We start from the raw sequence: 57,671 nt of genomic DNA, 5'->3' as shown, positions 1-57,671 counted from the left end.
GACGGACTCGCCCGGGTCCGGCCCGGACAGGCCCGCGTACCGGGCGCCGAGCCCCACGCCCAGCTCCTCGGCGACCAGCACCAGCTCTCCGAAGCCGCCCAGCGGCGCCGGTCCGGAGCAGGCGACCGCGGTGGCCCGGGCGCCCGAGACGTCGTCGCCGACGTGCGCGATGCCGGTGTAGAGCCAGCCGACCGGGAGCGGCCAGGGCAGCCAGACGGGGACCTGGGAACGGGCGACGGCCACGCCGAGCGCCTCCACGCTCGGGGGCAGCACGGGCTGCATCGGGTGCACCGCTCCGTGCCGGTCGCACTGCCAGGTGTCTGAGAACAGACCGGGGGCGCGGACCCGACCGGCGCACCTCGGGCAGCTAGGCTCGCCCCTCATAGCCGACAACGCTCCTCCCTCCGGACCGCCGCGTCAAGGACGATCACCCGTACGGAGGGCGCGGCGGTACCTGTCGGTGCGGACACCCGTTCGGCGCCGGGCGGGCGCGCTGCGGGCGGTTCCCGCTAGGGAATGTCCAGCGGCGGCCGGTGGCAAACGTCGGTGCCGCTCCGGGTGGGCCGGGCCGGACGCACTGACGCCCCGTCAACGGCGATCGCGGTGACGGGGCGTCAGTCGGGTATCGGAACGTCGGGATCGGACGCTCCCGGCTCTTCGGCGGCGGGTGAGGGCTCCCGGTCGGAGGCGCCGCGCTGGGTCAGACGGTCGGGCACGGACGGATGAGCAGGCGCTCGCCGGTGCGGGCGGCGGCCTGGACGAGTTCGCGGACGGTCTCGGCGTCGGCGATCACGCGGTCGGTGGCGGTGCCGTGGGCGTCGTCCAGCCGGACGATCTCGAAGCGCATGGGCCTCTCCTTCTCTTGCCCCGGCGGGCGGGGCGGTCGTGGCTGAGTGGGTATCAGCCCTTTCGCGGTCTGTCGGATCGAACGGTCGACGGTCTGCTGAGGCAAAGGGGCTCCCCCTGCTTGCCAAGTGCGTCTGGTACCTCGTGAACCACTGTCTCGTGGTGCTGCTACCGGGCCGTTGCCCGTCCGTAAAGCCCAGGTTTCGGCGGATTGTCGCCAGCGTCGACCCCGACGATGATTCCCGGACAGAATCAAATATTACCGCAACTAACGACTTTTGTCGTGGGACTTCCCGGGGCGGGGCGCCGGCGCCCCGCCCCGGGGGTGGTCCGGGCTCAGCCCCAGAAGGCCAGCAGGGCCTCGGCCGTGGCCTCCGGCCGTTCGGCGTTGGGGGAGTGGCCGGCGTCCTCGATCACCACGCGGCGGGCCCCCAGCCGCTCGGCCATCCGGGTCTGCTCCGGCACCGGCCAGGCGTAGTCCCGGACCCCGGAGAGCACCAGGGCGGGCAGCGCGGCCGCGGTCGCGGCCAGCTCGTCCACCCGGTCGGGCGCGGCGATCAGATGGGCGCCGGTGGTGGCGAGCGCCTGCGGCACGTTGGCCACCCAGCGGCGGTGCAGGAACTCCGCGACCTCGGGGGCGGGGCGGCGGGCCCGGTCGCCGCCGGTCTGCTCCGCCTGCTGCTCCATCTGCTGGAGCACCTGCCAGATCTCCTCCAGGCTCATCGACGGCAGCACGCCGATCAGCAGCTTGGTCCGCTCCGCCTCGGCGGGCTCGATCGAGGCGGGCCCGGTGGACATCAGGGTCAGCGAGCTCCACGGCAGCGGACCGTCGGCGGCCGCCGCCAGGACGGCCTCCCGAGCCACCTGGCCGCCGAAGGAGTGGCCGAGCAGGTGGAGCGGCGCGTCGCCCTCGGCGAGCACCTCGGAGAGCGCCCGGACGTCCGCCCCCAGGGCGTCGACCGCGTAGGCGGCCGGATCGTCGGGGCCGCCGCTCTCGTACTGGCCGCGCTGGTCGACCGCGGTCACCCGGTAGCCGGCCGCGGCGAGCGGCTCCAGGAGCGCGATGAAGTCCTCCTTGCTGCCGGTGAACCCGGGCACGAGCAGGGCCGTCCCGCGGACCGCGCCGGCCGGCTCCGCCCGCAGCGCGGCGAACTCCCCGCGCGCCGTCGGCACCCGCAGGGCGCGCGCGCAGCGGGGGAGGGTGAGGAACGGCGGCGTGCTCATGGGCGATCTCCTGCGTGCGCGGGTGCGGTGCGGCGGGGCGACTGGCGCCGGTGACGCCGAGCGTAGCCGGGTGGAAACGCCGCAGGGGGCGACGCCGCCCGGTGGCCGGACGGGGTCGCCCCCTGCGCGTGGTGCGTGACCGGATCAGCTCTCCGGGGCCGCCTCGGGGGCGGCAGCCGCCGGGCGGCGGGTACGGGCCCGACGACGCGGGGCCGCGGCCTCGGCCGGGGCGTCCGCGCCGGCCTCGGGGGCCGCGGCGGCCTCGGCGACCGGCTCGGCCGTCGTCGCCTTGGCCCGCGAACGGGTCCGCTTCACGGCCGGCTTCCCCTCGGACTTCTCCGCGGTCTGCACGGCGGCGGCCGGAGCGGCGGCCTCGGCGACCGCGGCGGGCGCCTCGGTCACCGCGTCGACGGCGGTCTCGCCGGCGGCGGCGCGGGGACGGCGACGGCGGCGGCGCGGGGCCGCGCCCTCGCCCTCGGCGCCCTCGACGGCCGGAGCCGCCGGGGCGTCGACCGCGGCGACGGCCTCGGTGGTCGCGTCGAGCACGGCGTCACCCTCGACCGTGGAACCGCCGCGGGTGCGACGGCGCTCGCGGGCCCGGCGGGCGGGCTTCTCCTCGGCCGCCTCGGCGACGGGGGCGGCGCCCCGGCCGCCACCGGCCCGGCCGCCCTTGGGGGCGCGACCGGGCGCCGAGCGGGCCCCGCGACCGCCGGTCTCGCCGAGGTCCTCGACCTCCTCAGCGCCCAGCCCGGCCCGGGTCCGCTCGGAACGCGGAAGCACACCGGTGGTGCCCTTGGCGATCTTCAGCAGCTCGAACAGGTGCGGCGAGGTGGAGTAGGTCTCCTCCGGCGCGTTGAACGATAGGTCCAGCGCCTTGTTGATCAGCTGCCAGCGCGGGATGTCGTCCCAGTCGACCAGGGTGACGGCGGTGCCGGAGGCGCCGGCGCGGCCGGTCCGGCCGATCCGGTGCAGGTAGGTCTTCTCGTCCTCGGGGCACTGGTAGTTGACGACGTGCGTCACGCCCTCGACGTCGATGCCGCGGGCCGCGACGTCGGTGCAGACCAGGACGTCGACCTTGCCGTTGCGGAAGGCCCGCAGGGCCTGCTCGCGGGCGCCCTGGCCGAGGTCGCCGTGGACGGCGCCGGCCGCGAAGCCGCGCTGGGTCAGCTGGTCCGCGACGTCGGCCGCGGTGCGCTTGGTGCGGCAGAAGATCATCGCCAGCCCGCGGCCGTCGGCCTGCAGGATGCGCGAGACGAGCTCGACCTTGTCCAGCGAGTGCGCACGGAAGATGTGCTGCTCGGTGTTGGCCACGGTGGTGCCCGTGTCGTCCGGCGCGGCGGCGCGGATGTGGGTCGGCTGGTTCATGTACCGGCGGGCGAGGCTGATGACCTGGCCCGGCATGGTGGCCGAGAACAGCAGCGTCTGCCGCTTGGCCGGCAGCATGGTCAGGATCTTCTCGACGTCGGGCAGGAAGCCCAGGTCGAGCATCTCGTCGGCCTCGTCCAGGACGAGCGAGCGGACCCGCGAGAGGTCCAGCTTCTTCTGCCCGGCCAGGTCCAGCAGGCGGCCCGGGGTGCCGACCACGATGTCGACGCCCTTCTTGAGCGCCTCGACCTGCGGCTCGTAGGCCCGGCCGCCGTAGACGGCGAGCACGCGCACGTTGCGGACCTTGCCGGCGGTCTGCAGGTCGTTGGTGACCTGGGTGCAGAGCTCGCGGGTCGGGACGACGATCAGCGCCTGCGGGGCCTCGTGGAGCTGCTCCTCGGTGCCCCGGCCGGCGTCGACGTCGGCCCGGACGACGACCCGCTCGATCAGCGGGAGGCCGAAACCGAGGGTCTTGCCGGTGCCGGTCTTGGCCTGGCCGATGACGTCGTGGCCGGTCAGCGCGACCGGGAGGGTCATCTCCTGGATGGGGAAGGGGTGGATGATGCCGACGGCCTCCAGGGCCTCGGCCGTCTCCGGGAGGATCCCCAGGTCCCGGAAAGTGGTCTTGATGGGTTCAGCGTTGGTGGACAGGGTGCTGCCTCTTCCGTGTGGAGGGCCGAGAACGAGCGGCGGGCGGGCAGCCGCGCTGCTGCGTACGGGCCTGGACGGCCCTGCTACAGCTGCGTGGACGCACAACCGCGCCGGTCCCTGCGGCCGGCCGGTCCGCGGGGCCCGGTGAGGGGCGCGGTCACGGCGGCGTCGGGGAGGATTCCCTTGAGGGACCTGCGCGGGACCTTGCGCCGTGCGGCGCGGTCTCGGCGGCCCTCGCTCGGCCACTGATGCGGTGCCAAGGCTTGAAGTCCAAGCCATGGTCGGAGCCGATCGGCTCTCCGACCGGGCATCCGCGTACGTGAGTGCCCGGCTTCCGGTGCGGGCACGTCCTGCCGGACGGTGTCGCTACGAAGCGGGCTTGCCCGGCGCACCGAGACGGCGGTGACACCGTGCGAGCACTACGGACCTCGCTACCACCATACAGTCACGCGACGACTCGAACACGTGACGCGTCTGACATCGCCCGCACCGGACCGTCGCGCCGGCCCCGCGCCGGGCTCCCCGCGCACCGGTCGCGGAGCGGGTGCCGGGGGCCGCCGCGCGTGTGCGGGGGGCCGCGCCGGACTAAGGTGGCAGGTCATGGAGACCCATGGTGAGACGCAGGACGACACGGCCGGCTCGATCGGGGACTGGGCGAGCTGCTCGGCCGATCCGGGCTACCGGGCGGCCGTGCTGGACCTGCTCGGCGCCCTCGCGTACGGCGAGCTGAGCGCCTTCGAGCGGCTCGCCGAGGACGCCAAGCTCGCGCCGGGCCTCGCCGACAAGGCCGAGCTGGCCCGGATGGCCTCCGCCGAGTTCCAGCACTACCAGCGGCTGCACGACCGGCTCGCGGAGGTCGGCGCGGACCCGCAGGAGGCGATGCGGCCGTTCGTCGAGCCGCTGGAGCTGTTCCACCGGATGACGGCGCCCTCGGACTGGCTGGAGGGCCTGGTCAAGGCCTACGTCGGCGACGCGATCGCGACGGACTTCTACCGCGAGGTGGCCGTGCGGCTCGACGACGACACCCGGGACCTGGTCCTCGGCGTGATGTCGGACACCGGGCACGCCCAGTTCGCGGTCGACAAGGTGCGGCAGGCCATCGAGGCCGACCCGCGCTCGGGCGGCCGGCTGGCGCTCTGGGGCCGGCGGCTGATGGGGGAGGCGCTGAGCCAGGCCCAGCGGGTGGTCGCCGAGCGCGACGCGCTCTCCAACCTGCTGGTCGGCGGCGTCCAGGTGCAGGGCTTCGACCTGGTCGAGGTCGGCAAGATGTTCAACCGGATCACCGAGGCGCACACCAAGCGGATGGCCGCGCTGGGGCTCGCCTCCTGAGCTGCCCGGCCGGGCCGGCGGGCTCAGGCGTGCCGCTGCCGGCGGTGCGCGCCCGCCCGGTGCGGGCGGTGCCGGTGGGCGGGCTGGCGCCCGGCCGCGAGGTCGGGCCGGGCCAGCACCGAGGTGAGCAGTGCCGAGGCGACCGCCGCGATGCCGATGCTGGCCGCCGGGACCCGGCCGTCCAGCGTGAAGTGCGTGATCACCCCGCTGAGCAGGGCCGACACCAGCGCCGTCCCGAGCGTCAGCCCCCGGCCGGCCGGGAAGTACGCCGGCAGGGCCAGCAGCGCGGTGGCCCCGACGATCAGGCCGACGAGGGCGAAGGCGATCGACTCGACCAGCAAGGGTGCCTCCCCGGTGCGGTGGGCGGCTCCGGACGGCCGCACTTGTCGCCGTACCCCGGTCCACCCGGCCGTACACGCAGTGGTGCCCCGTTCCCCGGGCGGGGAACGGGGCACCACGAAGCAGCTCAGAGCGTGCCGAACCCGACCTTGCGGGCGGCCTGCTCGCCGATCTCCACGTACGCCAGGCGCTCGGCCGGGACGATGACGCGGCGGCCGTGCTCGTCGGTCAGCGCGAAGAGCTTCGAGGGGCCCTCCAGCGCCTTGGCGATCGCGCTCTCGACCTCATCGGCGGTCTGCGAGCTCTCGATCACGATCTCGCGCGGCGCGTTCTGCACGCCGATCTTGACCTCCACGACTTCCGTCCCTCCGGGTTGCAGCCAGCCACGCGCGGTCACCGGACCGCCTGGGACAAGCGTTCGTGGTGATCGCGCCGTACGGCTTCACCATAGAGCACCGGATCAGTGCCCTGGCGAAGGTCGGCGGATCACTGGTCGGCGGCCTGCGCCTCGGCGGCCTCGGCGGCGGGGTGCATCGGGAAGCCCTTCAGACCGCGCCAGGCCAGGCTGGCGACCAGCCGGACGGCTTCGTCGCGGGGGATCTCCAGGCCCTGGGAGAGCCAGTAGCGGGCGGTGATCTGGGCCAGGCCGCAGACGCCGGCGGCGAGCAGCTTGGACTCGGCCTCGGGGAGGTCGGTGTCCTCCTGGATGACCTTGCTGACCAGGGTCGCGCTGGCGTCCGAGGCCCGCTCCACCCGCTCGCGGACGGCCGGTTCGTTGGTCAGGTCCGACTCGAAGACCAGCCGGAAGGCACCGGACTCGCTGGAGACGTAGTTGAAGTACGCCTCCATCGTCGCGGCCACCCGGTGCTTGTTGTCGGTGGTCGCCGCGAGCGCCTCGCGGGTCGAGTCGACCAGGGCGTCGCAGTGCTTGTCCAGCAGCGCCAGGTAGAGCTCCAGCTTCCCGGGGAAGTGCTGGTACAGCACCGGCTTGCTGACCCCGGCGCGGTCGGCGATGTCGTCCATGGCGGCCGCGTGGTAGCCCTGCGCGACAAACACCTCCTGGGCGGCACCGAGCAGTTGTTCACGGCGGGCGCTTCGCGGCAGGCGGGCACCGCGCGGGCGCTCCTGCGCCTCCTGGATGGCCGTCACGGCGCTCCTCACTTCACGGGTTTTCGGGGCTGGCAAGATGACCGATTCTACTTTTCGGTAACCGCGTTCGCGCTTGGCGAGCGTGAGAAAAGCACCGAGCCCCCTTGTCAGGAGCCCACAATACGGCGCTGACCACCGGCGACGGCAGTGGTGCGACAAGAGCTGGGACGGCCCCGGTGCACCCGCGGCTCACTACCATCGTCCACCATGAGCGGCGCCGAGCAGCGGGTACGTACGGAGGCTGGGGATCCCGCGGGGGTCCGGACGGTCGGCGCCGCCGGTGCGGAACTGGCGGTGCACCGGCCCGGCGGCGGGGCCGCCGACGGCCGGGAGCAGGCACTCTTCGTGCACGGACTCGGCGGCTCGGCGGCCAACTGGACGGCGCTGATGGACCGGCTGGCCGGCCTCGTCGACGGCGAGGCGGTGGACCTGCCCGGCTTCGGGTACTCGGCGCCGCCCGCCGACGGCGACCTCTCCGTGTCCGGGCACGTGCGCGCGGTGACCGGCTACCTGGAGAAGACCGGCCGCGGCCCGGTGCACCTCTTCGGGAACTCGCTCGGCGGCGCCGTCGCCGTCCGGCTCGCCGCGCTCCGGCCCGATCTGGTGCGCAGCCTGACGCTGATCTCGCCCGCGCTGCCCGAGCTGCCACCGCAGCGAACCGCCTGGCCGACCGGGCTGCTCGCGGTGCCCGGCCTGCCCGCCCTGCTGGGCCGGCTGCCGTCGAACGGCCGCAGCCCGGAGGACGCCACCGAGGGGCTGCTGCGGCTGGTCTACGGGGATCCGCGGAGCCTCTCGCCGGCGGCCCGGGCCGAGGCGGTGGCCGAGTACCGGCGGCGGACCGCGGTGCCGCACGCGATGCGGGCGCTGACCGGCTCGGCCCGCGGGATCGTCTCGGCGTACACCGAGCGGGGCGAGCAGGCGCTCTGGCGGCAGGCGGAGCGGGTCACGGCGCCCACGCTGCTGGTGTACGGGCTGCGCGACAAGCTGGTCTCGTACCGCTCGGCGCGGCGGGCCTGCGCGGCGTTCGGGGACGCCCGGCTGCTGGTGCTGCCGGACTCCGGGCACGTGGCGATGATGGAGCACCCGGAGCGGGTGGCCCGGGCGGTGCGGGAGCTGCTGGCGCGGGGCTGAGCGGCGGTGCGGAGCGGCCCCGGCGGGGGCGTGGGGACGGACGGGCGGTAACGCCCCGCTCCGGGGCGAGGTCACGCCGGTTCACTCGTTCAGGTGGCAACCAGGCATGTGACCGATGGAGGGCCGGGGCCCGGTCCTACCTTTCTGCTGGCGGACCGAACAGGTGTGGGGGAGTGGCGGCCGCCGGAGGAGCCGGAGGGCGGCCGCACGCAGGGAGCCGGTGGTGCGACCGCCGGCCCGGGCCGCGGTGCTTCCGGCCGACCGGACTCCTCCGCCCGGGCCGCACCCGTGCCCGCACGGGGCGCCCGGGTGCCGATCGAGCCGCTCCAGCCATCCGTCGTCCCGTTCTGTTCTGGAGGTCTCCCGTGCGCGTTGCACTGCTCACCGAGGGTGCCCGTCCGCACCCCGGACACGGCGTCGGCGGCTGGTGCGCCCGGCTGGTGGAGGGTCTCGCCGAGCACGACTTCGAGCTGTTCGTCCTGGCCGGCGCGGCCGGTTCGGGCATCGCCGAGTGCCCGCGGGGGCGCTGGCCGGCGGTGCACGAGCTGGCGCTGTGGGGGCGCCGCCCGGCCGGCCGGCTGCCCGGCGCGCTGCGCGGACGCCAGTACGCCCGGGCGTACGAGGAACTGGTCCGGGCCCTGGTGATGCCGGGCGAGCGGGCCTCGTTCGGGGCGGGGCTGTACCGGCTGGCGGCGCTCGCCCGGGAGGACGGCGGCCTGTCCGCGTTCCTGGCCTCCGCCGCCGCCCGGCGCACCCTGGAGCGGGTCTGGCGCTCGCCCGGCGCCGACACCACGGCCGGGCAGCCGCTGGTCCGTGACGTGCTGGTCGCGGCGGACCTGCTGGAGCAGTGCCTGCGCCCGCTCTCGGCCCCCTGGTACGGCGCCGGGCCGGGCGGCCTCGGCTCGGCCGACCTCTGCCACGTGGTCGGCGGCGGTCCGGCGGCGCTGCCGGCGCTGGTGGCCAAGCGGCTGCACGGGGTGCCGTTCGTGGTCACCGAGCACGGGCTGCACCTGCGCGAGCAGTACCTCGGCTACCGCGAGGCGCCCTACCGCTGGCCGGTCCGGGCCCTGCTGCTCTCCTTCTTCCGCTCGCTCACCGAGGAGACGTACCGGCAGGCCGCGATACTGACCCCCGGCAGCGCCCACGACCAGCGGTGGCAGCGCCGCTGCGGCGCCGACCCGGCGCGGACCAGGGTGGTCCACGAGGGCACTCCGGCGGTGGCCCGGGCCGCGGCCGGCCCGGAGCCGGCCGCGCCGACGCTGGCCTGGGCGGGCGCGCTCGAGCCGGGCCGGGACACCGAGCTGATGCTGCACGCCTTCGCGCGGGTCCGCGCCGAGCTGCCCGCGGCCCGGCTGGTGATCCACGGCGAGGAGGCCGTCCCGGGCTACCGGGCGCACTGCGAGGCGGTGGCCGACCGGCTGGGGGTGGCCGGGGCGGTGGAGTTCGCCGGGCGGCCCGACTCGGTGGCGGCGGCCTGGGAGAGCGGCACGGTGGTGGTCTTCTCGGCGCTCTCGCAGCGCGGCCCCCGGCTGCTGGCCGACGCGATGCTGAGCGGCCGGGCGGTGGTCTCGACGGACGTCGGGGTGGCCCGGGAGGTGGTGGGCCCGACCGGACTGCTCGTCCCGCCGCGCGACCCGCGGGCACTGGCGGGCGCCTGTCTGGCCCTGCTGCGCGACCCGGAGCGGCGGGCCCGGCTGGGGCTGGCGGGCCGGTTGCGGGCGCAGGAACGCTTCGCCGTGGAACCGGTGATCGGCGCGTTCCGGGAGATCTACCTGGAGCTGGTCTCGCAGTGGCCGGCCTTCCCGGCGGCCCGGTCCGGTGGTGCGGCCGCCGAGCGGCCCCGTCCGTTCGCCCGGCCCGCCGAGTACTGGCTGGCCGACCGCCGGGACGGCGCCGGCACCGGGCAGCCGGTCGGCGCGGGGCAGGGCGAGGGCGTGGACGAGGACGCGGGCGAGGCGTCCGAGCGGCCCGGCGCACTCGCGGAGGCCCTCTGATGGCCGGCGGCGCGCCGGTCGCCGGCAGCGGCCCGGCCACGGGGCCCGGAGTCTTCGGCGATCCGGTCCGGGAGGTGATGGCGGAGCACCGGGAGCTCTGCGAGCGGGCCGTCGATCCGCTGGAGATCGCCGCCGGGCTGGAGGAGGCGGGCTGCGGGCCGGAGACGGCCGCGCGCTGCCGGCACGCCGATCTGTTCTCGCTCGCCGACGAGCTGTACGCCCGGGTGCCGCGCCGTCCGCCGCCGGACCCGGCGGCGGTGCCGGACGGGCACCGGCCGCGCCGGTGGGGTGCGGCGCTCCGGGCGGCGGCGCTGGCCGTGCCACCGGTCGGGGCGGCCGTCGGGGCGGCCGGTCGGTGGCCGGTGCTGCTGCCGGCCGCCGCCGTGCTCGCGCTGGGGCCGGCGGTGTCCGCCTCCGGGCGGGCCGACCGGGCCGCGGCCGGCGCCCCGGCCGTCGACCTGCCGGACGCCGGGCTCGGACCGTCCGCCGGGGGCCCCGGCCCGCGGGCCCGGCGGTTGCGGCCGGCCGGGCTGGGCCACGGGTGCGGGGTGGCCGCCCTGCTGCTGCTCCCGCTGGCCGGGGTCGGCGCCGGGTTCGGGGCGTCCGGCACCGGGGACACCCGGGTGACGGCCGCGCTGGTGCTGGCCGCGGCGCTGTCGGCCGGGTCGGCCGAGTGGGCGGCGCGCTGGTTCCGGCACATCGCCCGCGGCCACCTGTGCGTGGCGGGCACCCTCGCCGAGTTCCGGGCCCGGATGCGGCCGGTGCTGCCGGTGGCCGTCGCCCTGCACCTGGCCGTCCTCGCGGTCCTGACCTTCGCCGCCCTCGCGGTGCTGACGGCCGTGGCGCCCCGGCCCGGGCCGGGCCACGGCGGCGGACTGCCCCACCTGGTGGCCGAGCGGGCCGACCCCGCCCAGTGGGCGGCGCAGGGTGTGCTCGGGCTGCTGCTGGTGCTGCCCGCGCTGCTGGCCCGGTCCGGCCGGACCGGCGCCGCCGCGCTGGGCGCGCTCGCCGGGCCGACCGCCGTCGCGGCGCCGCTCCTCCTGGGCCGCTCCGCGCCGACGGCCTGGCTGCTCGGCGGAGGCGCGGTCGCGCTCGCCCTGCTGGCGTACGCCTGGCCGCTGCTCGGCCGGGCCGACACGCACCGCTGAGCCCGGCCCCACCGAACCGTTCGACCTCCCCGTTGTTCACTCTGTCCGCCAGGTCGTACCCGACCTCGCTTCGTGGAAGGACACCCCCGATGAGGGTGCTGCTGCTGGGCGCCGACGGCTTTATCGGCCGCCGGGTCACCGATCGTCTGCTCGTGGACCAGGAGTTGCAGGTGACGGTGCTCGGCCGGCGCGACTCGGCCGACATCCGCTTCGACCTGACCACCGGGAGTCCGGGCGCGCTCGCCCGGTTCCTGGACGCGGTCGCGCCCCAGGTGGTGATCAACTGCGCGGGCGCCACCTACGGCAGCTCGCGGACGCTGATCCGGGCGAACACGCTGGCCGTCGCCACGGTCTGCGAGGCGATCCGGCGCAGCCGGGAGCCGGCCCGGCTGGTGCACGTCGGCTCGGCGGCCGAGTACGGGCCGGTGCCGGGCGGGGTCCCGGTCTCGGAGGGCGCCGAGCCGCGTCCGGTCGGCCCGTACGGGGTCTCCAAGCTCGCCGGGACGGAGCTGGTGCTGGCCTCCGGGCTGGACGCGGCGGTGCTCCGGGTGTTCGACGTGGTGGGGCCGGGGGCGCCGACGGCCTCGCTGTTCGGGCGGCTCGCCGAGGGGCTGCGCCGGGCGCTGGAGCGCGAGGAGTCGCAGGTGCGGATGCCGGACCTGTCCGGATACCGGGATTTCGTCGACGTCCGGGACGTCGCCCGGGCGATCCAGGCGGCGGCGGTGTCGGCGGCCACCGGGGTCATCAACATCGGCAGCGGGCACGCCGTCCGGGCCCGCGAGGCGGCCCAGCTGCTGGTCCGGGCCTCGGGCTTCGAGGGGGCGATCGTGGAGGAGAACCGGCCGGTGCTGCTCCCCGCGCAGGCCGGCGGGCCGGTCGAGCACGTCGACCGGCACGCGGACCGGCACGCGGGCCAGCACGGCGGCCCGTACCACCGGCCCGCGGAGGCACGGCCGGCCGAGGGGCGGGGCCCGGCGGGCGAGCCGGTGCCGTGGCGCCAGGCGGACGTGCGGACCGCCCGGGATCGTCTCGGCTGGCGGACACAGGTGCCGCTGGAGGAGTCGCTGGGCGACGTCTGGCTGGAGACGGCCTGCCGGGTCTGACCCGCCGGCCCGTGGTGCCCGGGCGCGCGACGGCCCCGCTGAGGCGGGCCGCGGCGCTCCCGGGCGCCCGTCGTCCGCCGCCCCCGGGGGCTCCGGTGGGCGGTCCCAGTATCCGAGGCCGGCTGTCTCGCCAGTCGGACGGGCTGTCTCGGAATACCGGGGCGGCATGACACTGTTGGCCTAGCTGAGCCACCGCGGTGGCGGAGCGTGAAGCCACTAGAGGTCGGCCCCTGGCCACCTGAACCGACGACCATCGGAGTCCCCGTGTCGCTGCCACCCCTGGTCGAGCCGGCCGCCGAGCTCACCGTCGACGAGGTCCGCAGGTACTCCCGCCACCTGATCATCCCCGACGTGGGCATGGCCGGGCAGAAGCGGCTGAAGAACGCCAAGGTGCTGTGCGTCGGCGCCGGCGGCCTGGGCTCGCCCGCGCTGATGTACCTCGCCGCCGCCGGCGTGGGCACGCTCGGCATCGTCGAGTTCGACGTGGTGGACGAGTCCAACCTGCAGCGGCAGATCATCCACGGCCAGTCGGACATCGGCCGCTCCAAGGGCGAGTCGGCGCGGGACTCCGTCAAGGAGATCAACCCCTACGTGGACGTGATCCTCCACGAGGAGCGCCTCGACAACGACAACGTGATGGAGATCTTCTCCGGCTACGACCTGATCGTCGACGGCACCGACAACTTCGCCACCCGGTACCTGGTGAACGACGCCGCGGTGCTGCTCGGCAAGCCCTACGTGTGGGGCTCGATCTACCGCTTCGACGGCCAGGCCAGCGTGTTCTGGGCCGAGCACGGCCCGTGCTACCGCTGCCTCTACCCCGAGGCCCCGCCGGCGGGCATGGTCCCGTCCTGCGCCGAGGGCGGCGTGCTGGGCGTGCTCTGCGCGTCCATCGGCTCGATCCAGGTCACCGAGGCGATCAAGCTGCTGGCCGGTGTCGGCGAGCCGCTGGTCGGCCGGCTGATGATCTACGACGCCCTGGAGATGAACTACCGCCAGGTGAAGGTCCGCAAGGACCCGAACTGCGCGCTGTGCGGCGAGAACCCGACGGTCACCGAGCTGATCGACTACGAGGCCTTCTGCGGCGTCGTGTCGGAGGAGGCCCAGGCCGCCGCCGCCGGTTCGACGATCACCTCGAAGCAGCTCAAGCAGTGGCAGGACGACAAGGAGGACATCTTCCTGATCGACGTCCGCGAGCCCGGCGAGTACGAGATCGTCAACATCCCCGGCGCGGTGCTGATCCCGAAGAACGAGTTCCTGATGGGCAACGCGCTGGAGTCGCTGCCGCAGGACCGGAAGATCGTCCTGCACTGCAAGTCGGGCGTCCGCTCGGCCGAGGTGCTGGCCGTGGTGAAGGCGGCCGGGTTCTCCAACGCCGTCCACCTCGGCGGCGGCGTGCTCGGCTGGGTGAACCAGGTCGAGCCGCACAAGCCGGTCTACTAGCAGACGCCGGAAGGGCCCGCCGGAGCGATCCGGCGGGCCCTTCCCGCGTCCCGGGGGCCCTACAGGGCGCCCTTGCGCTGGAGCATGTTGTAGGAGATCCAGCCGGGTAGCACGGGCAGCCAGAAGGTGAGCGCCCGGTAGAGGAAGACCGCCGGGGTGGCGATCGTCGGGGGCACGTCGGCGACGGTGAGCGCACCGATCAGGGCGACCTCGACCGGGCCGATGCCGCCGGGGGTGGGGATGGCCGAGCCGGCCGCGTTGGCGGTCAGGAAGACCACCGCGACCGCCGAGAAGCTGATGCTGCCGCCGAAGGCCTGCACCGAGGCGTCCAGGCAGGCGGTGAAGGAGAGCGTCAGCAGCAGGATCCCGCCGAAGCCGGTGACCAGCTTGCTGGGCGTCTGCATCAGGTCGAGCATCCGCGGCACCACGCCGAAGAACAGCGAGCGCAGCCGGTTCAGCACGAACCGCCGCAGCGGCGAGACGGCCGCGACCACCAGGGCGAGCACGGCGGCGGTCAGCACGCCGATGATCACCGCGCGGGAGGCCGAGAGGTCCCCGTTGGTCTGGCTGCCGGTGATCAGGCCGAAGCTGAACAGCAGCAGCAGGTGCCCGGCCAGGCCGGCCAGTTGGGACGCGCCGACCGAGGCGACCGCCTGCCCGGAGCGGATCCCGGCCTTCTGCAGGTAGCGGGTGTTCAGCGCGATGCCGCCGATCGCGGCCGGCGCCACCAGCTTGACGAAGGAGCCGGCCAGCTGGGCCGCCACGGTGCGGCGGAACGGCAGCTTCTCCGGGACGAAGCCGGTCAGGCTCATCGAGGCGGCGACGTAGCTGAACGCGGCGGCGGCGAGCGCCACGGCCGCCCAGGCCCAGTCCATCTGGGAGAGCTTGAGCTGGGCCGGCTTGATGGTGGTCAGCGCGAGGTAGGCGGCGAAGGTGAGCGCGATCACCATGATCAGGCTCTTCGGCTTCAGCCGCTCCAGCTTGGCCGTCTCGGTCGGCGCCTCGGGGGCGATCTGGAGGATCTGGCCGCGGATCCGGCTGAGCAGGTCCTCCCCGGCGACCGCGATGTCCTCCTCGGCCTGCTGCTGGGTGCGCTCGCCGGCGGCGACCTGCTCCAGCGCCTGGGCCCGGGCGGCGGTCTTGCGCTCCTTGGTGAGCTTCTTCAGGTCGACCCTGGTCGAGCGGCTCAACCCGACCGGCTGCAGCAGCGGCAGCGCCTGCGCGACCCGCTCGGCGCCGAGGACGGCGTTGGCGGTCGCGACCGCCCGCTCCGGGCCGATCCGCAGGGCGAAGGTGGTGAGCAGCTGGGCGACGTCGATGCGCAGCGTCAGATCGGTGGCGGCGATGTCGCCGCCGGAGAGGTTGACCAGGCAGGCTGCCTTCTCGTCGACCACCAGCAGCGACTCGCCGGTCAGCCGGCGGTGCGCGATCCGGCGCTCGTGCAGGGCGGCGACGGACTCCCAGAGCGAGGCCATCACCCGGTCGGTGACCTCCTCGTCCGAGAGGTCGTCCAGGGTGCGGCCCTCGACGTTCTCGTAGACCAGGATCGCGGCGTCCGGGCCCAGTTCGGAGGTGGCCACCAGCTGCGGCGAGCGGGCGCCCGAGGCGGCGGCCGCGTAGGCGATCAACGCCTCCTGCTCCAGCGCCTGGCGCAGCGACTGCGGGCTGCGGCGGACGGCCACCGAGCGCAGCCGCAGCCGCCGCCAGGCGCGGTAGAAGAAGCCGGAGGCCTGCTGCTCGCGGTCGATGATGTGGACGTCCAGCGGCGGGCCGCCCTGCTGGCCGACGTAGTAGCGGCGGGTGCCGCCGGGGGCGTCGGGGGCGCGGTGGGCGCTGGCCGGGGTGAAGCCGACCTTGCGCAGGCCGATCATCAGGTGCTGGCCGGTGGGTCGGATGTTGGGCGAGCCGATCGCGTACAGCGTGCCGTACGCGACGGACCAGCCGATCAGCACGGTGAGCAGCAGGGACAGCGGGGTGGTGTAGCCGCCGAGCAGCTCGGTGAGCCCGCTGAAGACCACCACCACCCAGAGGGCGACCCGCCAGCGCGGCCGGCTCGACATGCCGACCGCGGTCATGTAGGCGATCACCGGCGCCAGATAGCCGTGCACCGGGTCGGTGAGGGTGCCGTTGCTGTCCATCGGCAGCCGGGTGAGGGCGTCCCGGATGTGCTCGGAGGCGCCTTCGGCCACCCACCAGTCGATGCCCAGCGAGACGCCGTAGGAGAGCACCGAGGCGAGGACGCCGTCGGCGACCCGAAGGCCGTCGCGTTTGATCAGGCGCTCGACCGCGAAGGCGAGCGGGACGGCGAGCACCGCGACGCTGGAGACCAGGCCGGTGATGGTGGCGAGCACCGGGGAGAAGCGCGGCGCGTTGGAGGCGATGTCCAGCTCGATGCCGGTGGTGGTCGAGGTCGCCACCCCGGCCAGGACGAACACGGCGACTATGCCGAGGACGCCGGCCAGGAAGCGGATCAGGTCCGACGGGCGGTGCGCGCGGGCGGCGAGCAGCGGTTCGTCGACGTCCAGGTAGGGGGTGTCGTCCAGCGGGTCGTACCCCTCGTACCCGGCGTGCTCCTGCGGCCGCTCCTGTCCCTCGGGTACCAGGAAGGGCTCCTCGGGTACCGGGGGCGGCTCCTCGGCCGCCGGGGACGGCTCGGGGACGGCGGGCGGCTCGGGCTGCTGGGCCGGGACGCCGGCCGGGGCCGGTCCGGGCGCCTCGGTCCCGGGGACGGCCCCGGGTTCGGTCGGCTGCGGGGTCTTGATCGTCCGGTCCTTGATCAGGGAGACTTCGGGTGTCGGCGTGGCGGCGGGCTCTTCACCGGGGCCTGCGGGCATGGTGTCGGAAGACTCGTCGGAGTCCTCGCCCTCGCCCACGTCAGCCGTCCCGGTCATCTGGTCTTGTCCTCGTATCACCACTCACCGCCCCGAAGATGGTGGCATGCCGCGGCGCCCCGTGCTGGACAGGGGCCGGATCGGGCGCGGCGGATCATGCTTACCGTGCCGCGCGCCCGGGCCGGTGAGGAAGAATGCCGCAGGTGACGGACGCTACCGACGACGCCGGACCGGGCGGCCTGCCGCCCTTCGCCGAACTGGTTCTCGACCTGACCGAGCGGATTCCACCCGGCCGGGTGATGACCTACGGAGACGTTGCCGAGTACCTCGGCCAGGGCGGCCCCCGCCAGGTCGGCCGGGTGATGGCCCTGTACGGCGGCTCGGTGCCCTGGTGGCGGGTGGTCCGCGCGGACGGCCGGTTCCTGCCCGGACACGAGCACCGCGCCCTCGCCCGGTACGGCGAGGAGGGCACCCCGCTGCGCGAACTCGCCGACCCGCCCCGGGTCGACCTGAAGCGGGCCCGCTGGGACGGCCGGTAGCGCCGAACCGGGTGCGAGGACGGGAATGACGGGGCAGGATCGTAGGCTCGATACGGACGGGCCCCGCCGCGGGCCCGTCCGCCGTTGCCCGAAGCACGACCCCCAGGACGTCCGTGAGCTCCCCCTACCGTCTGGTGCGAAGCCCCCTCGCGCTCCCCGCCCCGCCCGTGCTGGACGACTACCAGCGCGCCGTGGTGGAGCACGCGGGCGGCCCGCTGCTGGTGCTCGCCGGGCCCGGGACCGGCAAGACCACCACGCTGGTGGAGGCCGTCGCCCGGCGGATCGAGCGCGGCACCGACCCCGAGCGGATCCTGGTGCTGACCTTCAGCCGCAAGGCCGCGATGGAACTGCGCGACCGGATGTCCGGCCGGCTCGGGGCCTCCGCCCCCGCCCCGCAGGCCACCACCTTCCACTCCTTCTGCTACGCGCTGCTCCGGGCCCACCAGGACCCTCAGGACTACGCCGAGCCGCTGCGGCTGCTCTCCGGCCCCGAGCAGGACGTCATGGTCCGCGAGCTGCTGGCCGGCGGCGCCGAGGACGCCCGCGGGGGCCGGGGCCGGATCGACTGGCCGCTCGACCTCCGGGCCTGCCTGACCACCCGCGGCTTCGCCGACGAGGTCCGCGCCGTGCTCGCCCGCAGCCGGGAGCTCGGCCTCGGCGAGGCCGAGCTGCGGCGGTTCGCCGAGGGCGTGCAGCGCCCCGACTGGGCGGCCGCCGCCCACTTCCTGGCCGACTACCTGGACGTCCTGGACCTGCGCGGGGTGCTCGACTACGCCGAGCTGGTCCACCGCGCGGTGCTGCTGGCCGAGCGCCCCGAGGTGGGCGAGCGGCTGCGGCAGCGCTACGAGGTGGTCTTCGTCGACGAGTACCAGGACACCGACCCCTCGCAGGTCCGGCTGCTGCGCCAGCTCGCCGGCGGCGGGCGGGAGCTGGTCGCCGTCGGGGATCCGGACCAGTCGATCTACGCGTTCCGCGGCGCCGACATCAACGGCATCCTGGAGTTCCCGCAGACCTTCCGGCAGGCCGGCGGCGGCCCAGCCGAGGTCAAGGTGCTGCGGGTCTCCCGCCGCTCCGGCGCCGTACTGCTCGCCGCCTCCCGCGAGCTGGCCCGGCGGATGCCGATGGGCCGGCTGCCGGCCGACAAGCTCGCCCAGCACCGGGCCCTGCTGCCGTCCCGCGAGGGCGGCCGGGTCGAGGTGTACACCTACCCGACCCCGGGCACCGAACTGGACTCGATCGCCGACCTGCTGCGCCGCGCCCACCTGGAGGACGGCGTGCCGTGGGGCGAGATGGCCGTCCTGGTCCGGGCCGGCGGCCGGTCCATCCCCGGGGTGCGGCGGGCGCTCAGCGCGGCCGGCGTCCCGCTGGAGATCGACGGTGACGACCTGCCGCTGCGCGAGGAGCCCGCCGTCGCCCAGCTGCTGGTCGCCCTGCGGGTCTGCGCCGAGCAGGCCGCCCGGGACAAGCACGACCGCGCCGCCGGCCCCGACCCGCTCACCACCGAGCTCGCGCACACCCTGCTCACCGGCCCGCTCGGCGGCCTGGACGGCTCCGACCTGCGCCGCCTCGGACGCGCCCTGCGCGAGGAGGAGCGTGCCGCGCTGCGCGCCGACGGCCGGGCGGCGGCCGTGCCCCGCGCGGCCGAGGAGCTGATCCGCGAGGCCCTCGCCGAGCCCGAGCGGCTGATCGCCCTCGACCCCTCGCACGCCCGGCGCGCCCGCGACCTCGGCACCCTGCTGCGCAAGGTCCGCGAGCGGCTGGCCGGCGGCTGCACCGCGGAGGACGCGCTCTGGGAGCTCTGGGACGGCAGCCGGCGCTGGCGCGAGCGCCTGGAGCGGGCGGCGCTGCGCGGCGGCGCGGCCGGCCGCAACGCCGACCGGGACCTCGACGCGCTCTGCGCCCTGTTCGAGACCGCCGCCCGCGCCGAGGAGCAGGTCACCGGCCACCGCAGCGCCCTCGACCTGCTCGCCGAGCTGGAGGCCCAGGACATCGCGGCCGACACCCTCACCGTGCGGGCCGTCCGCCCGGACGCCGTCCGGCTGATGACCGCGCACCGCTCCAAGGGCCTGGAGTGGCGGGTGGTCGTGGTGGCCGGCGTCCAGGACGGCCTCTGGCCCGACCTGCGCCGCCGCGGCTCGCTGCTGGAGGCCGACCGGATCGGCCGCGACGGCCTGGCCGAGCCGCTCTCCCCGGCCGCCCTGCTCGGCGAGGAGCGCCGGCTCTTCTACGTCGCCGCCACCCGCGCCAAGGAGCGGCTGATCGTCACTGCCGTCAAGGCCCCTGCCGACGACGGCGACGAGCCGTCCCGCTTCCTGCGCGAGCTCTACCGCGAGGACGTCGACCCGCGGACCGGCAAGGTGCTGCGCCGGACCCCGCCGGTCACCGTCGAGGACGTCACCCACCGCCCGCGCCGCCCGCTGTCCGTCCCCGCGCTGGTCGCCGAGCTGCGCGCGGTCACCGTCGACCCGGCCCGGTCGCCCGAGCTGCGCCGCGCCGCCGCCGAGCGGCTCGCCACCCTGGCGCTGGCCGCCGACGAGGACGGCCTGCCGCTGGTGCCGGCCGCCCACCCGGACCGCTGGTGGGGCCTGGACGACGCCACCGCCGCCCCCGAGCCGCTGCGCAGCGCCGATCTGCCGGTCCGGCTCTCCGGCAGCGGCCTGGAGCAGCTGGAGAACTGCTCGCTGCAGTGGTTCCTGGACAAGGAGGTCAAGGCGCGCGGCGCCGGTTCGGCCGCCCAGGGCTTCGGCAACGTGGTGCACGCCCTCGCCGACGAGGTCGGCTCCGGCCGTACCCCCGCCGACCTCGCCGTGCTGATGGAGCGGCTGGACACGGTCTGGGACGCGCTGGCCTTCGACGCGCCCTGGAAGTCCCAGCAGGAGAAGACCGAGGCCCGGGCCGCCCTGGAGCGCTTCCTGAACTGGCACGTCCTGCAACGCGGCCGCGACGTGGTCGCCACCGAGCACGGCTTCGACGTCACGTTGGACGTCGGCGGCGTCTCGGTGCGGATCCGCGGCTCGATGGACCGGGTGGAGAAGGACGACGCCGGGCGGGCCTACGTGGTGGACTTCAAGACCGGCAAGGAGGCGCCGACCGACAAGTCGCTGCCCGAGCACAAGCAGCTCGCGGTCTACCAGCTCGCCGTCCGGGCAGGGGCGCTCAACGAGCTGCCCGGGTTCGAGGGCCGGGTCCCCGACTCCGGCGGGGCCGAGCTGGTGCAGCTGCGCAAGCCCGACAAGGGCGCCCCGGAGGCGCCCAAGGTGCAGCGCCAGGACCCGCCGGACGGCGAGCCGTGGATCGAGAACCTGCTGGCCGACGCCGCCGGGCGGGTCCTCGCCGAGCGCTTCGTGCCGCGGACCGGCGGCGGCTGCGACCGCTGCACCTTCCGTCGCAGCTGCTCGGCCCAGCGTGACGGCGCCCAGGTGGTGGAGTGAGCGCCGCGGTGTGGGGGTGGCCACAGCGGGCCGGGCGAGGGGCCCGGACTGTCGGCGGTGCCCGTTAACGTTGCGGGGTGACCGCCGCGCTCAGCCACCCCGACCAGCTCAAGGAGCTGCTGGGCATCCCGTTCAACCGGGAGCAGATGGCGGCCATCGGCGCTCCGCTGGAGCCGGCCGTGATCGTCGCCGGGGCGGGCTCCGGGAAGACCACGGTGATGGCCGCCCGGGTGGTCTGGCTGGTCGGGTCCGGGGCCGTCCGCCCGGAGGAGGTGCTCGGCCTCACCTTCACCAACAAGGCCGCCGGGGAGCTCGCCGAACGCGTCCGCGCGGCCCTGCGGCTCGGCGGCGTGGCCGAACCGGACGAGGAGGCGCTCGGCGAGCCGGAGATCTCCACCTACCACGCCTTCGCCGGCCGCCTGCTCAAGGAGCACGGCCTGCGGATCGGTATCGAGCCGGACGTCCGGCTGCTCGCCGACGCCACCCGCTTCCAGCTCGCCGCCAAGGTGCTGCGCACCGCGCGCGGTCCCTTCCCGGCGCTCACCGGGACCTTCAGCAACCTGGTCGCCGACCTGACCGCGCTGGACGGCGAGCTCGCCGAGCACCTGGTCGAGCCGGACGCGCTGCGCGCCTTCGACGAGGAGCTGCTCGACACCCTCGCCACCGTCCGGCTCGGCAACGACGACCTGCGGGCCGTGCCGGTCACCGCCCGGGCCCGGCTGGAGCTGCTGCGCCTGGTCGAGGAGTACCGGCGGCGCAAGGCCGCGGCCGGGCTGATGGACTTCGGCGACCAGATAGCCGCCGCCGCCCGGCTCGCGCAGCAGCGCCCCGAGGTCGGCGAGCTGCTCCGGGCCCAGTACCGGGTGGTGCTGCTCGACGAGTACCAGGACACCTCGGTCGCGCAGCGGCTGATGCTGGCCGGCCTGTACGGCGCCGGCCCCGAGGGGCGGGGCACCGGCCACCCCGTCACCGCCGTCGGCGACCCCTGCCAGGCGATCTACGGCTGGCGCGGCGCCTCGGTCGCCAACCTGGACGACTTCCCCCGGCACTTCCCGAAGGCCGACGGCTCCGGGGCGGCCCGGTACTCGCTCAGCGAGAACCGCCGCAGCGGCGGGCGGCTGCTCGCCTTCGCCAACGAGCTGGCCGAACCGCTGCGCGCGATGCACGAGGGCGTCGAGGCGCTGCGCCCGGCTCCCGGCGCCGAGCAGGAGGGCTACGTCCGGGCCGCACTGCTGCCCACCCACGCGCAGGAGATCGACTGGCTGGCCGACTCGATCGCCCACCTGGTCCGCACCGGTACCGCCCCGGGCCGGATCGCCGTGCTCTGCCGGGGCGGCGCGGCCTTCCCCGACATCCACGCGGCGCTGGTCGCCCGGGAGGTGCCGGTCGAGGTGGTCGGACTCGGCGGCCTGCTGCAACTGCCCGAGGTGGCCGACCTGGTGGCGACCTGCGAGGTGCTGCAGGACCCGACCGCCAACGCGGCGCTGGTCCGGCTGCTGATCGGCCCGCGCTGGCGGATCGGCCCGCGCGACCTCGCCCTGCTCGGCCGGCGCGCCGCCGAACTGGTGCGCACCGCCCGGCCGGAGGGCGTCGAGGCGCTGGCCGCGGCCGTCGCCGAGGCCGATCCGACCGAGGTGGTCTCGCTGGCCGACGCGCTGGAGACCTTCCTGGACCCGGCGTCCGGCGGGGACGGCGACCGGTCCGACGAGCTGCCGTTCTCCGCGGAGGCCAGGCCGCGCTTCGCCCGGCTCGCCCGGGAGCTGCGCGAGCTGCGCCGCTCGCTCGCCGAGCCGCTGATGGACGTGCTGCACCGGGTGCTCGCGGTCACCGGCCTGGAGGTCGAACTCGCCGCCTCCCCCCAGGCACTGGCCGCCCGCCGCCGGGAGACCCTGCACGCCTTCCTGGACGTCGCGGCCGGCTTCGCGGACCTGGACGGCGACCCGGGCCTGTCGGCCTTCCTCGGCTTCCTGCGCGCCGCCCAGGAGTACGAGCGCGGGCTGGACAGCAGCCTGCCCGGCGGGGAGGACACCGTGAAGGTCCTCACCGCGCACAAGTCCAAGGGCCTGGAGTGGGACGTCGTGGCCGTTCCTGGGCTGGTCAGGGGCGCCTTCCCGTCCTCGACCACGCGTGAGCGCTGGACCAGCGTCAAGCGGGTGCTGCCGCACGCCCTGCGCGGCGACGCGGCCACCCTGCCCGATGTGCGCGGCGGGTGGAACAGCAAGTCCATGGCCGCCTTCAAGGCGGCGCTCGCCGAGCACTCGGGCACCGAGGAGCTGCGCCTCGGCTACGTCGCCTTCACCCGGCCGCGGTCGCTGCTGCTGGCCTCCGGGCACTGGTGGGGCCCCAGCCAGAAGACCGTGCGCGGCCCGTCCGTCTTCCTGGAGCGGCTGCGGACGCACTGCGAGCGGCCCGGCGCCGGCGAGCTCGAACACTGGGCCGAGCAGCCGCCCAAGGGCGCCGAGAACCCGGCGCTGGCCGCGCCCGTCGAGCGGCCCTGGCCGCTGCCGCTGGATCCGGCGGCCCAGCACGCCCGCCGCCGGGTCGCCGCGGTGGTGCACCGCCGCCTCGCCGGCCTGCCCGCCCCCGAACCGGAGCCGATGGCCGCCGAGGACCGCCGCCAGGTCGAGTCCTGGGACCGCGACCTCACCGCGCTGGTCGGCGAGTTGGAGCGGTCCCGGCGCAGCGTCCGGGAGGTGCCGCTGCCCGCCGCGCTGTCCGCCACCCAGCTCCAGCGGCTGGCCGCCGATCCGGACGGCTTCGCGCACGACCTGGCCCGCCCGATGCCCCGGCCGCCGCAGCCGGCCGCCCGCCGGGGCACCCGGTTCCACGCCTGGGTGCAGTCCCGGATCGAGCCGCTGCTGCTGATCGAGCCGGGCGCGCTGCCGGGTGCTGACGACGACGGCATCGAGGACGAGCAGGACCTGGAGCGGCTCAAGGAGGCGTTCCTGCGCACGCCCTACGCGAACCGGACGCCCTACCGGGTCGAGGCGCCGTTCCAGTTGGTGCTGGCGGGCCGGGTGGTGCGCGGCCGGATCGATGCGGTCTACCGGGAAGATGACGGCCGGTCGGAATTCGGCGGCGCGTCACGCTACGAAGTGGTGGACTGGAAGACGCACCGCGAGGAGACCGCCGATCCGCTCCAGCTCGCGGTCTACCGGGTCGCCTGGGCCGAACAGTTGGGAGTTCCGCCGGAGCAGGTCACGGCGTCCTTCCTGTACGTCCGCAGCGGTCGGGTCGAACAACCCGCAGGACTTCCCGACCGAAAAGAGTTGGAACGGCTCCTGATCGGGAACAGTGAAGAATGAGTCACGCAGAGCATTCAAGTCATCACGGCAGCGGGCGAAACCTGTGCGTAGTGCACGTTTCGTGCCTATTGTGGGGTCGGTAACCGGTCAACCCCTGTGCTCCGGCCGCCAGCGAGGCCCGCATTCCCCAACCCTCAGTCATCACCGCGGGTGCCCACGGGGCACCGGCGTCTTCTGCTGGAGAGACCGAAGTTGAGCGCGACCGGATGGATGAGAGAGCGGTTCGCCGGGCCGGCCCCGGGGACCGCTCCGGGCTCGACCGGCACCTGGCCGAGGACGGCGCTCGCGCTGCCGTTCATCGGCATGGCGCTGGTCGTGGCCCTCGACTACGTCAGCAACACCGAGGTGACGGTCGAGCCGGCCCTCACCGCCGTTCCCGCGCTGGCCGCCGTGGTCAGCCGGCGTACCTGGTACCCGCTCGCCATCGGCCTCTGCACCGAGGCCGTGGCCTTCCTGATGGCCGCCAGCAGCGACTCGCTCGGCGAGTCCGTGCACAGCGCCACCGTCTTCGCCGTCGTGCTGGTCGCCGCGATCGGCTGGGTCAGCGCCACCCTGCGGCTGCGCCAGGAGAAGGCGCTGGCCGACGCCCAGCTGGTCGCGTCGATCGCCCGCCGGGTGCTGCTGCGGCCGGTTCCCGAGCGGGTCGGCACCGTCCGGGCCGCCGTCCACTACGAGGCCGCCGCCGCGCACGCCAGGATCGGCGGCGACCTCTACGAGGTGGTCAACACCCGGCACGGGGTCCGGGCCGTGGTCGGCGACGTCCGGGGCAAGGGGCTCGGCGCGGTGGAGACCGCCGCCGCCGTGCTCGGCGCCTTCCGGGAGGCCGCCCACCAGGAGCCCGCGCTGGACCGGGTGGCGGGCTGGCTCGCGGTGAGCCTCGACCGGGCCCTGCACGAGAACGAGCACCCCGGCGTGGAGGAGGAGTTCGTCACCCTGGTGCTGATCGGGGTCCGGCCCGACGGCACCGCCGAGATCGTCAACTGCGGCCACCCGTCGCCGCTGCTGCTGCGGGGCACCGAGCCGGTCCGGCCGCTGGAGCTCGCCGAGACGGTGCCCCCGCTCGGCGTCCTCGACCCGGTCGACGTCCGGCCGCCGGTGCACGAGGTCCCGCTGCGGCAGGGGGACCGTGTCCTGCTGTTCACCGACGGAGTCATCGAGGCCCGGGACCGGGCGGGCGTCTTCTACCCGCTCGCCGAGCGGCTGCCGCACTGCGCGGACGGCCACCCGGTGGACGTCCTGCGACGCCTGCACCAGGACGTGGTCCGCCACGTCGGCCGCCAGCTCGGCGACGACGCGGCGATGCTGCTGCTCCAGTACGACCCGCTCGGGCCGGAGCCGCACCTGCCGCACCAGAACGGGCAGCTGACGCACCCCCGGAGCTGACCGCCCGGCACCGGGCGGCCCGGCCGGACCGCCTAGAGGCCGACCTCCACCACCAGCGGGCGGTGGTCCGACACCACCGTCCGCGGGGCGGCCGCCGGGCCGACCGCGGTGCGCGGCACGCCCACCGCGAGCACGTGGTCGAACTGCACGGCCGGCCGGTGCGAGGGGTAGGTGGGCGTGCGGGCCAGGTCGTACCAGCCCTGGAGCCGCGCCCGGGGCTCGCGCACCCGCCGCCGGCGCGGCTCGACCAGGGCCGGCCGGGCCCGCCGGGCCGCCCGCAGTTCGCGCACCCGTGCCCGGGGCGCCGTCCGGTCCAGCGCGGTGGCCCCGCCCAGCACCGTCCGGGGCACCGCGCCGATCAGGTTGAAGTCCCCCAGGACCAGGTAGGGCTGCGGCAGGTCGGCGATCCAGCGCCGGATCCCCGCCAGCTGCGCCATGTTCCAGCCGGGCACGAACGACAGGTGCGCCGCCACCACGGTGAACGGCCCGTGCTCGCCCTCCAGTACGGCCGCCAGCGCGGCCCGCGGCTCGTCCGGGACGGGCGTGAGCCCGCGCCGGCCGGCCACCCGCAGCGGCAGCCCGAACGGGGCCGGGGCGAACCGCCGGGCCCGCCAGTGCCGCACCGGCAGCCGGGTCAGCAGTGCGGTGCCGTACGACGGCGGCGCGTCGTCGCCGACCTCGTTCGGCCCGTACACCTGGAGTCCGGCGGGGACGGCGGGCTCCGGCACCCAGCCCGCGACCGGCGCCGGGCGCCCGTGCAGCGCGGCGGCGAACCGCCAGTCCGCGGCGCCCATCGCCTTGGCGGCGACGGCGGCCTGGTCGGTGCCGCCGGAGCGGGCCTGGTAGCGGTCCACCTCCTGGAGGGCGAGCACGTCGGCGTCCAGCGCGGCCACCGCCTGCGCCAACGGTCCACCGGCGTCGGCGGGGTAGGGCCGCGGAGCACCGTCCGGGGCGAGCGGCTGACCGTGCAACAGATTGAAGGTGGCGATGCGCAACTGGCTCACACCGCACGACGGTACCCGCTCGCCGGGAGGGGGCGCCGCTTGAGCCCGCCGGGCATACCGGGTATACATACTCGGTATGTCCATCCGTCACGGTCTGCTCGCCCTGCTCGACCAGGGCCCGCGCTACGGCTACCAGCTGCGTACCGAGTTCGAGGCGCGCACCGGTGCCACCTGGCCGCTCAACGTCGGCCAGGTCTACACCACCCTGTCCCGCCTGGAGCGCGACGGCCTGGTCGAGCCCGCGGGGGAGGACGAGGAGGGGCACCAGTTCTACGCGGTCACCGAAGCAGGACGCGCGGAGCTGCGCACCTGGTTCGACACCCCGGTGCCGCGGACCAGCCCACCGCGCGACGAGCTGGCGATCAAGCTGGCCATGGCGGTCACCGTCCCCGGGGTGGACGTGCCCGCCGTCGTCCAGGGCCAGCGCCGGCACAGCATCAAGGCGCTCCAGGACTACACCCGGCTCAAGGCCCGCGCGCTGACCGGCGAGGCCCGCCCCGGCGGCGCCGGCCCGTCGGCCGCCCCCGGCGCCGACCTCGCCTGGCTGCTCGTCCTCGAACAGCTGATCTTCCAGACCGAGGCCGAGATCCGCTGGCTCGACCACTGCGAGACCCGCCTCGCCCAGCACGCCGAGATCGAACAGGCCCGGGCCGCCGAGGCCCGCGCCGCCGAGCCCGAGGTCGTCCGGCGCGGGCGGCGCCGCACCCGGGCCTGAACCCGTACGGACTTCATGAACCACGGCCCGGCCGCCATCCGCGACCCCGGGCCCAGAACAGCAGGGGGAAGTGTGATCCACACCGATCCGAGCAGGCTCGGCACCGAACCGGTGCTGCACCTGGACAACGTCACCCGGGTGCACGGCCAGGGCGCGGCCGAGGTGCACGCGCTGCGCGGGGTGGACCTCCGGGTGCACCCCGGCGAGTTCGTCGCCGTGATGGGGCCCTCCGGCTCCGGCAAGTCGACCTTGCTGACGCTCGCCGGGGGGCTGGACACCCCGAGCAGCGGTCGGGTCCTGGTCGAGGGCACCGCCCTGGGCGGCCTCAACCGCAAGAAGCTGGCCGAGGTCCGGCGCCGTTCGGTCGGCTACGTGTTCCAGGACTACAACCTGATCCCGGCCCTCACCGCGGCCGAGAACGTCTCGCTGCCGCGCGAGCTCGACGGTCTCTCCGGCCGCGCCGCCCGCCGCGAGGCGATGACCGCGCTGGAGGAGCTCGGCATCCCCGAGCTCGCCGACCGCTTCCCCGACGACATGTCCGGCGGGCAGCAGCAGCGCGTCGCCATCGCCCGCGCGCTGATCGGCGACCGCCGGCTCGTCCTCGCCGACGAGCCCACCGGCGCCCTCGACTCCACCACCGGTGAGTCGGTCCTCGCCGTGCTGCGCGCCCGCTGCGACGCCGGCGCCGCCGCGATGATGGTCACCCACGAGGCCAGGCACGCCGCCTGGGCCGACCGCGTGGTCTTCCTCCGCGACGGCCGCATGGTCGACGAGAGCATCAGCCAGGACGCCGGCACCCTGCTGGTCTCCGCGGCCACCAACGCGAAGGGCCCGGTGGCGCAGTGAGGTTCAGCGCCTGGCGGGTCGCCCTGCGGATCGCCCGACGGGACGCCCTGCGCGCCAAGGGCCGCAGCGCGCTCGTGGTCGCCATGGTCGCGCTGCCCGTGCTCGGCGTCACCGGCGCCGACGTGTTCTTCCGCAGCGCCGAACTCGACCCCGTCGAGCGGATCGTCCGCACCATGGGCCAGTCCGACGCCGAGATCCACATGGTCGACCGCGGCTCGATCATCCTGCAGGCACCGGACCCGGACCAGCCCTTCGACCTCACCGGCGCCGACGAGGCCAAGGTGGAGAACGGCCGGCCCCAGTACACGCCCGAGCAGCGCCGCAGCCTCGACACCGAGCCGGCCGAACTGGTCAGGCAGCTGGTCCCGGCCGGCACCACGCTCGTCCCGCTGCGCGAGGGCCCGTACGTCCCCACCAGCACCGTGCAGGGCCTGCTCAGCGTGCGGACCGCCGAGGCCGACCTGAACGACCCGGTCTGGAAGGGCCGGATCGACGTGGTCGAGGGCCGCGCCCCGAGCGCCGGCCACGAGGTCGCCGTCACCCGGGACTTCCTCGACCGCTCCGGCCTCAGGATCGGCGACCGCACCTCCCCGCGCGGTCTGGAGGCCACCCCCTTCACCATCACGGCCGTCGCCGAGTACCCCGGCGACCTGCGGGCCACCGGGCTGATCGCCCGCCCCGGCGCGCTGGTCGACCCGCTGATGAAGCTGCCCGGCGCCGACAAGGGCCTCGGCCGCTCCGCGCTGGGGGAGAGCGCCCGCTGGCTGGTCAAGCTCCCGGCCGGGGCCGCGATCGACTGGCCCAAGGTGACCGAGTTCAACAAGTACGGCTTCACCGTCGCCTCCCGCAGCGTGCTGCTCGACCCGCCGGCCCGTTCCGAGGTGCCGCTCTACGCCCAGAAGGGCCAGAGCAGCGGCGGTACCCCCTACCTCGACCGGACCTCCGTCGTCATCCTCGCCACCGTGGTCGGCATGGCGCTGCTGGAGATCGTGCTCCTCGCGGGCCCCGCCTTCGCCGTCGGGGCCAGGCGCTCCCGCCGCCAGCTCGGTCTGCTCGCCGCCGGCGGCGGTAACCGGGCCGACGTCCGCGCGGTCGTCCTCGGCGGCGGGGTCGTGCTCGGAGTCACCGGCGCCGCCCTCGGTCTGGCCGTCGGCGTCGGCCTGGTCGCGGTGCTGCGCACCCAGGCCGAGAACTACGCCGGCGAGCGGTTCGGCCACTTCGACCTCCAGCCGCTCGACCTGCTCGGCGTCCTGGGCATCGGCCTGGTCACCGGTCTGCTCGCGGCCGTCGTCCCGGCCGTCCAGGCCTCCCGGCAGGACGTCGTCGCCGCGCTGACCGGCCGCGACTCGCTCAAGCCGCCGAGCCGCAAGCTCGCGCTGCTCGGCCTGCTGATGGTGGCCGGCGGCGCCGCGCTCGCCCTGCTCGGCGCGACCAGCGGCTTCGGCAACCGCAGTACGGCCGTGCTCGGCGGCTCGATGATCGCCGAACTCGGCATGGTCGCCCTGACGCCCTACCTGGTCGGCCTGTTCGGGCGGATCGGCCGCTGGCTGCCGCTCGGCCCCCGGCTCGCGCTGCGCGACTCGGTGCGCCACCGCGGACGCACCGCCCCCGCCGTCGCGGCGGTGATGGCCGCCGTCGCCGGCTCGGTCGCCGTCGGCATCTACACCGCCAGCAGCCATGAGGAGCACCGCCGGGAGTACGTCGCCGCCGCGCCGGCCGGCGCGGTCACGGTGAGCAGCGGCTGGGGCTCGGCCGCCGACGGGAAGCTGCTGCCCCAGCTGCGCGGCGCCGTCGAGAGCAACATCCCCGACCTCGGCCGGCGCGCCGACGTGCAGGAGGTCGGCCTCAAGGGCGACTGCGACCGGACGCACGGCAACTGCGGCTACGTCACCACCGAGCTGCCGAAGGAGCTGCGCTGCCCGCTGTTCGACAAGGGCAGCGAGGCCATCGCCCCGGCCGAGGCCGAGCGGCTCCGCAAGGAGGACGCGCGCTGCAGGGCGAACCACTCCTACCGGGTCAACCCGTTCAGCATGGTGGCCGCCGGGGACGCCACCCTGCTGCGCAACCTGTTCGGTGTGGACGACCCGGCCGCCGGCCAGGCGCTGGCCGCCGGCAAGGCCGTCGTGTTCGACGCCGACTACGTCAAGGACGGCAAGCTCGTCGTGAGCGTGACGGAGCCGGCCGAGGAGCAGTCGAACAAGCTGAACGCCTCGCCCGTGCACGACACGCCCAGCCACGAGATCGCCGTCGACGCGGTGCTGTTCCGCGCCGTCGTCCCGACCGGTGGCCAGGCGCTGGTGAGCCCGGAGACCGCCAACCGGCTCGGGCTGGGCACCCATGACGCCGGTTCGGTCTGGCTGCCCGCCAAGGCGCCGTCCGACAGCGCCGAGCAGAAGGCGACGGCGGCGATCGACAAGCTCGCCGACGGCACCCAGTTCGGGGTCGAGCGCGGCTTCCGGTCCAACGACGACCTGGTCAGCCTCGGTCTGACGGGCTTCGCCGCCCTGGTCGCGCTCGGCGCCGCCGGCATCGCCACCGGGCTCGCCGCCGCCGACTCGCAGCGCGACCTGACCACCCTCGCGGCGGTCGGCGCCGCGCCGCGGATCCGCCGCAGCCTCTCCGGCTTCCAGTGCGGGGTGATCGCCGCGATGGGCACCCTGCTCGGCGTGGTCGCCGGGGTGGTGCCGGCGGTGGCCCTGCGCAAGGTGGAGGGCGTGTCCGTCTCCTACCCGGGGATGTCCCCCGAGGAGACGGCCGACCACAGCGTGATCGTCTTCCCGTGGCTCGACATCGGCGCCACCGTGATCGTCCTGCCGCTGCTCGCGGTGGGGCTGGCCACGCTGCTCACCCGCTCGCGGATCTCGCTGCTGCGCCGCTCCGGCTGACCGCGCGTTCCCCGTGTCCCCCGTCACCCCCGGCCGCCGCCCCCGTGCGGCCGGGGGTGACGGACGTTACAGGCCGTCCGGCGCCCGGTGGCCGGACGGCCGGGGCGGGCACCCGCACGGGCGAACTAAAGTCGTCCGTATGACGAGAACCCCGGACAGCGTCGTCCGCTCCTTCATCGACCGGCACCAGGCCGAGTTCCTGGCCGACCTCTCCGACTGGCTGGGCATCCCCTCCGTCTCGGCCGAGCCCGAGCGGGCCGGTGAGGTCCGCCGCTCCGCCGAGTGGCTGGCCGCGAAGCTGGGCGGGACCGGGTTCCCGGTGGTCGAGGTCTGGGAGACGGACGGCCTGCCGGCGGTGTTCGCCGAGTGGCCGTCGGGGGACGCGTCCGCGCCGACCGTCCTGGTCTACGGGCACCACGACGTGCAGCCCGCCGCCAAGGAGGACGGCTGGGCGACGGAGCCCTTCGAGCCGACCGTGGTCGGCCGGCAGCTGTTCGCGCGCGGGGCCGCCGACGACAAGGGGCAGGTGTTCTTCCACACGCTCGGGGTCCGCGCCCACCTGGCCGCCACCGGGCGCACCGCGCCGGCCGTCAACCTCAAGCTGCTGATCGAGGGCGAGGAGGAGTCCGGCTCGCCGCACTTCCCCGCGCTGGTCCGCCGGGAGGCCGGGCGGCTGGCCGCCGATGTGGTGATCATCTCGGACACCGGGATGTGGTCCGAGACCACGCCGACGGTCTGCACCGGCATGCGGGGCCTTGCCGACGCCCAGATCGACCTCTACGGCCCGGACAGCGACATCCACTCCGGTTCCTTCGGCGGCGCCGTCCCCAACCCGGCGGCGGTCGCGGCCGAACTGGCCGCCGCGCTGCACGACGAGGACCGCCGGGTGGCCGTCCCGGGCTTCTACGACGGCGTGGTCGAGCTGACCGCGCGCGAGCGCGAACTCTTCGCCGAGCTGCCCTTCGACGAGGGGCAGTGGCTGAAGGTCGCCAAGTCGCACGGCACCCTCGGCGAGGCCGGCTACTCCACCCTGGAGCGCGTCTGGGCCCGGCCGACCGCCGAGGTGAACGGCATCTGGGGCGGCTACACCGGCCCCGGCGGCAAGACCATCGTGCCGTCCTCGGCGCACCTCAAGCTCTCCTTCCGGCTGGTGGCCGGCCAGGAGGTGGAGCGGGTCCAGGAGGCCGTCCGGTCCTGGGTGGCGCAGCGGGTGCCCGAGGGCATCCGGTACGCGCTGGAGTTCCCGGGCGCCACCCGGCCCTGCCTGACCCCGCTGGACCACCCGGCCCTGCGGTCCACCGTCCGGGCGATGGAGCGGGCCTTCGGGCAGCGGATCCTGTTCACCCGGGAGGGTGGTTCCGGCCCGGCCGCCGAACTCCAGGACGTGCTCGGCGCGCCGGTGCTCTTCCTCGGCATCTCGGTGCCCTCGGACGGCTGGCACTCGGTCGACGAGAAGGTCGAGCTCGACCTGCTGGCCAAGGGCGTGGAGACGACCGCCTACCTCTGGGCCGACCTGGCCGAGAACTGGCGGCCGGGCGGCGAGGCGGCGTGAAGGCCGCGGGGCGCCCTCCGCGGCCCGTCCTGGCGAACAGACCACTCATCCGGATGATTCATCACGTGGGGATGGAACGAAGTGAGCACCGTGCCTGAGACCGAACGCCCGCTGCCCCCGGCACTGGCCCGGGCCGGGGTCGACCGGGCGGCCCAGCACCGGTTCGACGAGCCCTGGCTGGCGGCCGCCTGGAGCCACCCGACCACCAAGGTGCTGCCGATCGCCGGCGGCGAGGCGTTCGTGGTGGACACCGGGCAGGGCACCGAACTGGTGCTGATGCCCTCGTTCGAGGCGCCGCAGACCGGGGACCGCTACTTCCTCGGCACCGACGAGGACGGGGTGTCGTACTTCGCGCTGGCCGGCGAGAGCCTGCCGGGGCGCCTCGACGGCGACGCCCGCCCGGCCGGGCTGCGCGAGGTCGGGGGGATGCTCTCCGACCGGGACGCCGGGCTGCTGGTGCACGCCGTCGCGCTGGAGCACTGGCACCGGCTGCACAGCTTCTGCTCGCGCTGCGGGCACCCGACCGAGAAGGCCGGCGCCGGCCACGTCCGGCGCTGCACCTCCTGCGCGGCCGAGCACTACCCGCGCACCGACGCGGCGGTGATCATGATGATCACCGACGAGCAGGACCGCTGCCTGCTGGGCCGGCAGGCGCTCTGGCCGGAGGGCCGCTGGTCGACCCTGGCCGGGTTCGTCGAGCCGGGCGAGTCGATCGAGCAGGCCGTGGTCCGCGAGGTCTTCGAGGAGGCCGGGGTGCGGGTGGCCGAGGTCGCCTACGTGGCCAGCCAGCCGTGGCCGTTCCCGTCCAGTCTGATGCTGGGCTTCATGGGCAAGGCCGACCCGGACGGGACGGCCATCACCGTGGACGGCGAGGAGCTGGCCGAGGCGCGCTGGTTCTCCCGGGAGGAGCTGCGGGCCGGCATGGCGGCGGGCGAGATCCTGCCGCCGTCCGGGATTTCGATCGCCCGTCACCTGGTCGAACTCTGGTACGGGGAGCGGCTGCCTTCGGCGGCGCGCTGGTAATTCCGACAATCGGGGGCGTGCGGCTTATTGCCGCGCGCCCCCGATTTCGTTTCGTGCCCTCCGTCGCGCCGGTCATCCAGGGGCCCGGCACGGCCGAACGGGTGGTCCGGACGGATTTCGCGCCGGTCGGGCGCGCTGACGTTCGTATCCGGAGGGGCCGCCTCCTGCCGTGTTCCGGCGGGCCAGGGTGCCCACCGCTGGCCCGCCGTCGCCGATCCGGGTCGACATTGTCGGAATCGGCTGAAACCGGGTCACCGCCCTCGCTACATTCACTCGGGTGACAATCCCCCGAGGCACCACCCAATCCCCCAAATACCAGCGCCTCGCCGCCGATCTGCGCCGCCGGATCGCCGAGGGCGAATTCACCGCCCAGGCCGCCCTCCCGGTCGAGAGCGAACTGGAGCGCCAGTACGGGGTCGCCCGCAACACCGTCCGGCTGGCCGTCGACGTCCTGGTCAACGAGGGCCGGCTGGTCCGGCTCCAGGGCAAGGGCACCTACCTCCGGGAGCACCCCGTCCTGGACCACCGCGCCTACGGACCGGCCCCGGTGCCGCCGGGGCCGCGCGACCCGCTCGCCGGGCCGCGGGACTGCCTGGCCGTGCCCACCGCCGTCTACCTCGGCGAGGCCGCCGACGCCGGCCGGGAGCTCACCGTCGACTTCGAGATGATGATCGTCCGGGCCCGGGTCGACATCGCCGAGCGGCTCGGGCTCCGGCCCGGCGAGGCGATCGTGGTCCGCCGCCAGCTCCGGCTGCTGGACCGTGAGCCCTACTCGATCGAGGAGAGCCACTACCGGGCCGGCCTCGCCGCGGGCACCCCGCTGATGGAGCCCGACCAGATCGACGGCGGGGACGAGGCGGTGCTCGCCCTGCTCGGCCGAACCGAGATCGGGGCGGTGGACCACCTGGTGGCCCGGATGCCCGGCCCCGAGGAGGCGCAGTGGTTCCAGGGCGGCCCCGGGGTGCCGCTGATGGTCCAGACCCGGGTGACCTACGACCGGCGCGGCCCCGTCCGGGTCATCGAGACCCGCTACTCCGCCGACCGCAGCCGGCTGGTCTACGGCGTCGGCGACCTCGCCGCCCGGACCCAGCTGCCCGCACCCGCGGCGCCGGTGGACCCGGCCCGGGCCGACGCCCCCTGAGGTGCGCCGGCCCGGGCCCCGCGGGTCGTCGCGGGTCAGGCCGCCAGGGCCTTCTTGACCTGCATCAGGCTCGGGTTGGTCATCACGACCTGCTCGCCGCCGCCCGCCGGCGTCACCAGAACCGTCGGCACGATCTGGTTGCCGCCGTTCACGGACTCGACGAAGGACGCCGAGTTCGGGTCCTCCTCGATGTTGATCTCGGTGTAGCCGATGCCTTCACGGGTCAGCTGGCTCTTGAGTCGGTTGCAGTACCCACACCAGGTCGTGCTGTACATCGTCACGCTGCCGGACATCGAGGGGCTCCTTCGGGAAAGAGGGCGTGCGGTCTCTGGGAGGAACGTCCGTCACGCAACGGTCATTCCGCGTGCGCCCGGCGTGAGATCGACCTCGCACGCCCGAGCGCGCACCGTTCATCCTGCGATCGCACCGGGCCTGTGGACAAGCCCGCCCCGGTTGTCGCACCGGGCTGAGAGGATGGAACGCATGCAGGAAGACCTCTTGAGCGGCAGCCCGTTCGACGACTACCGCGCCGCGTCCGGCCCCGACGCGGTGCTCGCCGGGCTCGACCCCGAGCAGCGGGCCGTCGCCACCGCCCTGCAGGGGCCCGTCTGCGTGCTCGCCGGCGCCGGCACCGGCAAGACGCGCGCCATCACCCACCGGATCGCCTACGGAGTCCGCAGCGGGGTCTACCAGCCCGCCCAGGTGCTCGCCGTCACCTTCACCGCCCGCGCGGCGGGGGAGATGCGCGGGCGGCTGCGCCAGCTCGGCGCCGAGGGCGTCCAGGCCCGCACCTTCCACGCCGCCGCGCTGCGCCAGCTCCAGTACTTCTGGCCGCGCGCCGTGGGCGGCCCGGTGCCGCAGCTGGTGGAGCGCAAGGTCCAGCTGGTCGCGGAGTCCGCCGCGCGCTGCGGGCTGCGCGTCCAGCGCACCGAACTGCGCGACCTCACCGCCGAGATCGAGTGGGCCAAGGTCTCCCAGATCGGCCCGGACGACTACCCGGCCGCGGTGCAGAAGTCGGCCCGCGAGGCCCCGCGCGACCCGGCCGAGATCGCCCAGGTGTACCGGGTGTACGAGGAGACCAAGAGCCGCCGCGGCGTCATCGACTTCGAGGACGTCCTGCTGCTGACCGCCGCGATCCTGGAGGACCGCCCGGACATCGCCGACCAGGTCCGCGCCCAGTACCGGCACTTCACCGTCGACGAGTACCAGGACGTCTCGCCGCTCCAGCAGCGGCTGCTCGACCAGTGGACCGGCCCCGCCGCGGGCAGCCTCTGCGTGGTCGGCGACGCCAGCCAGACCATCTACTCGTTCACCGGCGCCACCCCCGACTACCTGCTGAACTTCCGCACCCGCCACCCCGAGGCGACGGTGGTCAAGCTGGTCCGGGACTACCGCTCCACCCCGCAGGTCGTCCACCTGGCCAACGGGCTGCTCGCGCAGGCCCGCGGTCAGGCGGCCCGGCACCGGCTGGAGCTGGTCTCGCAGCGCGAGGCCGGTCCCGAGCCCGTCTACACCGAGTACGAGGACGAGCCGACCGAGGCCGAGACCACCGCCCGCCGGATCAAGGAGCTGCTGGCGTCCGGGGTGCGGGCCAGCGAGGTCGCCGTGCTGTTCCGCACCAACGGCCAGTCCGAGGTCTACGAGCAGGCACTCGCCGACCTCGGCGTCTCCTACCAGCTCAAGGGCGCCGAGCGGTTCTTCGAGCGCCCCGAGGTGCGGGACGCCGGCGTGCTGCTGCGCGGCGCCGCCCGGGCCGCCTCCGACCCGCTCACCGACGGCACCCCCGGCCTCGCCGCGCAGGTCCGGGCGGTGCTCGCGACCCGGGGCTTCACCGCCGAGCCGCCGGCCGGCTCCGGCGCGGTGCGCGAGCGCTGGGAGTCGCTGGCCGCGCTGGTCCGGCTCGCCGAGGACTTCGAGCGCACCCGCACGGCGGCCGGGGAGCCGGCCGACCTGGCCGCGTACGTCGCCGAGCTGGACGGCCGGGCCGCGGCCCAGCACGCGCCCGCCGTCGAGGGCGTCACGCTGGCCTCGCTGCACGCCGCCAAGGGCCTGGAGTGGGACGCCGTCTTCCTGGTCGGCCTCACCGAGGGCACCATGCCGATCATCTACGCCAAGACGGACGAGCAGGTCGAGGAGGAGCGCCGGCTGCTCTACGTCGGCGTCACCCGGGCCCGCAAGCACCTCTCGCTCTCCTGGTCGCTCTCCCGCTCGCCCGGCGGCCGGGGCAACCGCAAGCCGACCCGCTTCCTGGACGGGCTGCGGCCGAACTCCGGCGCACCGGGCGCGCGCGCCGGGGGCCGGGGCGGGCGCGGTGGCGTCGAGGCCGGCGAGCGCTCCGCCGGGCGCCGGGTGCGCGGCCCGGTCCGCTGCCGGGTCTGCGAGCGGGTGCTCACCGAGGCGGTCGAGCGCAAGCTGCGCCGCTGCGAGAGCTGCCCCTCCACGATGGACGAGGCGCTGTACGAGCGGCTGCGCGAGTGGCGGGCCGGGCAGGCGAAGAAGCAGGGCGCCCCGGCCTACGTGGTGTTCACCGACGCGACGCTGATGGCGATCGCCGAGGACGTCCCGGCGACCACCCAGGAACTGGCGGTGATCTCGGGGGTCGGTGCGATGAAGCTGGACAAGTACGGGGCCGCCGTGCTCTCGTTGTGTGCGGGGGAAGAGCTCACGGAGGATCCGGTCGACGTCGAGGACGGCGATCCGGACGAACCGGCCTGAGCCGGTCCCGGGGAGGTCCCCGGGGCGGGCGGAGCCGATGCCCCGGGCTCCTTCGGAAGCCGTCGAGAAACTCGCCGGAAAAATAGTTTGCGCGCCGTACCGGGAGCGCAATAGCCTGCCGGAGCGGTCAAGGGGACGCGAACGCACGGGGTGACGCCTGTGCCATGTCCTCCTGGGCCCGACAGCTTCTCCGCACCACGCACCACCTGCATCACCTGCACCACCGAGACGGACATCCGAACAGTTCGGAGCCCGGGAAACCAGGCCCCGCGAGACGCCGAGAGGAGGCGAAGACAGTGGAAACCATCATGATCACCAAACTGACTGGCCAGACCGTCGTCGCCGCTGCCTCTCTGCGTGCCGCCCGCCTGCGGGCTCTCGCCGAGCTGGGTGGAACCGGTCTGGGTCTCGAAGCCGTGGGTGCCTCCGTCATTCCCGCTTCCGTCGCCTCCGTTGTCAGTGGTCTTGGACACACTGGCCCCTGCGGCGCGGATATCACGGGCGGTATTGACGGCACCTCTGTCGAGACCGGTCTGTCCCGTGGCTGGGCGGCCGTGAGCACGTCGCGCTCCCTGCGTGACGAGCGACCGACCCAGGCACCGAAGGCAGCCGTAGCCGCCGCCATGCATGGCGGCTATGCGCGGGTCATCGGTGCCGGAAACGCCCAGAAGCAGAACGAGCAGCAGATCAACGAGCAGGCCATGGCCGCCTTTACGGGAGCCACGGCCGTCCGGATGCGGGCCTTCCGCGGGCCTGAACCCTGGAGAGAACGAACCTGAGGAAGCCTCAGGTCGGCACCTCCAGGGCCGCGGAACCCGTCACACCGGGATCCGCGGCCCTTCTGTTTTGTCCGGTACGCAAGACCACCCAGGCCCTCCGGGGCCTCCGGCCCAGCCCCACCAGTCAGCTGAGCCGGACCCACTGAAAAGACGAGGAAGACGCCCACAGTGTCCACGGTCATCACGCCGCCCATCCCGTCCGTACCGCAGACAAGCCAGATCACCCCGGCCGACCAGGCCGACCCTCCGGAGGTTTCCCTGATGCAGATCACCACCATCGAGCAGGCCGAGGCGCTCGGTCTCCCCATCCCGTGCCGCGCCTTCGACCCGGAGGTCTTCTTCGCCGAGACGCCCGCCGACGTCGAGTACGCGAAGTCCCTCTGTGGCACCTGCCCGGTCAAGGACGCGTGTCTGACCGGTGCGCTGGAGCGGCGCGAGCCGTGGGGCGTCTGGGGTGGCGAGCTCTTCGTCCAGGGAGTCGTCGTGGCCCGCAAGCGGCCGCGTGGCCGCCCGCGCAAGACCGAGGTCGCAGCGTGAACCCCGCGCTCGGAGTCAAGGCCGTCCGCCGGGGAGAGCAGCCCCCGCTGGACAGCGCCCTTCGCCGCTCCGTGCGAATCGCCGCCGCCAAGGCCGACGCGGCCCGCACCGTCCACTTCCCTACGTCGCACCACGAGCAGGACCACGACATGACCCCCGCCGCCATTGACCCGACCGTCCGCGCCGAGCAGACCACCGAACTTCAGATCCAGAACAGGACCCTTGAGATGCAACTCCTCCACGAATCCCTGGCCCGTGCCCATATGCAAGAGCGCTTGCAAGAGGCCGAGCACGAACGGCTCGTCTCCCGGGTCGCCCGGGCCCGCCGGCTCAAGCTGAGGGCCGAACGGGCCTCGCTGCGGGCCCGCAAGGCCCTCGCCGTCGCGCTGATGTAGCGCGCCGGGCCGTAAGAGTTCCACCCCCGTCGTGCCGCAGGCCGCCCCCCGAACCGGGGGGCGGCCTGCGGCCGTTGCTGCCCGGACCGGTCAGGGCTTCTTGACAGCCTTGGTGGCCCTGGTGGCGGTGCGCGCCTTCGGCGGGGTGGCGGGGCGCTCCTCGAACTCCGGGAGCCACCGTCGCATCTCCGCCCGGAACGGCGCGTTGGCGCCCAGCTGGCAGAGCACCCCGATGGTGCTCAGCGTGACCCGGTGGATCAGCAGGTACGCCGGGGGCAGGTTGAGCTGCTTGCCCAGGTTGTAGGCGGGCGACCGCGGATCGGCGATCCGCGCGGCCTGGGCCCGCATCCAGGCCCGGGTGAAGTGGAAGGTGTCCACCGCCGCCGGCTCGATGATCGGGACGAGGTAGTCCAGCACCGCGTCCGGGTCCAGCTCGATCGAGGGCTTGACGAAGCCCTCCTCGCGCAGCATCTCCAGCACGCCCGCGGCGTCGCCCGCCAGGGCCATCCGCAGGGAGGCGCCGATCGGGGCGGGCAGCCCGCCCGGCAGCCGGTCGACGGTGCCGAAGTCCAGCACCCCGAGCCGCCAGCCGGCGACCGGGCCGTCGTCCTTGAGCAGCCGGAAGTTGCCCGGATGCGGGTCGGCGTGCAGCAGGCCGGTCCGGGACGGGCCGGCGAACAGGAACCGGGCCAGCAGGTGCCCGGCCCGGTCGCGCTCCTCCTGGGTGCCGCCGGTGATCACCTCGGCCAGCGGGGTGCCGTCCATCCACTCGGTGACCAGCACCTGGTCGGCCTGCGCGACCACACCGGGCACCTGGATGTCCGGGTCGCCCGCGAACTCCTCGGCGTGCCGGCGCTGGGCCTGCGCCTCCAGCTCGTAGTCCAGCTCCTCGGCGACCCGCTCGCGCAACTCGGTGATCAGCGGCTTGATGTCGAGGCCGGGGATGAGCGGGCCGAGCAGCCAGGCCACCCGGCTCAGCTGCGTGAGGTCCGCCAGCAGGGCGTCGCCCGCGCCCGGGTACTGGACCTTGACGGCCACCTCGCGGCCGTCGTGCCAGACGGCCCGGTGCACCTGCCCGATCGAGGCGGCGGCCGCCGGCCGGTCGTCGAACTCCCGGAACAGCTCCCGCCAGCCTTCGCCGAGGCGCTCCGCGAGCGCGGTGTGGACCTTGGCGGCGGGCATCGGCGGGGCGGCGTCCTGCAGTTTGGTCAGGGCCGCCCGGTAGGGCCCGGCGACCTCCTCGGGCAGCGCGGCCTCGAAGACGGACAGCACCTGCCCGAACTTCATCGCCCCGCCCTTGAGCTCGCCCAGGACCTTGAAGAGCTGGTCGGCGGTGGCCTGCTGGAGCTCGGCCGTCACCACCTCGGCGGAGCGCCCGCCGATCCGCTTCCCCAGCCCGAGGGTGGCCCGCCCGGCGATTCCCAGCGGCAGGGCTGCGAGCCGTGCCGTGCGGGTCATTGCCTTGCGCGGAAGATCGCTCACCCGGGCCTCCAATCCACACGCCCCCGGCACCCCACGACCGGGGGCCGACCATCACTACGCCATTGTGCCCGCTCGCCGCCCCGGTCCCGGCCCCCTTTTCCGACCTGTCGTGCGGCGGTCGCCGCGGCGCCCCGCCGCGGTCATCCCGGCGGCTGCGGTTGCCAGAGGCAGCCGCAGTCGGGGTGGCCCTTCAGCCGCAGCCGCCGGGGCATGCCGTCGACGGCCGAGAGTTCGCACCAGCCGTCGAGGCTCGGCGGCCGGCCGCCGTCCAGGTAGACCTGGGCGTGGAGGGCGGCGAGGCCCGCCACGGCCGTCGCCAGGCCGGTGTCGCAGGCGGGGGTGCGGGCCCGGCCGGGGCCCTCGTCGGCGAGCTGGGCCAGGATCCGGGGCCAGGCCGGATCCTCGTCCTCGCGGGCCAGTACCAGGCAGTGGCCGCAGGCCGAGACACCGGGCACGACGAGCGGGCCGACCACGCCGAACTCCTCCACCACCCCGACGTACAGGTGCGGCACCCCGGCCCGCAGCAGCTCCCTGGCCTCGGCCGCGCCGCCGGCGAAGGCACCGCTGCCGTCCCTCGGAGCCAGCACCACCAGGTCGAGGTCCCGCGCCGACGGGCGGCGGGTGCCCGGAGCCGTGCGGCGGGCCGAGGCCCGCCGGACGGCGTCGCGGGCCGCGGTGGACCGCAGCCGCCCGACCTCGCCGGGCGGCAGGCCGGCGGGGGAGCAGTCCGCGGGCCGCACCCGGCCGGTGTCGGTGACGGTGACCGCCCCCGTACCGGCGGCCGCCAGGACGGCGGCGATCGCGGCGCCGACCCGGCCGGCCCCGCGCACCTCGACCCGGTGGTCGGCCCGGCGGCCGAGGACGGCGGGGGCGGCGCCGGGGGCGGAGTGCACCAGGGAGAGCGAAGCGAGGTCCGGGCCGAGCAGCTCCCGGTGCGGCTGCGGGAAGCGGGCCAGCGCACGGCCCGCCGCCTCGGCGTCGTCGAGCAGCCCGGTCCGCTCCAGCTCGTCCAGCAGCGCGCCGGTCGGCTCGCGCCCGAGGCCGGCCCGCTCACCGGCGGCCAGCAGCGCGGGCCGGTCCCGCGTCCCGTCGAGCAGGCCGAGGAAGTCGCAGCGGGCCCGGTCCGCGCGTTCGACCACTCCGGCGTACCGGCGGACGGTGCCGAACTGCAGGGTCTCGGAGTCCCGCCAGCTGCGGGAGAGGGCGGGCTTCAGCAGGAGGCGCACGGTGGATTTCCTTCCGATCGTTTCCGGACGGCCGGGGCCAGCCTGCCCGATCGGCGCGGATCCGTGCCCGGCGTTGTCCACAGGCACGAGCACATGATCGAATGATCCGTTCGCATGCCCTGTGGATAACCTGCCGGCCGGTACGGGGTCGCATTCCGGACACCCGCCGTCGGCCTTTCGTTCCCGATCACTCCACGAAAGATTTCGGCCATGGCAGCGGACTTCTGTCAGTGGTACCGGGTAACGTCGTGTGCCATGGCAGCCGAACGGGACTCCCATCCCCCGGCGTCGCGTCGGCGTGCCCGTGCAGCCTCCGGGTCCCAGGTCGCGACGCCGAGCACGCGCGGGCGCCCGGACCAACAGCCCGGATCGGCGCCCGCGCAGCCCCCCGCGCCGTCGGACAAACACGTCGAGCTGCCCTTCGACCGCTCCCGGGTGGAGGTCCGCCGCAGTGCCCGGCGCAGCCGCACCGTCTCGGCCTACCGTGAGGGCGACCGCACGGTCGTGCTGATCCCGGCCCGGATGTCGCACGCCGAGGAACAGCGCTGGGTCGCGCAGATGCTGGAGAAGCTGGCCGCCCAGGAGAGCCGCCGGGTGCTCGGCGACGACGCGCTGGCGGTCCGGGCGCGCGAGCTGTCCGCCGCCTACCTGGGCAACCGCGCCCAGCCGGTCCAGGTCCGCTGGGTCACCAACCAGAACTCGCGCTGGGGTTCCTGCACCCCCAGCGAGCGGACCATCCGGCTCTCGCACCGGCTGCAGGGCATGCCGGAGTACGTCGTCGACTACGTGCTGCTGCACGAGCTCGCCCACCTGCTGGTGCCGGACCACGGCGCCTCGTTCTGGGCCCTGCTGGAGGCGTACCCGCGGACGGAGCGGGCCCGCGGCTATCTGGAGGGCGTCGCCTCGGCGGCCCGGCTGCCGCACATCCCGGGCGCCCGGCACGCGGGTCCGCCGGAGGCCGAGCCGGCCGGATCCTGCGGCTGACCGGAGCGCCGCACCCCCGTGGCGGGCGCGGGCGGCGGGCGACGCGGGGCGGACGGGCGCGGGTCAGCGGCGGACGGACGCACGACAGAGGGGCGCGGGCCCCTGTGGCCCGCGCCCCTCAGGTCTGTCGCGCCTCAGCCGGTGAGCTGCCGGGCGCGCGCCACCAGGTCGCGCACCGAGTGGTCGGTCAGCTCGGGCAGCTCGTCGAAGCCGAACCAGCGCAGGTCCAGCGACTCCTCGCTGATCAGCGCCTCGGCGCCGGGCGGGGCCACCGCGATGTACTGGACGTCCAGATGGGTGTTCTCCGGCCGGTCCTTGCCGGTGCAGCGGACCTGGTGCCGGTCGAGCTTGGCCGGTACCGGTACGCCGTCGGCGGCCAGCAGCACGAGGTCCGGGATGCCCGACTCCTCGGTGGCCTCGCGCAGCGCGGCGGAGGCCAGGTCGCGGTCGCCCGGCTCGCAGTGGCCGCCCATCTGCAGCCAGAGGCCGACCTTGGGGTGCAGGGTCAGCAGCACCCGCCCGGCGGCCGGGTCCACCACGGCCGCGCTGGCGGTGATGTGAGCGGGCAGGCAGGAGCGGAACAGGCCCTCGGGCTGCTCGGCCAGGTGGTCCAGGTAGTCGAGGCGCAGCCGCTCCTGGTCCGGGCCGGCCGGACGCCAGCTGCTCAGGGTGCGGACCGCGTCCGCGTGCAGGGCGGACGCGCCCGTCTCGGTGAGCGTCATGCGGTCGGCTCGCCCTTCCCGTCCTCGCCGTCGTCCTTCTTCTTCTCCAGGTCGGGCCTGGCGGACTCCGAAGGCTTCGAGGGCTCCGAGGGCTCCGAGGACTTCGACGGCCCGCCCGCGGCGGCCTCGCCGAGCAGCTTGTCGATCGCGTCGAAGTCCAGGCCGCCCTCGGTGTCGCCGGCGGTGTCCCGGTGCACGAAGGCGTCCGGGTCGTCCAGGTCGGCGGCGGTGGGGAGCATGTCGGGGTGCTGCCAGAGGTCGTCGCGGCCCTCGATGCCCCGGGCGTCGGCGAGCAGCGCCCAGAGCCGGGCGGCGTCGCGCAGCCGGCGCGGGCGCAGCTCCAGGCCGACCAGGGTGGCGAAGGTCTGCTCGGCGGGTCCGCCGGCCGCACGGCGGCGGCGGACGGTCTCGCGCAGCGCGCCGGCCTGCGGCAGGTGCGGTTCGGCGGCGGTGTGCACCACGGCGTCGACCCAGCCCTCGACCAGCGCGAGCGCCGTCTCCAGACGGGCGAGCGCGGCCTTCTGCTCGGGGGTGTCCTCGGGCTGGAGCAGTCCGCCGGCCAGGGCCTCCTGGAGCGCCTCGGGGTTGCTCGGGTCGAGCTGGCCGGCGAGCTCCTCCATCCGGGAGGTGTCGACCTTGATGCCGCGCGCATAGGCCTCGACGGCGCCGAACAGGTGGGCGCGCAGCCACGGCACGTGGGCGAAGAGGCGCTGGTGGGCGGCCTCGCGCAGGGCGAGGTAGAGCCGGACCTCGTCGGCGGGCACGTTCAGGCCCTCGCCGAACTCGGCGATGTTCTGCGGCAGCAGCGCGGCCTTCCCGGCGGGGGCCAGCGGCAGGCCGACGTCGGTCGAGCCGACCACCTCGGCGGCGAGCGCGCCGAGCGCCTGGCCGATCTGGCTGCCGAACATGGCGCCGCCCATCGAGCGCATCATGCCCATCAGCGGGCCCGCCATGGCCTGCATCTCCTCGGGCAGGACGCCGCCCATGGCCGTGCCCACCCGCTCGGCGACCGGGTCCACGAGGTCCTTCCAGACCGGCAGGGTGGCTTCGATCCACTCGGCCCGGCTCCAGGCGACGGCGGTGCCGGCCCCGGAGGGGAACTCGGTGGCGCCGTCCAGCCAGAGGTCGGCGAGCCGGACGGCCTCGGCGACGGCGGAGCGCTCGGAGGCGCCGACCGACCGGTCCTTGGACTTGCCCTCGACGGGCTCGGCGACGACGGTCTGGCGGGCGATGTCCTTGGCGAGGTCCCAGTTCACCGGGCCGCCCTCGAACGAGAGCATCTGGCCGAGCTGCTGGAAGGCGGCGCCGAGGTCGTTGGGGTTGAGGCCGCCGAACATCGCGGCGAAGGGGTTGTCGCCCCCGCCGGGCCCGCTCGGGGTGCCGGGAGCGCCGGGAGCGCCGGGCATCCCCATGCCGAAGAGCGCGCCGAAGGGGTTCCCGCCGAAGCCGAACGGCTGGGGGCCGCCCTGCTCGCCGCCCTGGTCCTTCTTCTTCTGCTCGTCGCCGGGCTTGCCCTTGCCGTTCTCGGGCTTGCCGTCCTCGGGCTCCTCTGGCGGAACGCCGAATCCGAAGGGAAGGTCGCTCACGGGGTCCTCGATCCGGTCGGCCGTCATGCGGGGTGGTGGCGGAATTTCGGCCCGCCCGGGACGGTCCGCGGAGTGGGGGACTCGCGTTCGGTGGGCGGCTCCCGCACGGCTGGTCCGCGCCGGGTGCACCGCCGGGCCTTCGCCTCGGGCAGGATGGACGTACGTGACACACGCACGTACGCACATAAGCTAACCGTGGAGGATGGCCGGTGAGTTCCCCGCCTTCGGACGTTCGCTCTGGGCTGACCGGAGGAGAGGACGCCCCGGACATCACGGCGTCGCCGCCTCCAGCCTACGGCGGAAGGCCACTGACCGTGGCCGTCACCGGCGCCGCCGGTGTGCTCGGCGAACGCGTCGCCGCCCGCCTGGTCGCCTCGCCGGGGGTGAGGAAGGTGCTCGCCGTCGACGACCGGCGGGGCGAGGTGCCGGGCGTGCAGTGGCGCGTCCTGGACGTCCGCGACCCGGCGGTGGCCGAGCGGCTGGCCGGTGTGGACGTGGTCGTCCACCTGGCGATGGACCTCGGGATGGAGTCCGATCCGCGCGCCCGCAGCGCCTACAACGTGCGCGGCGCGCAGACCGTGCTGACCGCCGCCGCGGCGGCCGGGGTGCACCGGGTGGTGCTGTGCACCTCCGCGATGGTCTACGGCGCGCTCGCCGACAACGAGGTGCCGCTGGCCGAGGACTCCGAGCTGCGGGCCACCGAGGAGGCCTCGCTGGTCGGCGACCTGCTGGAGATCGAGCGGCTGGCCCGGCGGGCCCCGCGGGCCCACCCGGGGCTGCAGGTGACCGTGCTGCGTCCGGCCGTGGTGGTCGGGCCCGGCGTCGACACCGTGCTGACCCGGCACTTCGAGGCGCCCCGGCTGCTGGTGGTGGCGGGCTCCCGGCCGTGCTGGCAGTTCTGCCACGTGGACGACCTGGCGGCGGCGCTGGAGTACGCGGCGCTCGGGCTGGTCGAGGGCGAGGTCACGGTCGGCTGCGACGGCTGGCTGGAGCAGGAGGACGTGGAGCGGCTGTCGGGCATCCGGCGGATGGAGCTGCCGGCCTCGCTCGCGCTGGGCACCGCGGCCCGGTTGCACCGGCTCGGGCTGACCCCGGCCCCGGCCGGGGACCTCGCGTACACGATGTACCCCTGGGTGGTGTCCGGCAGCCGGCTGCACGAGGCGGGCTGGCGTCCGACCTACACCAACGAGCAGGTGCTGGCGGAGCTGCTGGCGCAGGTCTCCGGGAAGCACGCGGTGGCCGGGCGGCGGCTCGGCGGCAAGGAGGCCGCCACCAGCCTGGGCGCGGCCGGGGCGACGGTTGCGCTGGTCGGTACGGCCGCGCTGGTCCGGCGGGCGCGCAAGCGGCGCCGCTTCTGACCCTTCGACGGCCGCGGCGGGCGGGGCCCGCCGCACCGGTGCCCACCGCGGTCGGCGTGCCTCGATTCTCACGATGCGAAATTTCCCAATCGTGATACGGAACCCCCTTGCCCGAAGTCGCCCGCGATGGGGAATCATGGGGGTATGGCCGACAACCACGACCCCATCCGCCTGCTCGCCGTCCGCGACACCCCCCTCTCGCTCGACGAGGTCTACGAGGCGGTCGGCGACGACGCCGCCGGCGGTACGACCGTCTTCGTCGGGACGGTCCGGGACCACGACGGCGGGAAGTCGGTCGCCGCGCTGGAGTACAGCTGCCACCCCTCGGCCGAGCAGGAGATGCGCCGGATCGCCGAGAAGGTCGTCGCGGAGTTCCCGGTCCGGGCGCTCGCCGCGGTGCACCGGATCGGCCGGCTGGAGATCACCGACAAGGCCGTGATCGTCGCCGTCTCCTGCGCCCACCGGGGCGAGGCGTTCGCCGCCGCCCGCCGGCTGATCGACGACCTCAAACACGAGGTGCCGATCTGGAAGCACCAGGTGTTCTCCGACGGCGAGGAGGAGTGGGTCGGCGCCGGCGGCTGCTGACCCACCCGGACACCGCCGACGCGCAGGCGCGCCGGGCCTTCACCCGAACGGGTCCGGGCCGGCGCCCCGGATACTCCCTGGCAGTGAGCCGATCGGCCGTGCCGTAACCCGGACGGCGCCACCCGCGTTCTCCGGCGGGGTGGTTAGTCTGCTCATAGACACGACGAGCTGGGAGTACTGATATGGCTGCGCTCGCCTGGTTGATCATTCCTGTCATCGCCGCACTGTTCGCCGCCGTGTGGGCGGGCTGGGCCCAGCGGTCCCCCAGAGCCACCGGTGACCCCGCCTCCCTCGCCGAGCACCGGCGCTTCATGGCCGCCATGGAACGCACCACCGCCGCCCCCGGCCCGGGCGAGGACCCCGGCCGGTAGCCCGGCGGGCGTGGCGTCGGGCGCGTCCCGTACTGTCGAGGCATGCCACGCCGCTCTGCGACGATGCTCGCCGCCACCCTGCTGCTCATAGCGCTGCTCTGCGCGTCGGTGATGATGAAGGTGCCGTACACGGAGATGAGCCCGGGGCCGACGTACAACACGCTCGGGGTGCAGGAGAAGACGGGCACGCCGGTGATCACCGTCACCGGCCACGAGTCCTACCCGGTGAGCGGCCACCTCAACATGACCACCGTCCAGGTCACCGGTGCCAAGTACGAGCCCAGCCTGGTCAACGCGGTGGTCGGGTGGCTCCGGGACGACGTGCTGGTGGTACCGCACGACAACGTCTACCCGAAGGGCCAGACGGACGCCGACGCCAAGCGGCAGAACGCCGAGGAGTTCGCGCTCTCCGAGGACCACGCGCGGACGGCGGCGCTGACCCAGCTCGGCATCCCGGTCGGTAACGAGCTGATCGTCCAGTCGGTCACGGCCGGGGCCCCGGCCGAGGGCAAGCTGCACGCCGGGGACCGGATCATCGCGGTCGACGGCGCCCCGGTCACCGACGCGGACAGCGTGGCGAAGGCCGTCACCAAGCACCAGCCCGGCGAGACGGCCGTCTTCACCGTGGTGCCGATGGTCAAGGACGCGAGCAAGGCGGACCCGGCGGCGGCCCGGACCGACATCGCCGTCCCGACCGTGAAGTCCCCCGACACCGGCGCCGCCATGGTCGGCATCCGGCCCGGCGTGCGGCACACCTACCCGTTCCAGATCGACATCGGCCTCCAGGACGTCGGCGGGCCGAGCGCGGGCCTGATGTTCTCGCTGGGCATCATCGACAAGCTGACGCCGGAGGACCTCACCGGCGGCAAGTTCGTCGCGGGGACGGGCACCATCGACGACGCCGGCGGCGTCGGGCCGATCGGCGGGATATCGATGAAGCTGATCGCGGCCCGGGACGCCGGCGCCCAGTACTTCTTCACCCCGGCCGCCAACTGCGCCGAGGCCGGCAAGAACACCCCGTCCGGACTGACCCTGATCAGGACCGAGACGCTGGACGGCGCGCTGAAGTCGCTGGAGCAGGTGCGCAGCGGGCAGACCGCCGCGCTGCCCTCCTGCGCCACCGGCTGACCGGCCGGACGCCGCGGGCCCCGGACGATCCCGTCCGGGGCCCGCGGCGTACCGGTCGTGGCCTAGGAGAAGGTGGCGAGCAGCGCCGCGGTCAGGCCGGGGACGAGGTCGGGGCCGGTCAGCACCTCGCGGGCGACGTCCTTGGAGCGCAGCCGCAGGGCGATCTCCCGCTTGCCGTCGCGCAGCACGGCGGCGGTGATCCGCACTTCCTCGCGGTTGGGGTGGTTGGCCACCCAGTCGGCGAGCTGGGCGTCGCTGGCGTTGCGCGGGCGGGACTGCTCGGCGCCCGGCGGCAGCATCAGCCGCTCGACCACCAGGGCGCAGCCGACCACCGCGTCGGGCCAGGCGATGGTGCCCAGGAACTTGTCCAGCTCCATGCCTTCGGGCAGTTCGTCCTGCTCGATCGGGGTGAGGCCGGCCTCCGGGCTGTCGGAGAGGCCGAGCTTCTTGGCGATCCCGGGATCGGCCTTGAGCAGGGCCGCGCTGTCCACCAGGGCGAACAGCCGGGCCGGGAGGTCCCAGCCGAGGGTGGCGGCGTACTCGTCGATCTCCAGCGCGGCCCGGGTCAGCGGGGTCGCGGCCGGGAGCTTGGAGACGTCGTCGGGGGAATTGGAGACATCGGACATGCCTCAATCCTCACACGCCGGGCGGTCCGGGCGGTGCCACAGGTCCGGCGGGGCGGGCGCGGCGCCTACGGGGCGCAGCCGCGGGGCCGCCCGGGGGTGGCCCGGACCGCGGCGGAGCCCGGTGGCGCGTCCGGTGGCCGGACGGCCGGACGGCTGCGGCCGGGGAACGCCGGAGTAACCGTCTGCTAACGGTGGGAACTCGGCTAAAGCCTGGTTAAGTTGCACTGACGACCGCTCGATTCCAGACGACACAGCTGAGGTGCCCCGTGGTATTCCAGATGCCGGAACGCTCAGGGCCGGGATTCCGGCGCAGGGTAGGCCCGCCCTCCCGGCGGGCGCGGGTACTCCTGCTGACCCTGGGCGTACTCGCGGTGCTCTTCCTGCTGTTCGTCATGTTCGCCGGGTTCTGGACGGACTGGCTCTGGTTCAAGTCGGTCCACTACTCCTCGGTGTTCACCACCCAGCTCTGGACGAAGGTCGGCCTGTTCGCCGTCTTCGGCCTGTTGATGGCGCTGGTCGTGGGCGCCAACATCTGGCTGGCGCACCGGCTCCGGCCGCCGCTGTCGGCGATGTCGGTGGAGCAGCAGAGCCTGGACCGCTACCGGGCCGGCCTGGCGCCGTTCAAGCGCTGGGCGCTGATCGGGATCTCGCTGGTGATCGGCCTGGTGGCCGGCGCCGCCGCCTCGGGCCAGTGGCGGACCTGGCTGCTGTGGACCAACGGGACGTCCTTCGGCGTCAAGGACCAGCAGTTCGGCATGGACGTCTCGTTCTACGCCTTCGAGCTGCCGTTCTACGAGTTCCTGCTCGGCTTCGCGTTCAGCGCGGTGATCGTCTCGCTGCTGACCTCGGCGCTGGTGCACTACCTGTACGGGGGCCTGCGGCTGCAGGGCCCGGGCCGCCGGGCCAGTGCCGGCGCGCAGGGCCACCTCGCGGTGCTGCTCGGCGTGTTCGTGCTGCTGAAGGCGGTGGCGTACTGGCTGGACCGGTACGCGCTGGCGGTGAAGACCGGCTCGTACAAGAGCGTCACCGGCTGGACCGGCCTGCGCTACGTGGACGCCAACGCGTTCCTGCCGGCCAAGACCATCCTGTTCTTCGTCGCGATCATCTGCGCGGTGCTGTTCTTCCTGACCCCGATCCGCCGCACCTGGGCACCGGCCCTGATCGGCCTCGGGCTGATGGTGCTCTCGGCGGTGCTGATCGGCGGGGTGTACCCGGCGATCGTGCAGCAGTTCCAGGTCAAGCCGAACGAGCAGGCCAAGGAGACGCCGTACATCCAGAAGAACATCGACGCGACGCGGCAGGCGTACGGGATCGCGGACAGCCAGACCACCCAGTACACCCCGCAGGGTTCGACCACGGCCGAGGCGCTCAAGCCCGACGCGCAGACCATCGCGGACATCCGGCTGCTGGACCCGAACGTGGTCTCGCCGACCTTCCAGTCGATCGAGCAGCAGCGCTCGTACTACGCCTTCCCGTCCACGCTGGACGTGGACCGCTACGGCAAGGGCGAGACCGCCCAGGACACCGTGATCGGCCTGCGTGAGCTGGACCTCAACGGCGTGCAGCGCAACTGGATCAACGACCACTTCAAGTACACCCACGGCTACGGCGCGGTGGTGGCCAAGGGCAACCAGGTCAACGACAAGGGCCAGCCGGTCTTCACCGAGTCGGGCCTGCCGGCCACCGGTTCGCTGGGCGACTACCAGCAGCGGGTCTACTACGGCGAGAAGACCGGCACGTACTCGATCGTCGGCGGTGCCAACCAGGAGATCGACTACACCACCGACTCCGGTGAGAACAAGCAGTACCAGTACACCGGCGGCAGCGGTGTCTCGCTGGACAACCCGATCACCCGGGCCGCGTACGCGGTGAAGTTCGCCGAGCCGCAGATCCTCTACGCGGGGGCGATCACCGACGGCGCGAAGGTCATCTACGACCGGACGCCCAAGGAGCGGGTGGAGAAGGTCGCGCCGTGGCTGTCGATCGACGCCGACCCGTACCCGGTCGTGCAGCCCGGCCCGGACGGCCGGCCCGGGCGGGTGGTCTGGGTGCTGGACGGCTACACCACCTCCGACGGCTACCCGTTCTCCTCCAAGACGACGCTGGGCACGGCCACCAAGGACTCGCTGACCAACCAGCGCGGCGAGCTGCTGACCGCCGCCAACCAGGTCAACTACATCCGCAACTCGGTCAAGGCCACCGTGGACGCGTACACCGGTGAGGTGACGCTCTACCAGTGGGACGAGAACGACCCGGTGCTCAAGACCTGGATGAAGGCGTTCCCGGACACCGTCAAGGCCAAGGCCGACATCCCGGGCACGCTGATGCCGCACCTGCGCTACCCGCAGGACATGTTCAAGGTGCAGCGCGACCTGCTCGGCCAGTACCACGTGACGGACGCCAACTCGTTCTTCAACGGCAGCGACATCTGGCAGATCCCAGTCGACCCGACCAGCGACACCAAGCAGCCGCAGCCGCCGTACTACCTGACGGTGCGGATGCCGGACCCGGCGGTCACCTCCGCCAGCTTCTCGCTGACCAGCACCTTCGTGCCGAGCGGCCGGGAGAACCTGGCGGCCTTCATGGCGGTCAGTGCCGACCCGGGGCCGGACTACGGGAAGATCAGGCTGCTCAAGGTGCCGGGGGACAGCAAGACCCTCGGGCCCAACCTGGTGCAGTCGCAGTTCAACTCCCGCCAGGAAGTGGCCCAGCAGATCACCCTGCTGAAGAGCGGCGGTGACTCCGAGCTGGAGTACGGCAACCTGCTGACCCTGCCGGTCGGCGGGGGCCTGCTCAACGTCGAGCCGGTGTACGTGCGCGGGCGCGGTGCCAAGTACCCGACGCTGCAGAAGGTGCTCGCGGTGTACGGCAACGACAACGTGGCGTTCGAGAACACCCTGGAGGAGGCGCTGAAGAAGGTCTTCGCGGGTGCCGCCCCGGCGACCACGCCGACCGCGCCGACCACCCCGGGGACCCCGAGCACCCCGACGCCCACCCCGACGGCGCCGGCCACCCCGGGCACCGGCGGGGCCACCACCCCGGAGCTGCAGAAGGCCTGGGCGGACGTCGAGAAGGCGTACAACGACAGCCAGAACGCGTTCAAGAGCGGTGACTGGGCGGCCTACGGCCAGGCCCAGAAGGCGCTCGGCGACGCGATCAAGGCGGCCCAGGCGGCGCAGCAGAAGGCCGGCGGCACCCCCGCCGCCACGCCTTCGGCCACCGCGCCGGCCGGGGCCTCGCCGAGCCCCTCGGCGGGCGCGAGCCCCTGAGCTGGGAGAACCGATTCCTGTTCCACCCCGCGACCGTGCTATGGTTTCACTACCGACGCGGGGTGGAGCAGCTCGGTAGCTCGCTGGGCTCATAACCCAGAGGTCGCAGGTTCAAATCCTGTCCCCGCTACTCAGTAGCCGAGAGGCCCGGAGGATCATCCTCCGGGCCTCTCGCGTTTCCCGCCGAGGGTGGTGTGGGCCCCTCCGGTAGGATCGATCGTCGCCAACGACGCCGGCATCGGGGTTTGTGGGACCCGAGTGTCGGGAAATCGACAAAGCGCCGAAGCAATTTCGTCGGCTTCGGTTCCGCGCCGCCGAATTCGGCCGGGGCAGGTGTACGCGGGTTGCGGGTGATGCGACGATGGGACACATGGGGGACGTTGCGCGGCTGTTGACCGGCCGTCGGCTCCAGCGCGCCCCATGGGGACCCCTTCGGCCGGAGGCCGGCAGCGGGTCCGTCCGGCCGCGGGCCGGGGGAGGATGCCGCGACACTCTGGGGGAGCGGGAGTCGGCATGAGGCTGATCGGCAAGAACGGGCCAGGAGCCAAGTCCGCGGCGACCACCGAGGCGGACACCGAGGGCTGGGCCGATAGCTCCGAGAACTCCGAGGACCGGCCCGGCGCCCTGCCCGCCCAGCGCACCGGCGGACTGACGGACCGCCGGCCGGTCGACGGCTACGGCCCCGACAGCCTGGTGCACGTCTCCGCCAGCCAGTTCACCGCCGCCATCGGCCCCTACGGCGCCGCCACCGAGGACGAGGAGGTCGGCGAGGAGGGGCGCGAGCGGGCCGGATTCGACTCCGCCAGCTTCGAGACCGCACTGGCCGCCCGGGAGCAGGCCGCCCTGGAGGCCCGGCACCGCCAGGCCGCCGACGACGGGGACGCGGACGCCGCCGGCCGGCTCGGCACCCTGCTGCTGCGCCGCGGGGACCTGGAGGACGCCGAGCCGTACCTGCGCGGCGCCGCCGCGGCCGGGCTGCGCTCGGCCGCCAACAACCTCGGCGTGCTGCTGCACCAGCAGGGGCACCGCTCGGAGGCGGCCCAGTGGTGGCGTCAGGCCGCGGTGGCCGGCAGCGCGCCCGCCGCGCACGCGCTCGGGCTCCAACTGCGGGACCAGGGCGAGGAGGAGGCCGCCGAGTACTGGCTGCACTTCGCCGCCGACCACGGGCACCCGCTCGGCGCCTACGCGTTGGGCGACCTGATGGAGCACCGGCGCGACGTGCGCGCCGAGCGCTGGTTCAAGGTCTCCGCCGACGCCGGGCACCGCGAGGCCGCCTACCGGCTGGCCCGGATGCGCGAGGCCGCGGGGGACAAGGAGACCGCCGAGACCTGGTACCGCACCGCCGCCGCCCGCGGTCACGCCCGCGCCGCGCTGCGGCTCGGGGTGCTGCTGGAGGAGCGCTCCCGGGTCGACCACGGCCTGCTGGACGAGGCGGCCCGCTGGTACCGGCAGTCGGCGCAGAACGGCGAGCCGCGGGCGGCCTGCGCGCTGGGCTTCCTGCTGCGCGACTCCGGGGACCTCACCGCCGCCGCCGAGTGGTGGCAGGAGGCGGCCGAGGCGGGCGACGGCAACGCCGCCAACGCCCTGGGCGCGCTGCACGCCTCGCGCGGCGAGGCGGCCGAGGCCGAGCGCTGGTACCGCAGCGCGCTGGACGCCGGCGACCAGAACGGCGCCTTCAACCTCGGACTGCTCTGCGCCGGGGCCGGCCGCGACCAGCAGGCCGAGCAGTGGTACCGCCGCGCCGCGTACGCCGGGCACCGCGAGGCGTGCAACGCGCTGGCCGTGGTGCTGCTCCAGCGCGGCGACGTGTCGGGCGCCGAGCCCTGGTTCTCCAAGGCCGCCGAGGCCGGCAGCGTGGACGGCGCCTTCAACCTGGGCGTGCTGCACGCCGGGCGCGGGGACCACCGGCAGGCGCAGGAGTGGTACGCGCGCGCCGCCGCCGAGGGCCACGGCGAGGCGGCCCTCCAGCTGGCGGTGGCCCAGGAGCAGCGCGGCAACCTGGCGGGGGCGCTGGAGCGCTACCGGCAGGCGGCGGCCGGCGGGTCGGCAGAGGGCGCGTTCCGGCTGGCCTCGGTGCTGGACCGGCGCGGCGACGCGGACGACGAGGCCGAGCACTGGTACGCGGTAGCGGCCGACGCCGGCCACCGCCGGGCGCAGGTCCGGATGGGCGTGCGGGCCGCCGAGCGCGGGGCGCTGGAGATCGCCGAGAGCTGGTACCGGCGGGCGGCCGGGGCGGGCAGCCGCAGCGCGGCCTTCAACCTGGGACTGCTGCTGGCCCGGCAGGACTGCGAGGCCGAGGCGATGCTCTGGTACACCCGGGCCGCCGACGCCGGGCACGGCCGGGCGGCGCTGCGGCTGGCCCTGCTGGCGCTGCGCCGCGGCGAGCCGGTGCAGGCGGAGAACTGGTGCCGGCGGGCGGCCGACTACGGCCCCGCCGAGGTCGCCGAGCGGGCCGGCCGGCTGCTCGGCGCGCTGCACGCGGAGTTGAGCGCGTAGCGCTCGCTCAGCCGCGGTCCGCGCAGTCCGGACAGAGGCCCCGGTAGGTGATCTCGGCCCCGGCGAGGACGAAGCCGAACCGCTCGCCCTGCGGGAGGCCGGCCAGCGGGTCGCCCTGCGGGTGGACGTCGCGGATGGCGCCGCAGCCCGAGCAGACCAGGTGCTGGTGCGGCCGGTGCGCGTTGGGGTCGTACCGCTTGGCCCGGCCGTCGGTGGCGACCTCCAGTACCTCGCCGAGGCAGACCAGCTCGCCGAGCGTGTTGTAGACCGTCGCGCGGCTGATCTCGGGCAGGCGCTCCACGGCGCGCGAGTGCACCTCGTCGGCCGTGAGGTGGACGTGGTCCCCGTCGAGGACCTCGGCCACGACCCGGCGCTGCGAGGTCAGTCGCCACCCACGTCCGCGAAGTCGTTCCAGCAGGTCGCTCATGCGTACAGGATAGGTGAGCTCTCACTTTGGTTCCAGTATTGACTTGGACAAAGTCCAAGTTAGGATCGAGTTGTTGTCACGACCGGACCACGCGGAGGCACCCCCTTATGAGCACCCAGGACGAGCTGCGCCCCACCCTCACCACGGAGGCGGGTGCCCCCGTCGCCGACAACCAGAACACCGAGACCGCCGGCGTCGGCGGCCCGGCGCTCATCCAGGACCAGCAACTCTTCGAGAAGCTGGCGCACTTCAACCGGGAGCGGATCCCGGAGCGGGTGGTGCACGCCCGCGGCGCGGCGGCCTACGGCACCTTCACGGTGACCGCCGACGTCACCGCGTACACCCGGGCCCGCTTCCTCTCCGAGGTGGGCAAGGAGACCGAGACCTTCCTGCGGTTCTCCACCGTGGCCGGCAACCTCGGCTCCGCCGACGCCGTCCGCGACCCGCGCGGCTTCGCGCTGAAGTTCTACACCGAGGACGGCAACTACGACCTCGTCGGCAACAACACCCCGGTGTTCTTCATCAAGGACGCCACCAAGTTCCCGGACTTCATCCACACCCAGAAGCGGGACCCGTACACCGGCTCGCAGGAGGCGGACAACGTCTGGGACTTCTGGGGGCTGTCGCCCGAGGCGACCCACCAGGTGACCTGGCTCTTCGGCGACCGCGGCATCCCGGCCAGCTACCGCCACCTCGACGGCTTCGGCTCGCACACCTACCAGTGGCAGAACGAGGCCGGCGAGTACTTCTGGGTCAAGTACCACTTCAAGACCGACCAGGGCATCAAGAACCTGACGGCGCAGGAGGCGGCCAGGCTCGCGGGCGAGGACCCGGACAGCCACCAGCGCGACCTGCGCGAGTCCATCGAGCGCGGCGAGTACCCGAGCTGGACGGTCAGCGTCCAGATCATGCCGGCGGCGGACGCGGCCCACTACCGCTTCAACCCCTTCGACCTGACCAAGGTGTGGCCGCACGCCGACTACCCGCTGGTCGAGTTCGGCAAGCTGGAGCTCAACCGCAACCCCGACAACGTCTTCGCCGAGGTCGAGCAGTCGATCTTCTCGCCGTCGCACTTCGTACCCGGCATCGGCCCGTCCCCGGACAAGATGCTCCAGGGCCGGCTCTTCGCCTACGCGGACGCCCACCGCTACCGCGTCGGCATCAACGCCGACCACCTGCCGGTGAACCGCCCGCACGCCACCGAGGCGCGCACCAACAGCCGGGACGGCTACCTCTACGACGGCCGCCACGGCCGCCGCAAGAACTACGAGCCCAACAGCTTCGGAGGCCCCGTGCAGACCGGCCGCCCGCTCTGGGCCGCGACGGCGGTCACCGGCGCGACCGGCACCCACGAGGCGCCCTCGCACGCCGAGGACGACGACTTCGTGCAGGCGGGGAACCTGTACCGGCTGATGGGCGAGGAGGAGAAGCAGCGGCTGATCGCCAACCTGGCCGGCTTCATCGCCAAGGTCTCGGCCGACCGCGAGGACATCGTCGAGCGGGCGGTCGAGAACTTCCGCCAGGCCGACGCCGACTACGGCCGCCGGCTGGAGACGGCGGTCCGGGAGCTGCGCAAGCAGCGGTAGCGGTACCCCGATGAGCCGCGGGCCCGGCGACCGGATGACCGGTCGCCGGGCCCGCACCCATGCGCGTTCCGGGTCAGACGCTCAGGCGACGCAGGGCCTCCGCGTGCAGCAGGCCGTTGCTGGCCACGGCGTCGGCACCGCCCGGGCCGGGCACGCCGTCCAGACCGGTGAACCGGCCGCCGGCCTCCTCGACGATGACGGCGTTCGCGGCCATGTCCCACAGCGACAGCTCGGGTTCGGCGGCGATGTCGACCGCGCCCTCGGCGACCATCATGTAGGACCAGAAGTCCCCGTAGGCGCGGGTGCGCCAGCAGGCCCGGGTGAGGTCCAGGAAGGGGTCGAGCCGGCCGCGCTCCTCCCAGCCGGAGAGCGAGGAGTAGGAGAACGAGGCGTCCTCCAGACGGGAGACGCCGGAGACGTGGATCCGGGCGGCCTTGGTCAGGCTGCGGCCGGCGAAGGCACCGAGGTCCTTGGCCGCCCACCAGCGGCGGTTCAGCGCGGGGGCGGAGACGATGCCGACCACCGGGCGCTCCACGCCGTCCGGGCCGTCCTCCAGCAGCGCGATCAGGGTGGCCCAGACCGGCACGCCGCGGATGTAGTTCTTGGTGCCGTCGATCGGGTCGATCACCCAGCGGCGGGGACCGGTGCCCTGCAGGCCGAACTCCTCGCCGAGCACCGCGTCGCGCGGGCGGGCGCGCTGGAGCACGCTACGCACCAGCTCCTCGGCGGCCTTGTCGGCGTCGCTGACCGGGGTGAGGTCGGGCTTGGTCTCGACCTTCAGGTCGAGGGCGCGGAAGCGCTCCAGGGTGACCGAGTCGGCCGAGTCGGCGAGGACGTGGGCGAGTCGGAGATCGTCGTGGTAATCGGCCATGGTCGAAACCCTAGCGAGCCCACCCGGATCGGCCCAGTCGGGCTCGCGGAGCGGACGGCAGCAGCCACCGGTCCCGCCCCGAGCCGAGTGGCCCACCGGTGCCGCCCTCCCGTAGCCCCCGCTACCACCGGTCCCGCCCCGGAGCCGAGTG

At 74.5% G+C, this 57,671-nt stretch carries 45 protein-coding genes and 1 tRNA gene (1 of these 46 running past the window's edge); 29 read left to right on the top strand and 17 right to left on the bottom strand.

The window, feature by feature from the left end:
- The 4 genes from ABZ497_RS04125 to ABZ497_RS04110 form a co-directional block, all read right to left on the bottom strand.
- A protein-coding gene (locus ABZ497_RS04125) for a DUF6758 family protein (protein WP_359803276.1) crosses the window boundary here: on the bottom strand, nt 1-384 show its 5' portion. It extends 255 nt beyond the left edge of the window; 384 of the gene's 639 nt are visible here — the first part of the coding sequence; the start codon lies at nt 382-384; the stop codon falls past the left edge of the window.
- 316 nt (nt 385-700) lie between these two features.
- The gene (locus ABZ497_RS04120) at nt 701-847 is read right to left on the bottom strand and encodes a hypothetical protein (RefSeq protein WP_329489482.1); all 147 of its coding nucleotides are present in this window, start codon (nt 845-847) and stop codon (nt 701-703) included.
- Nucleotides 848-1,182: 335 nt separating this feature from the next.
- Entirely contained in the window at nt 1,183-2,070 is an 888-nt protein-coding gene (locus ABZ497_RS04115; protein WP_359803274.1) for an alpha/beta hydrolase, read from the bottom strand.
- 144 nt (nt 2,071-2,214) lie between these two features.
- Nucleotides 2,215-3,972, bottom strand: coding sequence for a DEAD/DEAH box helicase (locus ABZ497_RS04110; RefSeq protein ID WP_359803273.1), 1,758 nt, complete (start codon nt 3,970-3,972; stop codon nt 2,215-2,217).
- 714 nt (nt 3,973-4,686) lie between these two features.
- On the opposite strand from ABZ497_RS04110, the gene ABZ497_RS04105 reads away from it, so the two are divergent.
- Entirely contained in the window at nt 4,687-5,415 is a 729-nt protein-coding gene (locus ABZ497_RS04105; RefSeq protein WP_329489484.1) for a ferritin-like fold-containing protein, read from the top strand.
- A gap of 23 nt (nt 5,416-5,438) precedes the next feature.
- On the opposite strand, the gene ABZ497_RS04100 is transcribed toward ABZ497_RS04105, so the two are convergent.
- From ABZ497_RS04100 to ABZ497_RS04090, 3 genes are all read right to left on the bottom strand, one after another.
- Nucleotides 5,439-5,756: a hypothetical protein gene (locus tag ABZ497_RS04100; protein ID WP_329489485.1), complete on the bottom strand. Its 318-nt coding sequence runs from the start codon at nt 5,754-5,756 to the stop codon at nt 5,439-5,441.
- A 125-nt stretch (nt 5,757-5,881) separates the two neighbouring features.
- Nucleotides 5,882-6,109 (bottom strand): DUF3107 domain-containing protein, encoded by a 228-nt coding sequence (locus tag ABZ497_RS04095; RefSeq protein WP_329489486.1) that lies wholly within the window; start codon nt 6,107-6,109, stop codon nt 5,882-5,884.
- Between the two features lie 131 nt (nt 6,110-6,240).
- Nucleotides 6,241-6,903: a TetR/AcrR family transcriptional regulator gene (locus ABZ497_RS04090; RefSeq protein ID WP_329489487.1), complete on the bottom strand. Its 663-nt coding sequence runs from the start codon at nt 6,901-6,903 to the stop codon at nt 6,241-6,243.
- 207 nt (nt 6,904-7,110) lie between these two features.
- Here ABZ497_RS04090 and ABZ497_RS04085 point away from each other — a divergent pair, with 207 nt between their 5' ends.
- From ABZ497_RS04085 to moeZ, 5 genes are all read left to right on the top strand, one after another.
- Nucleotides 7,111-8,034: an alpha/beta hydrolase gene (locus tag ABZ497_RS04085; RefSeq protein WP_359803271.1), complete on the top strand. Its 924-nt coding sequence runs from the start codon at nt 7,111-7,113 to the stop codon at nt 8,032-8,034.
- A gap of 365 nt (nt 8,035-8,399) precedes the next feature.
- Nucleotides 8,400-10,028, top strand: coding sequence for a DUF3492 domain-containing protein (locus ABZ497_RS04080; protein ID WP_359803269.1), 1,629 nt, complete (start codon nt 8,400-8,402; stop codon nt 10,026-10,028).
- Entirely contained in the window at nt 10,028-11,176 is a 1,149-nt protein-coding gene (locus ABZ497_RS04075) for a hypothetical protein (protein WP_359803267.1), read from the top strand. The genes ABZ497_RS04080 and ABZ497_RS04075 overlap by 1 nt, the downstream gene beginning before the upstream one ends.
- Nucleotides 11,177-11,265: 89 nt before the next feature.
- Entirely contained in the window at nt 11,266-12,279 is a 1,014-nt protein-coding gene (locus tag ABZ497_RS04070; protein ID WP_359803266.1) for an NAD-dependent epimerase/dehydratase family protein, read from the top strand.
- Between the two features lie 264 nt (nt 12,280-12,543).
- Nucleotides 12,544-13,722: an adenylyltransferase/sulfurtransferase MoeZ gene (moeZ, locus tag ABZ497_RS04065; RefSeq protein WP_329489492.1), complete on the top strand. Its 1,179-nt coding sequence runs from the start codon at nt 12,544-12,546 to the stop codon at nt 13,720-13,722.
- 59 nt (nt 13,723-13,781) lie between these two features.
- Here the strand turns inward: moeZ and ABZ497_RS04060 are convergent, their stop codons facing one another.
- Complete coding sequence (locus ABZ497_RS04060) at nt 13,782-16,613, bottom strand: lysylphosphatidylglycerol synthase transmembrane domain-containing protein (protein ID WP_359803264.1); 2,832 nt, start codon at nt 16,611-16,613, stop codon at nt 13,782-13,784.
- A 134-nt stretch (nt 16,614-16,747) separates the two neighbouring features.
- On the opposite strand from ABZ497_RS04060, the gene ABZ497_RS04055 reads away from it, so the two are divergent.
- From ABZ497_RS04055 to ABZ497_RS04040, 4 genes are all read left to right on the top strand, one after another.
- A complete protein-coding gene (locus tag ABZ497_RS04055; RefSeq protein ID WP_359803263.1) occupies nt 16,748-17,092 on the top strand; it encodes an MGMT family protein in 345 nt (114 codons plus the stop codon).
- 113 nt (nt 17,093-17,205) lie between these two features.
- Nucleotides 17,206-20,523 carry an ATP-dependent DNA helicase gene (locus ABZ497_RS04050; RefSeq protein WP_359803261.1) on the top strand — a complete coding sequence of 1,106 codons (3,318 nt, stop codon included), beginning with the start codon at nt 17,206-17,208 and terminating at the stop codon, nt 20,521-20,523.
- 77 nt (nt 20,524-20,600) lie between these two features.
- Entirely contained in the window at nt 20,601-23,828 is a 3,228-nt protein-coding gene (locus ABZ497_RS04045; protein ID WP_359803259.1) for an ATP-dependent DNA helicase, read from the top strand.
- A 192-nt stretch (nt 23,829-24,020) separates the two neighbouring features.
- Nucleotides 24,021-25,211, top strand: a complete 1,191-nt coding sequence (locus tag ABZ497_RS04040) for a PP2C family protein-serine/threonine phosphatase (protein ID WP_329489497.1) — start codon at nt 24,021-24,023, stop codon at nt 25,209-25,211.
- Nucleotides 25,212-25,243: 32 nt separating this feature from the next.
- Here ABZ497_RS04040 and ABZ497_RS04035 read toward each other — a convergent pair whose 3' ends face one another.
- Nucleotides 25,244-26,215, bottom strand: coding sequence for an endonuclease/exonuclease/phosphatase family protein (locus ABZ497_RS04035; RefSeq protein WP_359803258.1), 972 nt, complete (start codon nt 26,213-26,215; stop codon nt 25,244-25,246).
- Between the two features lie 76 nt (nt 26,216-26,291).
- Here ABZ497_RS04035 and ABZ497_RS04030 point away from each other — a divergent pair, with 76 nt between their 5' ends.
- From ABZ497_RS04030 to ABZ497_RS04005, 6 genes are all read left to right on the top strand, one after another.
- On the top strand, nt 26,292-26,930 hold the full coding sequence (locus ABZ497_RS04030) for a PadR family transcriptional regulator (protein ID WP_329489499.1): 639 nt from the start codon (nt 26,292-26,294) through the stop codon (nt 26,928-26,930).
- A 72-nt stretch (nt 26,931-27,002) separates the two neighbouring features.
- Nucleotides 27,003-27,776, top strand: a complete 774-nt coding sequence (locus ABZ497_RS04025) for an ABC transporter ATP-binding protein (RefSeq protein ID WP_329489500.1) — start codon at nt 27,003-27,005, stop codon at nt 27,774-27,776.
- Nucleotides 27,773-30,661 (top strand): ABC transporter permease, encoded by a 2,889-nt coding sequence (locus ABZ497_RS04020; protein ID WP_359803256.1) that lies wholly within the window; start codon nt 27,773-27,775, stop codon nt 30,659-30,661. Before ABZ497_RS04025 ends, ABZ497_RS04020 begins: the two co-directional genes overlap by 4 nt.
- Before the next feature lie 139 nt (nt 30,662-30,800).
- Entirely contained in the window at nt 30,801-32,213 is a 1,413-nt protein-coding gene (locus tag ABZ497_RS04015; protein ID WP_329489502.1) for a dipeptidase, read from the top strand.
- 81 nt (nt 32,214-32,294) lie between these two features.
- The gene (nudC, locus tag ABZ497_RS04010; RefSeq protein WP_329489503.1) at nt 32,295-33,236 is read left to right on the top strand and encodes an NAD(+) diphosphatase; all 942 of its coding nucleotides are present in this window, start codon (nt 32,295-32,297) and stop codon (nt 33,234-33,236) included.
- A 277-nt stretch (nt 33,237-33,513) separates the two neighbouring features.
- Nucleotides 33,514-34,377 carry a GntR family transcriptional regulator gene (locus ABZ497_RS04005; protein ID WP_359803254.1) on the top strand — a complete coding sequence of 288 codons (864 nt, stop codon included), beginning with the start codon at nt 33,514-33,516 and terminating at the stop codon, nt 34,375-34,377.
- A 35-nt stretch (nt 34,378-34,412) separates the two neighbouring features.
- Here ABZ497_RS04005 and ABZ497_RS04000 read toward each other — a convergent pair whose 3' ends face one another.
- The gene (locus ABZ497_RS04000) at nt 34,413-34,670 is read right to left on the bottom strand and encodes a mycoredoxin (protein WP_329489505.1); all 258 of its coding nucleotides are present in this window, start codon (nt 34,668-34,670) and stop codon (nt 34,413-34,415) included.
- Nucleotides 34,671-34,860: 190 nt separating this feature from the next.
- Here ABZ497_RS04000 and ABZ497_RS03995 point away from each other — a divergent pair, with 190 nt between their 5' ends.
- From ABZ497_RS03995 to ABZ497_RS03980, 4 genes are all read left to right on the top strand, one after another.
- Entirely contained in the window at nt 34,861-37,092 is a 2,232-nt protein-coding gene (locus ABZ497_RS03995) for an ATP-dependent DNA helicase UvrD2 (RefSeq protein WP_329489506.1), read from the top strand.
- A gap of 296 nt (nt 37,093-37,388) precedes the next feature.
- Nucleotides 37,389-37,871: a hypothetical protein gene (locus tag ABZ497_RS03990; protein ID WP_359803252.1), complete on the top strand. Its 483-nt coding sequence runs from the start codon at nt 37,389-37,391 to the stop codon at nt 37,869-37,871.
- Nucleotides 37,872-38,090: 219 nt separating this feature from the next.
- Nucleotides 38,091-38,408: a WhiB family transcriptional regulator gene (locus ABZ497_RS03985; RefSeq protein WP_329492237.1), complete on the top strand. Its 318-nt coding sequence runs from the start codon at nt 38,091-38,093 to the stop codon at nt 38,406-38,408.
- Nucleotides 38,405-38,803: a hypothetical protein gene (locus ABZ497_RS03980; protein ID WP_359803251.1), complete on the top strand. Its 399-nt coding sequence runs from the start codon at nt 38,405-38,407 to the stop codon at nt 38,801-38,803. Before ABZ497_RS03985 ends, ABZ497_RS03980 begins: the two co-directional genes overlap by 4 nt.
- A 90-nt stretch (nt 38,804-38,893) precedes the next feature.
- Here ABZ497_RS03980 and ABZ497_RS03975 read toward each other — a convergent pair whose 3' ends face one another.
- Together ABZ497_RS03975 and ABZ497_RS03970 are read right to left on the bottom strand one after the other, a co-directional pair.
- Nucleotides 38,894-40,285, bottom strand: a complete 1,392-nt coding sequence (locus ABZ497_RS03975) for an AarF/ABC1/UbiB kinase family protein (RefSeq protein ID WP_359803250.1) — start codon at nt 40,283-40,285, stop codon at nt 38,894-38,896.
- A 140-nt stretch (nt 40,286-40,425) separates the two neighbouring features.
- Nucleotides 40,426-41,511, bottom strand: a complete 1,086-nt coding sequence (locus tag ABZ497_RS03970; protein ID WP_359803248.1) for a ThiF family adenylyltransferase — start codon at nt 41,509-41,511, stop codon at nt 40,426-40,428.
- A gap of 414 nt (nt 41,512-41,925) precedes the next feature.
- Here ABZ497_RS03970 and ABZ497_RS03965 point away from each other — a divergent pair, with 414 nt between their 5' ends.
- Nucleotides 41,926-42,495, top strand: a complete 570-nt coding sequence (locus ABZ497_RS03965; protein ID WP_329492238.1) for a M48 family metallopeptidase — start codon at nt 41,926-41,928, stop codon at nt 42,493-42,495.
- A gap of 134 nt (nt 42,496-42,629) precedes the next feature.
- Here ABZ497_RS03965 and ABZ497_RS03960 read toward each other — a convergent pair whose 3' ends face one another.
- On the bottom strand, nt 42,630-43,217 hold the full coding sequence (locus tag ABZ497_RS03960) for an NUDIX hydrolase (RefSeq protein WP_359803246.1): 588 nt from the start codon (nt 43,215-43,217) through the stop codon (nt 42,630-42,632).
- A complete protein-coding gene (locus tag ABZ497_RS03955; RefSeq protein ID WP_359803245.1) occupies nt 43,214-44,803 on the bottom strand; it encodes a zinc-dependent metalloprotease in 1,590 nt (529 codons plus the stop codon). Before ABZ497_RS03955 ends, ABZ497_RS03960 begins: the two co-directional genes overlap by 4 nt.
- A 269-nt stretch (nt 44,804-45,072) precedes the next feature.
- On the opposite strand from ABZ497_RS03955, the gene ABZ497_RS03950 reads away from it, so the two are divergent.
- From ABZ497_RS03950 to ABZ497_RS03935, 4 genes are all read left to right on the top strand, one after another.
- Complete coding sequence (locus ABZ497_RS03950; protein ID WP_329492240.1) at nt 45,073-46,161, top strand: NAD-dependent epimerase/dehydratase family protein; 1,089 nt, start codon at nt 45,073-45,075, stop codon at nt 46,159-46,161.
- Between the two features lie 144 nt (nt 46,162-46,305).
- Nucleotides 46,306-46,746: a molybdenum cofactor biosynthesis protein MoaE gene (locus ABZ497_RS03945; RefSeq protein WP_329489513.1), complete on the top strand. Its 441-nt coding sequence runs from the start codon at nt 46,306-46,308 to the stop codon at nt 46,744-46,746.
- A gap of 182 nt (nt 46,747-46,928) precedes the next feature.
- Nucleotides 46,929-47,117 (top strand): hypothetical protein, encoded by a 189-nt coding sequence (locus ABZ497_RS03940; protein WP_329489514.1) that lies wholly within the window; start codon nt 46,929-46,931, stop codon nt 47,115-47,117.
- Nucleotides 47,118-47,159: 42 nt separating this feature from the next.
- Nucleotides 47,160-48,245, top strand: coding sequence for a PDZ domain-containing protein (locus ABZ497_RS03935; RefSeq protein WP_329489515.1), 1,086 nt, complete (start codon nt 47,160-47,162; stop codon nt 48,243-48,245).
- Between the two features lie 62 nt (nt 48,246-48,307).
- Here the strand turns inward: ABZ497_RS03935 and ABZ497_RS03930 are convergent, their stop codons facing one another.
- A complete protein-coding gene (locus ABZ497_RS03930; protein ID WP_329489516.1) occupies nt 48,308-48,871 on the bottom strand; it encodes a PPA1309 family protein in 564 nt (187 codons plus the stop codon).
- A 278-nt stretch (nt 48,872-49,149) separates the two neighbouring features.
- On the opposite strand from ABZ497_RS03930, the gene ABZ497_RS03925 reads away from it, so the two are divergent.
- The 3 genes from ABZ497_RS03925 to ABZ497_RS03915 all read left to right on the top strand — a co-directional run bounded on the left by ABZ497_RS03925 (nt 49,150) and on the right by ABZ497_RS03915 (nt 54,636).
- A complete protein-coding gene (locus ABZ497_RS03925; protein WP_359803242.1) occupies nt 49,150-52,140 on the top strand; it encodes a UPF0182 family protein in 2,991 nt (996 codons plus the stop codon).
- 56 nt (nt 52,141-52,196) lie between these two features.
- Nucleotides 52,197-52,270: transfer RNA gene (locus ABZ497_RS03920), tRNA-Met, on the top strand.
- Nucleotides 52,271-52,653: 383 nt separating this feature from the next.
- Entirely contained in the window at nt 52,654-54,636 is a 1,983-nt protein-coding gene (locus tag ABZ497_RS03915; protein ID WP_359803241.1) for a tetratricopeptide repeat protein, read from the top strand.
- A gap of 7 nt (nt 54,637-54,643) precedes the next feature.
- On the opposite strand, the gene ABZ497_RS03910 is transcribed toward ABZ497_RS03915, so the two are convergent.
- On the bottom strand, nt 54,644-55,063 hold the full coding sequence (locus ABZ497_RS03910) for a Fur family transcriptional regulator (RefSeq protein WP_359803239.1): 420 nt from the start codon (nt 55,061-55,063) through the stop codon (nt 54,644-54,646).
- Between the two features lie 107 nt (nt 55,064-55,170).
- Here ABZ497_RS03910 and ABZ497_RS03905 point away from each other — a divergent pair, with 107 nt between their 5' ends.
- On the top strand, nt 55,171-56,649 hold the full coding sequence (locus ABZ497_RS03905; RefSeq protein WP_352293074.1) for a catalase: 1,479 nt from the start codon (nt 55,171-55,173) through the stop codon (nt 56,647-56,649).
- A gap of 73 nt (nt 56,650-56,722) precedes the next feature.
- On the opposite strand, the gene hisN is transcribed toward ABZ497_RS03905, so the two are convergent.
- Nucleotides 56,723-57,520, bottom strand: coding sequence for a histidinol-phosphatase (hisN, locus tag ABZ497_RS03900; protein ID WP_329489521.1), 798 nt, complete (start codon nt 57,518-57,520; stop codon nt 56,723-56,725).
- Between the last annotated feature and the right edge of the window lie 151 nt (nt 57,521-57,671).

This window comes from Kitasatospora sp. NPDC005751 (genome assembly GCF_040630835.1).
In the GTDB taxonomy this organism is placed as follows: domain Bacteria; phylum Actinomycetota; class Actinomycetes; order Streptomycetales; family Streptomycetaceae; genus Kitasatospora.
The sequence above is the reverse complement of the archived record's forward strand: the minus strand, read 5'-3'. Positions and strand labels throughout refer to the sequence as shown.

Excerpts from the sequence above, each read along its gene's own strand:
- ABZ497_RS04120 (WP_329489482.1), bottom strand. The coding sequence starts at position 847 with ATGCGCTTCGAGATCGTCCGGCTGGACGACGCCCACGGCACCGCCACC.
- ABZ497_RS04115 (WP_359803274.1), bottom strand. The coding sequence starts at position 2,070 with ATGAGCACGCCGCCGTTCCTCACCCTCCCCCGCTGCGCGCGCGCCCTG.
- ABZ497_RS04110 (WP_359803273.1), bottom strand. The coding sequence starts at position 3,972 with ATGACCCTCCCGGTCGCGCTGACCGGCCACGACGTCATCGGCCAGGCC.
- ABZ497_RS04105 (WP_329489484.1), top strand. The coding sequence starts at position 4,687 with ATGGAGACCCATGGTGAGACGCAGGACGACACGGCCGGCTCGATCGGG.
- ABZ497_RS04085 (WP_359803271.1), top strand. The coding sequence starts at position 7,111 with ATGAGCGGCGCCGAGCAGCGGGTACGTACGGAGGCTGGGGATCCCGCG.
- ABZ497_RS04075 (WP_359803267.1), top strand. The coding sequence starts at position 10,028 with ATGGCCGGCGGCGCGCCGGTCGCCGGCAGCGGCCCGGCCACGGGGCCC.
- ABZ497_RS04070 (WP_359803266.1), top strand. The coding sequence starts at position 11,266 with ATGAGGGTGCTGCTGCTGGGCGCCGACGGCTTTATCGGCCGCCGGGTC.
- ABZ497_RS04060 (WP_359803264.1), bottom strand. The coding sequence starts at position 16,613 with ATGACCGGGACGGCTGACGTGGGCGAGGGCGAGGACTCCGACGAGTCT.
- ABZ497_RS04055 (WP_359803263.1), top strand. The coding sequence starts at position 16,748 with ATGCCGCAGGTGACGGACGCTACCGACGACGCCGGACCGGGCGGCCTG.
- ABZ497_RS04030 (WP_329489499.1), top strand. The coding sequence starts at position 26,292 with ATGTCCATCCGTCACGGTCTGCTCGCCCTGCTCGACCAGGGCCCGCGC.
- ABZ497_RS04015 (WP_329489502.1), top strand. The coding sequence starts at position 30,801 with ATGACGAGAACCCCGGACAGCGTCGTCCGCTCCTTCATCGACCGGCAC.
- ABZ497_RS04000 (WP_329489505.1), bottom strand. The coding sequence starts at position 34,670 with ATGTCCGGCAGCGTGACGATGTACAGCACGACCTGGTGTGGGTACTGC.
- ABZ497_RS03995 (WP_329489506.1), top strand. The coding sequence starts at position 34,861 with ATGCAGGAAGACCTCTTGAGCGGCAGCCCGTTCGACGACTACCGCGCC.
- ABZ497_RS03960 (WP_359803246.1), bottom strand. The coding sequence starts at position 43,217 with ATGACGCTCACCGAGACGGGCGCGTCCGCCCTGCACGCGGACGCGGTC.
- ABZ497_RS03945 (WP_329489513.1), top strand. The coding sequence starts at position 46,306 with ATGGCCGACAACCACGACCCCATCCGCCTGCTCGCCGTCCGCGACACC.
- ABZ497_RS03940 (WP_329489514.1), top strand. The coding sequence starts at position 46,929 with ATGGCTGCGCTCGCCTGGTTGATCATTCCTGTCATCGCCGCACTGTTC.
- ABZ497_RS03935 (WP_329489515.1), top strand. The coding sequence starts at position 47,160 with ATGCCACGCCGCTCTGCGACGATGCTCGCCGCCACCCTGCTGCTCATA.
- ABZ497_RS03930 (WP_329489516.1), bottom strand. The coding sequence starts at position 48,871 with ATGTCCGATGTCTCCAATTCCCCCGACGACGTCTCCAAGCTCCCGGCC.
- ABZ497_RS03925 (WP_359803242.1), top strand. The coding sequence starts at position 49,150 with ATGCCGGAACGCTCAGGGCCGGGATTCCGGCGCAGGGTAGGCCCGCCC.
- ABZ497_RS03915 (WP_359803241.1), top strand. The coding sequence starts at position 52,654 with ATGAGGCTGATCGGCAAGAACGGGCCAGGAGCCAAGTCCGCGGCGACC.
- ABZ497_RS03910 (WP_359803239.1), bottom strand. The coding sequence starts at position 55,063 with ATGAGCGACCTGCTGGAACGACTTCGCGGACGTGGGTGGCGACTGACC.
- ABZ497_RS03905 (WP_352293074.1), top strand. The coding sequence starts at position 55,171 with ATGAGCACCCAGGACGAGCTGCGCCCCACCCTCACCACGGAGGCGGGT.
- hisN (WP_329489521.1), bottom strand. The coding sequence starts at position 57,520 with ATGGCCGATTACCACGACGATCTCCGACTCGCCCACGTCCTCGCCGAC.